General features: G+C 62.8%; 50 protein-coding genes and 1 pseudogene (2 of these 51 only partly in view). 30 read left to right on the top strand and 21 right to left on the bottom strand.

The window, feature by feature from the left end; translation table 11 throughout:
• Positions 1-152: the 5' portion of a 50S ribosomal protein L28 gene (rpmB, locus tag AB4O22_RS27635; protein WP_003177273.1), read on the bottom strand. 82 nt of this gene lie to the left of the window's left edge; the window shows 152 of its 234 coding nt (coding positions 1-152); the start codon lies at positions 150-152; the stop codon falls past the left edge of the window.
• Positions 153-589: 437 nt separating this feature from the next.
• Between rpmB and AB4O22_RS27630 the strand changes: the two genes are divergently transcribed.
• Positions 590-2,176: an ABC transporter substrate-binding protein gene (locus AB4O22_RS27630; protein ID WP_460097606.1), complete on the top strand. Its 1,587-nt coding sequence runs from the start codon at positions 590-592 to the stop codon at positions 2,174-2,176.
• A 68-nt stretch (positions 2,177-2,244) separates the two neighbouring features.
• On the opposite strand, the gene radC is transcribed toward AB4O22_RS27630, so the two are convergent.
• Positions 2,245-2,919: a RadC family protein gene (gene radC, locus AB4O22_RS27625; RefSeq protein ID WP_214510116.1), complete on the bottom strand. Its 675-nt coding sequence runs from the start codon at positions 2,917-2,919 to the stop codon at positions 2,245-2,247.
• A 144-nt stretch (positions 2,920-3,063) separates the two neighbouring features.
• Here radC and coaBC point away from each other — a divergent pair, with 144 nt between their 5' ends.
• From coaBC to argB, 4 genes and pseudogenes are all read left to right on the top strand, one after another.
• Positions 3,064-4,272: a bifunctional phosphopantothenoylcysteine decarboxylase/phosphopantothenate--cysteine ligase CoaBC gene (gene coaBC / locus AB4O22_RS27620; RefSeq protein WP_223471325.1), complete on the top strand. Its 1,209-nt coding sequence runs from the start codon at positions 3,064-3,066 to the stop codon at positions 4,270-4,272.
• A gap of 4 nt (positions 4,273-4,276) precedes the next feature.
• Positions 4,277-4,732 (top strand): dUTP diphosphatase, encoded by a 456-nt coding sequence (dut, locus tag AB4O22_RS27615; protein ID WP_003206867.1) that lies wholly within the window; start codon positions 4,277-4,279, stop codon positions 4,730-4,732.
• A 251-nt stretch (positions 4,733-4,983) separates the two neighbouring features.
• Positions 4,984-6,387, top strand: a pseudogene (locus AB4O22_RS27610) (phosphomannomutase/phosphoglucomutase); the annotation flags it as partial.
• A gap of 27 nt (positions 6,388-6,414) precedes the next feature.
• Positions 6,415-7,320, top strand: coding sequence for an acetylglutamate kinase (gene argB / locus AB4O22_RS27605; RefSeq protein ID WP_003206871.1), 906 nt, complete (start codon positions 6,415-6,417; stop codon positions 7,318-7,320).
• An 87-nt stretch (positions 7,321-7,407) separates the two neighbouring features.
• Here the strand turns inward: argB and pyrE are convergent, their stop codons facing one another.
• Complete coding sequence (gene pyrE / locus AB4O22_RS27600; RefSeq protein ID WP_003206873.1) at positions 7,408-8,052, bottom strand: orotate phosphoribosyltransferase; 645 nt, start codon at positions 8,050-8,052, stop codon at positions 7,408-7,410.
• 82 nt (positions 8,053-8,134) lie between these two features.
• Here pyrE and AB4O22_RS27595 point away from each other — a divergent pair, with 82 nt between their 5' ends.
• Entirely contained in the window at positions 8,135-8,914 is a 780-nt protein-coding gene (locus tag AB4O22_RS27595) for an exodeoxyribonuclease III (protein WP_013694557.1), read from the top strand.
• A 175-nt stretch (positions 8,915-9,089) separates the two neighbouring features.
• On the opposite strand, the gene AB4O22_RS27590 is transcribed toward AB4O22_RS27595, so the two are convergent.
• Positions 9,090-9,458 (bottom strand): DUF4870 domain-containing protein, encoded by a 369-nt coding sequence (locus AB4O22_RS27590; RefSeq protein ID WP_013694558.1) that lies wholly within the window; start codon positions 9,456-9,458, stop codon positions 9,090-9,092.
• Between the two features lie 31 nt (positions 9,459-9,489).
• Complete coding sequence (rph, locus tag AB4O22_RS27585) at positions 9,490-10,212, bottom strand: ribonuclease PH (RefSeq protein ID WP_003177262.1); 723 nt, start codon at positions 10,210-10,212, stop codon at positions 9,490-9,492.
• Positions 10,213-10,485: 273 nt separating this feature from the next.
• Between rph and AB4O22_RS27580 the strand changes: the two genes are divergently transcribed.
• The 6 genes from AB4O22_RS27580 (at position 10,486) to AB4O22_RS27555 (ending at position 15,779) form a co-directional block, all read left to right on the top strand.
• Complete coding sequence (locus tag AB4O22_RS27580; protein WP_003206875.1) at positions 10,486-11,349, top strand: YicC/YloC family endoribonuclease; 864 nt, start codon at positions 10,486-10,488, stop codon at positions 11,347-11,349.
• A 10-nt stretch (positions 11,350-11,359) separates the two neighbouring features.
• The gene (gmk, locus tag AB4O22_RS27575) at positions 11,360-11,980 is read left to right on the top strand and encodes a guanylate kinase (RefSeq protein ID WP_003206877.1); all 621 of its coding nucleotides are present in this window, start codon (positions 11,360-11,362) and stop codon (positions 11,978-11,980) included.
• A gap of 167 nt (positions 11,981-12,147) precedes the next feature.
• Entirely contained in the window at positions 12,148-12,411 is a 264-nt protein-coding gene (gene rpoZ / locus AB4O22_RS27570; protein WP_003177259.1) for a DNA-directed RNA polymerase subunit omega, read from the top strand.
• A gap of 60 nt (positions 12,412-12,471) precedes the next feature.
• A complete protein-coding gene (gene spoT, locus AB4O22_RS27565) occupies positions 12,472-14,577 on the top strand; it encodes a bifunctional GTP diphosphokinase/guanosine-3',5'-bis pyrophosphate 3'-pyrophosphohydrolase (RefSeq protein WP_003206879.1) in 2,106 nt (701 codons plus the stop codon).
• Positions 14,578-14,601: 24 nt separating this feature from the next.
• Positions 14,602-14,982, top strand: coding sequence for a RidA family protein (locus AB4O22_RS27560; protein ID WP_003206880.1), 381 nt, complete (start codon positions 14,602-14,604; stop codon positions 14,980-14,982).
• A 56-nt stretch (positions 14,983-15,038) separates the two neighbouring features.
• Complete coding sequence (locus AB4O22_RS27555) at positions 15,039-15,779, top strand: hypothetical protein (RefSeq protein ID WP_003206881.1); 741 nt, start codon at positions 15,039-15,041, stop codon at positions 15,777-15,779.
• 51 nt (positions 15,780-15,830) lie between these two features.
• Here AB4O22_RS27555 and AB4O22_RS27550 read toward each other — a convergent pair whose 3' ends face one another.
• Complete coding sequence (locus AB4O22_RS27550) at positions 15,831-16,730, bottom strand: DMT family transporter (RefSeq protein ID WP_003206882.1); 900 nt, start codon at positions 16,728-16,730, stop codon at positions 15,831-15,833.
• A gap of 233 nt (positions 16,731-16,963) precedes the next feature.
• Positions 16,964-17,821 carry an SDR family oxidoreductase gene (locus tag AB4O22_RS27545; protein WP_460097604.1) on the bottom strand — a complete coding sequence of 286 codons (858 nt, stop codon included), beginning with the start codon at positions 17,819-17,821 and terminating at the stop codon, positions 16,964-16,966.
• Positions 17,822-18,009: 188 nt separating this feature from the next.
• On the opposite strand from AB4O22_RS27545, the gene exbB reads away from it, so the two are divergent.
• From exbB to AB4O22_RS27515, 6 genes are all read left to right on the top strand, one after another.
• Positions 18,010-18,981 (top strand): tonB-system energizer ExbB, encoded by a 972-nt coding sequence (gene exbB / locus AB4O22_RS27540; RefSeq protein WP_003206886.1) that lies wholly within the window; start codon positions 18,010-18,012, stop codon positions 18,979-18,981.
• 6 nt (positions 18,982-18,987) lie between these two features.
• Positions 18,988-19,416, top strand: a complete 429-nt coding sequence (exbD, locus tag AB4O22_RS27535; RefSeq protein WP_003206888.1) for a TonB system transport protein ExbD — start codon at positions 18,988-18,990, stop codon at positions 19,414-19,416.
• Positions 19,413-20,174: an energy transducer TonB gene (locus AB4O22_RS27530; RefSeq protein ID WP_460097602.1), complete on the top strand. Its 762-nt coding sequence runs from the start codon at positions 19,413-19,415 to the stop codon at positions 20,172-20,174. The genes exbD and AB4O22_RS27530 overlap by 4 nt, the downstream gene beginning before the upstream one ends.
• Positions 20,175-20,343: 169 nt before the next feature.
• Entirely contained in the window at positions 20,344-21,264 is a 921-nt protein-coding gene (locus AB4O22_RS27525) for a hydrogen peroxide-inducible genes activator (RefSeq protein ID WP_003206891.1), read from the top strand.
• 9 nt (positions 21,265-21,273) lie between these two features.
• A complete protein-coding gene (gene recG, locus AB4O22_RS27520) occupies positions 21,274-23,349 on the top strand; it encodes an ATP-dependent DNA helicase RecG (protein ID WP_223471321.1) in 2,076 nt (691 codons plus the stop codon).
• Positions 23,350-23,428: 79 nt separating this feature from the next.
• The gene (locus AB4O22_RS27515; RefSeq protein WP_223471319.1) at positions 23,429-24,829 is read left to right on the top strand and encodes an aminoacyl-tRNA deacylase and HDOD domain-containing protein; all 1,401 of its coding nucleotides are present in this window, start codon (positions 23,429-23,431) and stop codon (positions 24,827-24,829) included.
• 69 nt (positions 24,830-24,898) lie between these two features.
• Here AB4O22_RS27515 and AB4O22_RS27510 read toward each other — a convergent pair whose 3' ends face one another.
• Complete coding sequence (locus AB4O22_RS27510) at positions 24,899-25,279, bottom strand: hypothetical protein (RefSeq protein ID WP_003206897.1); 381 nt, start codon at positions 25,277-25,279, stop codon at positions 24,899-24,901.
• A gap of 533 nt (positions 25,280-25,812) precedes the next feature.
• Between AB4O22_RS27510 and AB4O22_RS27505 the strand changes: the two genes are divergently transcribed.
• A complete protein-coding gene (locus AB4O22_RS27505; protein ID WP_460097600.1) occupies positions 25,813-26,196 on the top strand; it encodes a DUF6124 family protein in 384 nt (127 codons plus the stop codon).
• A gap of 230 nt (positions 26,197-26,426) precedes the next feature.
• Here the strand turns inward: AB4O22_RS27505 and tagQ are convergent, their stop codons facing one another.
• The 12 genes from tagQ to tagH all read right to left on the bottom strand — a co-directional run bounded on the left by tagQ (position 26,427) and on the right by tagH (position 43,831).
• Positions 26,427-27,365, bottom strand: coding sequence for a type VI secretion system-associated lipoprotein TagQ (gene tagQ, locus AB4O22_RS27500; RefSeq protein ID WP_003206902.1), 939 nt, complete (start codon positions 27,363-27,365; stop codon positions 26,427-26,429).
• Positions 27,366-27,450: 85 nt separating this feature from the next.
• Entirely contained in the window at positions 27,451-29,178 is a 1,728-nt protein-coding gene (locus AB4O22_RS27495) for a formylglycine-generating enzyme family protein (protein ID WP_003206903.1), read from the bottom strand.
• Positions 29,171-30,367, bottom strand: coding sequence for an ABC transporter permease (locus AB4O22_RS27490; protein ID WP_003206905.1), 1,197 nt, complete (start codon positions 30,365-30,367; stop codon positions 29,171-29,173). Before AB4O22_RS27490 ends, AB4O22_RS27495 begins: the two co-directional genes overlap by 8 nt.
• Complete coding sequence (locus AB4O22_RS27485) at positions 30,367-31,083, bottom strand: ABC transporter ATP-binding protein (protein WP_003206906.1); 717 nt, start codon at positions 31,081-31,083, stop codon at positions 30,367-30,369. The genes AB4O22_RS27490 and AB4O22_RS27485 overlap by 1 nt, the downstream gene beginning before the upstream one ends.
• Positions 31,083-34,181 (bottom strand): serine/threonine-protein kinase, encoded by a 3,099-nt coding sequence (locus tag AB4O22_RS27480; RefSeq protein WP_460105843.1) that lies wholly within the window; start codon positions 34,179-34,181, stop codon positions 31,083-31,085. The genes AB4O22_RS27485 and AB4O22_RS27480 overlap by 1 nt, the downstream gene beginning before the upstream one ends.
• Entirely contained in the window at positions 34,178-34,909 is a 732-nt protein-coding gene (locus tag AB4O22_RS27475; protein WP_003206909.1) for a PP2C family protein-serine/threonine phosphatase, read from the bottom strand. The genes AB4O22_RS27480 and AB4O22_RS27475 overlap by 4 nt, the downstream gene beginning before the upstream one ends.
• A complete protein-coding gene (gene tagF / locus AB4O22_RS27470) occupies positions 34,910-35,563 on the bottom strand; it encodes a type VI secretion system-associated protein TagF (protein WP_460097598.1) in 654 nt (217 codons plus the stop codon).
• Positions 35,560-39,060: a type VI secretion system membrane subunit TssM gene (gene tssM / locus AB4O22_RS27465; protein WP_460097596.1), complete on the bottom strand. Its 3,501-nt coding sequence runs from the start codon at positions 39,058-39,060 to the stop codon at positions 35,560-35,562. Before tssM ends, tagF begins: the two co-directional genes overlap by 4 nt.
• Entirely contained in the window at positions 39,057-40,367 is a 1,311-nt protein-coding gene (locus tag AB4O22_RS27460) for a DotU family type VI secretion system protein (RefSeq protein WP_460097594.1), read from the bottom strand. The genes tssM and AB4O22_RS27460 overlap by 4 nt, the downstream gene beginning before the upstream one ends.
• 6 nt (positions 40,368-40,373) lie before the next feature.
• Positions 40,374-41,708, bottom strand: coding sequence for a type VI secretion system baseplate subunit TssK (gene tssK / locus AB4O22_RS27455; RefSeq protein WP_003206916.1), 1,335 nt, complete (start codon positions 41,706-41,708; stop codon positions 40,374-40,376).
• A gap of 15 nt (positions 41,709-41,723) precedes the next feature.
• Complete coding sequence (gene tssJ / locus AB4O22_RS27450) at positions 41,724-42,230, bottom strand: type VI secretion system lipoprotein TssJ (RefSeq protein WP_057449405.1); 507 nt, start codon at positions 42,228-42,230, stop codon at positions 41,724-41,726.
• Between the two features lie 68 nt (positions 42,231-42,298).
• On the bottom strand, positions 42,299-43,831 hold the full coding sequence (tagH, locus tag AB4O22_RS27445; protein WP_460105846.1) for a type VI secretion system-associated FHA domain protein TagH: 1,533 nt from the start codon (positions 43,829-43,831) through the stop codon (positions 42,299-42,301).
• 414 nt (positions 43,832-44,245) lie between these two features.
• Between tagH and tssA the strand changes: the two genes are divergently transcribed.
• The 11 genes from tssA (at position 44,246) to AB4O22_RS27390 (ending at position 57,240) form a co-directional block, all read left to right on the top strand.
• Positions 44,246-45,283 (top strand): type VI secretion system protein TssA, encoded by a 1,038-nt coding sequence (gene tssA / locus AB4O22_RS27440; protein ID WP_003206922.1) that lies wholly within the window; start codon positions 44,246-44,248, stop codon positions 45,281-45,283.
• A gap of 81 nt (positions 45,284-45,364) precedes the next feature.
• A complete protein-coding gene (gene tssB, locus AB4O22_RS27435) occupies positions 45,365-45,871 on the top strand; it encodes a type VI secretion system contractile sheath small subunit (protein ID WP_003206923.1) in 507 nt (168 codons plus the stop codon).
• 2 nt (positions 45,872-45,873) lie between these two features.
• The gene (gene tssC / locus AB4O22_RS27430; RefSeq protein ID WP_003206925.1) at positions 45,874-47,370 is read left to right on the top strand and encodes a type VI secretion system contractile sheath large subunit; all 1,497 of its coding nucleotides are present in this window, start codon (positions 45,874-45,876) and stop codon (positions 47,368-47,370) included.
• Positions 47,371-47,596: 226 nt separating this feature from the next.
• Positions 47,597-48,085, top strand: coding sequence for an Hcp family type VI secretion system effector (locus AB4O22_RS27425; RefSeq protein WP_003206927.1), 489 nt, complete (start codon positions 47,597-47,599; stop codon positions 48,083-48,085).
• Positions 48,086-48,166: 81 nt separating this feature from the next.
• Complete coding sequence (locus tag AB4O22_RS27420) at positions 48,167-48,622, top strand: type VI secretion system amidase effector protein Tae4 (RefSeq protein ID WP_013694574.1); 456 nt, start codon at positions 48,167-48,169, stop codon at positions 48,620-48,622.
• Positions 48,619-49,068 carry a hypothetical protein gene (locus tag AB4O22_RS27415; RefSeq protein WP_003206930.1) on the top strand — a complete coding sequence of 150 codons (450 nt, stop codon included), beginning with the start codon at positions 48,619-48,621 and terminating at the stop codon, positions 49,066-49,068. The genes AB4O22_RS27420 and AB4O22_RS27415 overlap by 4 nt, the downstream gene beginning before the upstream one ends.
• Positions 49,062-49,574: a type VI secretion system baseplate subunit TssE gene (gene tssE, locus AB4O22_RS27410; RefSeq protein WP_003206934.1), complete on the top strand. Its 513-nt coding sequence runs from the start codon at positions 49,062-49,064 to the stop codon at positions 49,572-49,574. The genes AB4O22_RS27415 and tssE overlap by 7 nt, the downstream gene beginning before the upstream one ends.
• Positions 49,571-51,430, top strand: coding sequence for a type VI secretion system baseplate subunit TssF (gene tssF, locus AB4O22_RS27405; protein ID WP_003206936.1), 1,860 nt, complete (start codon positions 49,571-49,573; stop codon positions 51,428-51,430). The genes tssE and tssF overlap by 4 nt, the downstream gene beginning before the upstream one ends.
• Positions 51,394-52,446, top strand: coding sequence for a type VI secretion system baseplate subunit TssG (gene tssG, locus AB4O22_RS27400; RefSeq protein ID WP_003206938.1), 1,053 nt, complete (start codon positions 51,394-51,396; stop codon positions 52,444-52,446). The genes tssF and tssG overlap by 37 nt, the downstream gene beginning before the upstream one ends.
• A complete protein-coding gene (tssH, locus tag AB4O22_RS27395) occupies positions 52,439-55,129 on the top strand; it encodes a type VI secretion system ATPase TssH (protein WP_460097590.1) in 2,691 nt (896 codons plus the stop codon). The genes tssG and tssH overlap by 8 nt, the downstream gene beginning before the upstream one ends.
• 170 nt (positions 55,130-55,299) lie before the next feature.
• The gene (locus AB4O22_RS27390) at positions 55,300-57,240 is read left to right on the top strand and encodes a type VI secretion system Vgr family protein (protein WP_460097588.1); all 1,941 of its coding nucleotides are present in this window, start codon (positions 55,300-55,302) and stop codon (positions 57,238-57,240) included.
• A gap of 138 nt (positions 57,241-57,378) precedes the next feature.
• On the opposite strand, the gene AB4O22_RS27385 is transcribed toward AB4O22_RS27390, so the two are convergent.
• A protein-coding gene (locus AB4O22_RS27385) for a hypothetical protein (RefSeq protein WP_460097587.1) crosses the window boundary here: on the bottom strand, positions 57,379-57,671 show its 3' portion. 28 nt of this gene lie beyond the right edge of the window; the window shows 293 of its 321 coding nt (coding positions 29-321); the start codon falls outside the window, past its right edge — the gene reads right to left on this strand; it ends in the stop codon at positions 57,379-57,381.

Raw genomic sequence — 57,671 nt, 5'->3', positions numbered from 1 at the left:
ACGCGCAGACGCACAAAACGTTTCTCTTCTTCAACCCAGAAGCGGTGATGCTGCAGGTTCGGCAGGAAACGACGACGGGTTTTGTTGTTTGCGTGGGAAATGTTATTCCCAGTCACCGGACCCTTACCGGTAACTTGACAGACTCTCGACATGCCTCAGCCCTCTAAAACCACATGCCCAACCCGGCATGGGTTGGCCGCTTAATCTCTCAGTCATTTGGCGCCAGGCGCCGCGTTTCTTTAAGGGTCTTACCGGCTACACCTACAGTGAAGGAACCGGGCCCCTAGAAAAGAGCGCTGCTTTATACCAGAAAGACCACAGCGCAACAACAGCCGATGTGATTTGTCTTCATGGCGAATCATCGACCAACCGCCCCGGGCGGCGGGGGCAGAGGCTGGCACAGCCCCTTACCGCTCGTCGCTGCATGCAGGTTTTTTTCACCGGCGGCGTTTTTTAGTCCATCAAGGCGCCGGCGCAGAGTGCCGGAAAATGCAAAAAGGGGATAGTCATTTAGCGGCGAGCCCACTAGGGTAGGCCTTTTCCAGACTGCACTCGCAGATGGGCCTTCGACTTGCACAGGAAACCGACCATGCGCCTCGCTGCCCTACCATTGTTGCTCGCCCCTCTGCTGATCACCCCGCAGGCCTTGGCCGCCGCCCTGAGCGTCTGCACCGAAGCCAGCCCGGAAGGGTTCGATGTCGTCCAGTACAACTCCCTGACGACCACCAACGCCTCCGCCGACGTGCTGATGAACCGCCTGGTGGACTTCGACACCGCCAGCGGCAAAGTGGTCCCGAGCCTGGCCGAGCGCTGGGAAGTCTCCACCGATGGCCTGGCCTATGTGTTCAAGCTGCGGCCACAGGTCAAGTTCCACCACACCGACTACTTCACGCCGCGCCGTGACCTGACCGCCGAGGACGTGAAGTTCAGCTTCGAGCGCATGCTCGACCCGGCGAACCCCTGGCACAAGGTGGCGCAAAGCGGCTTCCCCCACGCCCAGTCCATGCAACTGCCGGCGCTGATCAAGAAAGTCGACGCACTGGACCCGCTGACCGTGCGCTTCACCCTCGATCACGCCGACTCGACCTTCCTGGCGACGCTGAGCATGGGTTTTGCCTCCATTTATTCGGCCGAATACGCCGACCAGTTGATGAAGTCCGGTACGCCGGAAAAGCTCAACAGCCTGCCGATCGGCACCGGCCCGTTCATTTTCAGCCGGTTCCAGAAGGACGCCTCGATTCGCTACAAGGCCAACGACGCCTATTTTGGCGGCAAGCCTCAAGTGGACCCGCTGGTCTTCGCCATCACGCCGGACGCCAATGTGCGCCTGCAGAAACTGCGCCGCAACGAATGCCAGATCGCCCTGTCGCCCAAGCCGCTGGACGTACAAGCCGCCAAGCAAGAACCTACGCTGAAGGTCGAGCAGACCGACGCTTTCATGACCGCGTTCGTGGCGATCAACAGCCAGCATCCACCGCTGGACAAGCCTGAGGTGCGCCAAGCCATCAACCTGGCCTTCGACAAGGCCAGCTATCTGAAGACCGTCTTCGAAGGTACCGCCGAAGCCGCCAATGGCCCCTACCCGCCCAACACCTGGAGCTACGCCAAAAACCTGCCCGGCTACGCCCATGACCTGGCCAAAGCCCGCGACCTGATGGCCAAGGCCGGATTGAAGGAAGGCTTCCAGACCACCATCTGGACCCGCCCTTCCGGCAGCCTGCTGAACCCCAACCCCAGCGCTGGCGCACAACTGCTGCAGTCCGACCTGGCGCAGATTGGCATCCAGGCCGAGATCCGGGTGATCGAATGGGGCGAACTGATCCGTCGCGCCAAGGCCGGCGAACATGATTTGCTGTTCATGGGTTGGGCCGGCGACAACGGCGACCCGGACAACTTCCTCACGCCACAGTTTTCCTGTGCGGCGGTCAAGTCCGGCACCAACTTCGCCCGCTACTGCAATCCCGACCTGGACAAACTGATCAGCGCCGGCAAGACCACCGGCGAACAGGGCGTGCGGGCCAAGCTCTACGAACAGGCCCAGGCCCAGATCCAGCAACAGGCCCTGTGGCTGCCCCTGGCGCACCCAACCGCGTTCGCCCTGACCCGCAAGGATGTGCAGGGTTATGCGGTGAGCCCGTTTGGGCGCCAGGATTACTCCAAGGTCAGCATCAAATAACCCCAGCCCCACAGCCCCCTTCTGTGGGGGCCTGTGGGAGCAAAGGGATTATTCAAGCCTGATCAGGCCTACATCCACCCACGCTCCGCCATCGACAACGGCTCCCCATCGCCAACGATGAAATGGTCGAGCACCCGCACATCGATCAGCTCCAGCGCCTCCTGAAGCCGCTCAGTGAGCACCCGGTCGGCCTGGCTGGGCTCGGTGTTGCCGGAGGGGTGGTTGTGGCACAGGATCAACGCGGCGGCGTTGTGGGCCAGGGCGCGCTTGACGACCTGCCGGGGATGGACACTGGCGCTGTCGATAGAGCCGCGAAACAGCGCCTCGAAGGTCAGCACCTGGTGCTTGGAATTGAGAAACAGGCAACCGAACACCTCGTGGGGTTCGTGACGCAGCATCGATTTCAGGTACTCACGCACCGCGAACGGGCTTTCCAGCGAGGTTTTTTCCCGTGCCCGTTCAGCCAAATGCCGACGGCTCATTTCCTGAGCCGCTTGCAGCTGGGCAAACTTCGCCGGCCCGAGCCCCATATGATTACTGAATGTGATCTGATCGGCTTCAAGCAGCGCGCGCAGGCTGCCAAATTGAATCAATAGTTGTCGCGCCAGATCCACCGCGCTTTTGCCCGACACGCCGGTGCGTAAAAAAATCGCCAGCAGCTCGGCGTCCGAAAGACTCCCCGCCCCTAGCGCCAATAACCGCTCCCGTGGCCGCTCGGCCGCGGGCCAATCGCGAATACTCATGGCATCTCCCTGATTGTGGGCGCCGCTGTTCCGTAGCGGTCGCTGTGATATCGTAGCCCATCTTTTTTGCAGGCGATTTGCACCCTGGCAGCTGCTGCCAAGGGGTTCGCCTTGCACTGACCACTGAAATCGAAAGGCAGGCCTATGCAGCGGCTGTATCGGAAACGCATCGTTCTGGGCGTCGGCGGCGGCATTGCCGCCTACAAGAGCGCCGAGCTGGTTCGCAGGCTTATCGACCAGGGCGCGGAAGTACGGGTCGTCATGACCCGCGGTGGCAGCGAGTTCATTACCCCGCTGACCATGCAAGCCCTGTCCGGGCACCCGGTCCACCTGGATTTGCTCGACCCGGCGGCCGAAGCCGCCATGGGTCATATCGAACTGGCCAAGTGGGCCGACCTGGTACTGATCGCCCCGGCCACGGCCGACCTGATCGCCCGTTTGGCCCAAGGTATCGCCGACGACCTCCTGACCACCCTGGTGCTCGCCACCGACGCGGTGGTCGCCGTGGCGCCGGCCATGAACCAGGCCATGTGGCGCGACCCGGCCACCCAGGCCAACCTGCAATTGCTCGAAAGCCGCGCCCTGAAAGTCTTCGGTCCGGCCTCCGGGAGCCAGGCCTGCGGCGATGTCGGCATGGGCCGCATGCTCGAAGCCACCGACCTGGCCCAGTGCGCCGCCGACTGCTTCCAGCACCAGGCCCTGACCGGCAAGCACGTGCTGATCACCGCCGGACCGACCCAGGAAAACATCGACCCGGTGCGCTACATCACCAACCACAGCTCCGGAAAAATGGGCTTCGCCCTGGCCGAAGCCGCCGTGGAAGCCGGCGCCCGGGTGACGCTGATCACCGGTCCCGTGCACCTGCCGACGCCGGACCGGGTCACGCGAATCGATGTGGTCAGCGCCCGGGACATGCTCGCGGCCTGCGAAGCAGCTATCCCCTGCGACCTGTTCATCGCCTCGGCGGCGGTGGCGGACTACCGCCCCGAAGTCGTTGCCCCGCAAAAATTGAAGAAAGACCCTACAAGCGGCGACGGCTTGCTACTGCAAATGGTGCGCAACCCGGACATCCTGGCCAGCATCGCCACCCGCCCCGACCGCCCGTTCAGTGTCGGCTTTGCCGCCGAGACCGAACACCTGCTCGATTACGCCGCACGCAAGCTCAAGGACAAGAACCTCGACTTGATCGTCGCCAACGACGTGGCCAACCCGAGCATCGGCTTCAACAGCGAAGAAAACGCCTGCAGCGTGATCGACCGCCAGTTGCACGCCACACTTTTCGCCCAGACCAGCAAGAGCAAGATTGCCCGCCAGCTGATCACTTTTATCGCCGAACGTCTGAACCAGGTTTAATGTCATGCACGCCCTACAAGCCAAGATCCTCGACCCACGCATCGGCAACGAATTCCCGCTGCCGCAATACGCCACACCAGGCTCCGCCGGCCTCGACCTGCGGGCGATGCTCAAGCAGGACACAATCCTGGAGCCGGGCCAGACCCTGTTGATTCCTACCGGTCTGTCGGTGTACATCGGCGACCCGGGCCTGGCCGCGCTGATCCTGCCGCGCTCGGGCTTGGGCCATAAGCACGGCATCGTGCTGGGCAACCTGGTGGGCCTGATCGACTCCGATTACCAGGGCGAACTGATGGTGTCATGCTGGAACCGCGGCCAAACGGCCTTCAACATTGCCGTGGGCGAACGCATCGCGCAGTTGGTGCTGGTGCCGGTGGTCCAGGCCCACTTCGAACTGGTCGAAGAATTCGACGAAAGCCAACGCGGCGCGGGTGGTTTCGGGCATTCCGGCAGCCATTGACCGGTGGTTACAGGCCGGGCGTCCTGCCCGGCCCGTTTGTGAAGCTTGTGTTTCAGGACAAAAAATGCGCAATGGCTTTCTGCTAGGTTTCCCACCCGGAATCAATGTATTAGGCGAGCGAGGCCGGGGTAACGCTGTCTCATGGCACTTTCCCACCACGAACTCTCTGTCAAAAACGCCGTCATACCCTTCAGCTTGAGCCTGCCGATGCTAACCGTCGGCCTGTCCAGTCACTTTCCTGATAGAGCGCCCCGCCCATGAACACCCCAGCCGCAATCGCCCCGATCTTCCCTGACAGCATCTTCCGCGCCTACGACATCCGTGGCGTGGTACCGGAAACCCTCACAGCCGAAACCGCCTACTGGATCGGCCGCGCCATTGGCACCCAAAGCCTGGCCCAGGGCGAACCGAACGTGTGCGTCGGCCGTGATGGCCGCTTGTCGGGCCCCGAGCTGGTCGAACAACTGATCAAAGGCGTTGCCGACAGTGGCTGCCACGTCAGCGACGTGGGCCTGGTGCCGACCCCGGCGCTGTACTACGCCGCCAACGTGTTGGCCGGCAAGTCCGGGGTGATGCTCACCGGCAGCCACAACCCGTCGAACTACAACGGTTTCAAGATCGTCATCGCTGGCGACACCCTCGCCAACGAGCAGATCCAGGCCCTGCATACCCGCCTCAAGACCAATGACCTGAGCAGCGGCCAGGGCAGCGTGACCAAGGTCGATATCCTTCCACGCTACAACGATGAGATCGTCAAGGACGTGAAACTCGCCCGTCGCCTGAAGGTGGTGGTCGATTGCGGCAACGGCGCGGCTGGCGTGATCGCCCCGCAACTGATCGAAGCCCTGAACTGCGAAGTCATCCCGCTGTTCTGCGACGTGGACGGCAACTTCCCTAACCACCACCCGGATCCGGGCAAGCTGGAAAACCTCGAAGACCTGATCGCCAAGGTCAAGGAAACCAACGCCGACCTGGGCCTGGCCTTCGACGGCGACGGCGACCGCGTGGGCGTAGTGACCAATACCGGCAGCGTGGTGTTCCCGGACCGCCTGCTGATGCTGTTCGCCAAGGACGTGGTGGCGCGCAACCCGGATGCCGAGATCATTTTCGACGTCAAATGCACCCGTCGCCTGGTGCCGCTGATCAAGGAATATGGCGGTCGTCCACTGATGTGGAAAACCGGTCACTCGTTGATCAAGAAGAAAATGAAACAGAGCGGCGCCCTGCTGGCCGGCGAAATGAGCGGCCACATCTTCTTCAAGGAACGCTGGTTCGGTTTTGACGACGGCATCTACAGCGCCGCGCGCCTGCTGGAAATCCTCAGCAAAGAGAAATCCACCGCCGAAGAGCTGTTCGCAACCTTCCCGAACGATATTTCTACGCCAGAAATCAATATCCATGTGACCGAAGAGAGCAAATTCAGCATCATTGATGCACTGCACGACGCTCAATGGGGCGAAGGCGCCGAACTGACCACCATCGATGGTGTGCGGGTCGACTATCCCCACGGCTGGGGCCTGGTTCGCGCATCCAACACCACGCCGGTGCTGGTACTGCGTTTCGAGGCCGACAACGAAGCCGAACTGCAGCGCATCAAGGATGTGTTCCACACCCAACTCAAACGTGTTGCACCTGATCTCCAACTACCGTTTTGATTTTTTGAAGCACTACCGGAGCCCTGAATGACCCTCGAACGCGAAGCCGCCGCCAACACCGCCAAGGTCCTGTCCGAAGCGTTGCCTTATATCCGACGCTACGTCGGCAAGACCCTGGTGATCAAATACGGCGGCAACGCGATGGAAAGCGAGGAGCTCAAGACCGGCTTCGCCCGCGACATCGTGCTGATGAAGGCCGTGGGCATCAACCCGGTGGTCGTACACGGTGGTGGCCCGCAGATCGGTGACTTGCTCAAGCGCCTGTCGATCGAAAGCCACTTCATCGATGGCATGCGCGTGACCGACGCGCAGACCATGGATGTGGTGGAAATGGTCCTGGGCGGCCAGGTCAACAAGGACATCGTCAACCTGATCAACCGTCATGGCGGTAGCGCCATCGGCCTGACAGGCAAGGACGCCGAGCTGATCCGGGCGAAGAAACTCACCGTCACCCGCCAGACACCGGAGATGACCCAGCCGGAAATCATCGACATCGGTCATGTGGGCGAAGTGGTCGGTATCAACACCGACCTGCTGAACCTGCTGGTCAAGGGCGACTTCATCCCGGTGATCGCGCCCATCGGCGTGGGCGCCAACGGCGAGTCGTACAACATCAACGCCGACCTGGTGGCGGGCAAGGTTGCAGAGGCACTGAAAGCTGAAAAGCTGATGCTGCTGACCAACATCGCCGGCCTGATGGACAAGTCGGGCAAGGTCCTGACCGGACTGTCGACCCAACAGGTCGATGACCTGATCGCCGATGGCACCATCTACGGCGGCATGCTGCCGAAGATCCGTTGCGCACTGGAAGCGGTACAAGGCGGCGTCGGCAGCTCGTTGATCATCGACGGCCGGGTACCAAATGCGATCCTGCTGGAGATCTTCACCGACACCGGCGTAGGTACGTTGATCAGCAATCGCAAGCGTCCTTAAGCGATACCGGTAAAAAAAGACCCCGCTCAACCTGGTTGAGCGGGTTTTTTTTTACCCACCGACTCCCACAAGGGAATGTGCAAATCTTTAAACGCCGAACTGCGCCCGATAAGCCTCAACCGCCGGCAAATGCTGCTTGAGCTGCGGATCGTCGGCCAAAAACTCCAGCACCTGGTTCAGCGACACAATGCTGATCACCGGAATGCCAAAGTCGCGCTCCACTTCCTGGATCGCCGACAGCTCACCGTTGCCGCGCTCCTGGCGGTTCAGGGCAATCAGCACGCCAGCGGCCTTGGCGCCTTCCTGGGAACCGATGATCTGCATCACTTCACGAATGGCAGTGCCGGCAGTGATGACGTCGTCGATGATCAACACGTCGCCGGTCAGCGGTGCACCCACCAGGCTGCCGCCTTCGCCGTGGGCCTTGGCTTCCTTGCGGTTGAAGCACCAAGGCAAGTCGCGCCCGTGGTGTTCGGCCAGGGCGACGGCAGTGGTGGCGGCCAGCGGGATGCCTTTGTAGGCCGGGCCGAACAGCACATCGAACGGGATACCGCTCTCGACGATGGCTGCCGCATAGAAACGACCCAGTTGCGCCAGGGCGGAACCGGTGTTGAACAGGCCGGCATTGAAGAAGTACGGGCTGGTGCGCCCGGACTTGAGGGTGAACTCACCGAAGCGCAAAACGCCGCGATCGATGGCAAAGCGAATGAAATCGCGCTGATACGCCTGCATGAAAAAAGCCTCAAATACCGCGGATTTAGCTAAATAGGTACACGGCGTGTATCATACACGCACGTGATTTTTGGGGCCATTTATGCGGATCATCAGTGTGAACGTCAATGGTATTCAGGCTGCAGTCGAGCGTGGTTTGCTCAGTTGGCTGCAAGCACAGAATGCCGACGTCATCTGCCTGCAGGACACCCGCGCCTCCGCCTTTGAACTGGACGATGCAGCCTTCCAACTGGATGGTTACTTCCTTTATGCCTGCGATGCCGAAGTCCCCGCCCAGGGTGGCGTGGCTTTGTACTCGCGGCTGCAGCCGAAGGCTGTCATCAACGGTCTCGGTTTCGAGACGGCGGACCGCTACGGGCGCTACCTGCAAGCCGATTTCGACAAGGTCAGCATCGCGACCTTACTGCTCCCTTCGGGGCAGAACGGCGATGAAGATTTGAATCAGAAATTCAAGTTGATGGACGACTTCGCCCGTTATCTGGATAAACAGCGGCGCAAACGTCGCGAGTACATCTATTGTGGCTCGCTGTACGTGGCGCAACAGAAGCTGGATATCAAGAACTGGCGCGACAGCCAACAATCTCCTGGCTTCCTGGCGCCGGAACGGGCCTGGATGGACGAGATCATTGGCAACATGGGTTATGTCGACGCCCTGCGTGAAGTCAGCCGTGAAGGCGACCAGTACAGCTGGTGGCCGGACAACGAACAGGCCGAGATGCTCAACCTTGGCTGGCGCTTCGACTACCAGCTGCTGACGCCTGGGCTGCGCCGCTTCGTACGCAGCGCCCGCCTGCCGCGCCAGCCACGGTTCTCGCAGCATGCGCCGCTGATCGTGGATTACGACTGGACGCTGACTATCTAAGTGTCGTTTCGCAACCACAAAAAAACCGACAGCCGTGTCGGTTTTTTTGTGGACAACCATTTCCACTGTGGGAGTGAGCCTGCTCGCGATGGCGCAGTTACATTCAACATTGATGTTGACTGACACACAGCTATCGCGAGCAGGCTCGCCCCCACAGGGGGTTACTCATCGATCGTTATTTGACCAACCGCCAGGTAAACGGATACCGATACGGCTGCCCTTCATTGGCCTTCACGCCACCAATGATGGTCAACACCAACGCACCAATGGCCACCAGGCCGAAGAGGAAGAAGCCGATCACCACGACCATCAGCAGCAAGCTGATCGCCGAGGCAATCGCCACGGTGATCTGGAAGTTCAGCGCTTCCTTGCCCTGGGCATCGATGAACGGGTCGGACTCACGCTTGAGCTGCCAGAGCACCAGCGGCCCGATCAGCGTGCCGAACGGAATCCAGATCCCCAACAAGGCGGACAGGTGACAAAACATTGCCCATTGACGCGCCTCTTTGCTCGGCTGGGGCAGCAGGATTTGCTCATCACTCATGACGCTCTCCTTGTCTTGAAGCGGGAATCGATCAGTCAGCCAAGGCGGCCTTTTGCAGTTCGAAGATTTCGTTCATGCCTTTCTTCGCCAACTCCAGCATAGCGTTCAATTCTTCCGGCTGGAACGGCGCGCCCTCGGCAGTGCCCTGGACTTCGATGAAACCGCCAGCACTGGTCATGACCACGTTCAGGTCAGTCTCGGCGGCGGAGTCTTCCAGGTAATCCAGGTCCAGTACCGGCTCGCCCTGGTACATGCCCACGGACACAGCAGCGATCATTTGCTTGAGCGGGTCGCCACCCTTGAGGCCACCGCGCTTCTTGATCACTTTCAAGGCATCGACCAGGGCGACCATGGCCCCAGTGATGGAGGCTGTACGCGTGCCGCCGTCGGCCTGGATCACGTCGCAATCGACATACAGTGTCACGTCGCCCAACTTGGACATGTCCAGAGCAGCACGCAGCGAACGGCCGATCAAGCGTTGGATTTCCAGGGTACGGCCGCCCTGCTTGCCACGGCTGGCCTCGCGCTGGTTCCGCTCACCGGTGGCGCGCGGCAGCATGCCGTATTCGGCCGTCAACCAACCCTGGCCCTGACCCTTGAGGAACCGTGGCACGCCGTTTTCGACACTGACGGTGCAGATGACCTTGGTATCACCGAATTCGACCAGTACAGATCCCTCGGCGTGTTTGGTGTAGTTGCGGGTAATGCGGATCGAGCGAAGCTGATCGGCAGCGCGACCACTTGGACGTTTCATAGGGAATACCTGTACGGAGGACGGAAAACTGCCGAGCATTATAGAGCCGTGAATCGTCATAGGGCAGTTAAACGTCGCGCGGCTCTAAAAAGCCGGCGCGAGCGAAGCCGCGCAGAGGTCCGCCCGACGGGCTGCCACGCTTTGTCGCAAGCGCGGTTGGGGCATACGCCTCACTGCGCTACAATCCTGCGCCTTTGCTGCCCTTGGGCTTTTAATTTACAGACTCCAGGCCCACGACCACCGTCGTGCCGGCCTGCATTGCGAGGAACCTCCATGGTGCACAGCATGACCGCCTTCGCCCGCGTCGAAAAAGCCGGGGCCCAAGGCACGCTGAGCTGGGAACTGCGCTCGGTCAACAGCCGCTACCTGGAGCCGCACCTGCGCCTGCCCGAGTCTTTCCGCGACCTGGAAGGGGGTGTACGCGAGGCACTGCGCCAGGGCCTGTCCCGGGGCAAGCTGGAATGCACCCTGCGCTTCACTGAAGAAAGCACTGGCAAAGCCTTGCAAGTGGACCGCGAGCGCGCCGCGCAACTGGTCGCCGCCGCCGAAACCGTCGCCAGCCTGATCAAGAACCCTGCTGCCCTGAATCCACTGGAAGTCCTGGCTTGGCCCGGCGTGCTGGTGGGCGATGCGAGCGACCCACAGGCGCTGAACGCCGAGGCGATGGCACTGTTCAATGAAGGCCTCAAGGAACTCAAGGCCGGCCGCGAGCGCGAAGGCGCGGAGCTGGCCCGGCTGATCAACGAGCGCCTGACCTCCATTGAAGAAGACGTCAGCACCCTGCGCGAACTGGTCCCGCAGATGCTCGCCACCCAGCGCCAGAAAGTCCTCGACCGTTTCACCGACATGAAGGCCGAGCTGGACCCGCAACGCCTGGAACAGGAAATGGTCATGCTCGCGCAAAAGAGCGACGTGGCCGAAGAACTGGATCGCCTGAGCACCCACATCATCGAAGTTCGCCGGGTGCTCAAGTCCGGCGGTGCGGCCGGTCGCCGCCTCGACTTCCTGATGCAGGAGCTCAACCGCGAAGCCAATACACTGGGCTCCAAAGCCTTCGACCCGCGCAGCACCCAGGCGGCGGTCAACCTCAAGGTGTTGATCGAACAAATGCGCGAACAAGTGCAGAACATTGAGTAAGGCTAACGACATGACCCACAGCACCGGCACCCTCTACATCATTTCCGCGCCCTCGGGCGCCGGCAAGACCAGCCTGGTCAAGGCACTGATCGACGCCGAACCGCAGATCCGCGTCTCGGTCTCGCACACCACCCGCGCCATGCGCCCGGGCGAAGTGAATGGTGTGAACTATCACTTCGTCGACCGCGAAGAGTTCGTGAAGATGGCCGAGCACGGCGACTTCCTGGAGCGCGCCGAAGTTTTCGGCAACCTTTATGGCACTTCGCAAAGCTACTTGCAGCAGACCCTGGACGAAGGTCACGACCTGATCCTGGAAATCGACTGGCAAGGCGCCGAGCAGGTGCGCAAGCTGATGCCCCAGGCCCGGTCGATCTTCATCCTGCCGCCAAGCCAGCAAGCCTTGCGCCAGCGCCTGACCAACCGTGGCCAGGACAGCGACGACATCATCGAGGGCCGGATGCGCGAAGCGGTCAGCGAGATGAGTCACTACGTCGACTATGATTATCTGATCATCAACGACGATTTCGCCCACGCGCTGGACGACCTGAAGGCGATTTTCCGCGCCAGCCAGCTGCAGCAGAAACGCCAACAGCAACGTTTCGGCAAATTATTAGCCGAATTGTTGGGCTGAACAGCCCTTCCCAAAACCGCTGCGACGGCTTTACATTGGTAGTCGCAGCGCGCCGAGGGGTTTGGTTAAAAAATCAGCGCTTCCCTAAACGCTGGTGTTTTTTTAAACTGTCGAGTCCGCTCGCCCAACCGGGCAGCGCGCATATTGCATTCGCTCCGAGGAATACCATGGCCCGCGTAACCGTTGAAGACTGCCTAGAACACGTGGAAAACCGCTTTGAGCTGGTCATGCTCTCTACCAAGCGTGCCCGTCAACTGGCCACCGGTGGCAAAGAGCCGTTGGTCCAGTGGGAAAACGACAAGCCTACCGTAGTAGCGCTGCGTGAAATCGCCGAAGGCCTGATGAGCTACGAGTTCATCGCCAACGCTGAAATCGTCGAAGACGAACCGCTGTTCGCAGCGTTCGAGGACGAGTCCAACGAGGCGGTCTAAGCCTATGCCTGGTCGACGTAGCACGGCGCGGGGTCACAGCAAACGGCAGGAGTCATCATCATGCCGAGCATAGACGCCCTCGCCGATCGCTTATCGGCCTACCTCGGCACGGACCAGGTCAATCTGGTCCGCCGAGCCTATTTCTACGCCGAACAAGCCCACGACGGCCAGCGCCGCCGCAGCGGCGAGGCGTACGTCACGCATCCTCTTGCGGTGGCGAATATTCTTGCCGACATGCACATGGACCATCAGAGCCTGATGGCGGCGATGCTGCATGACGTGATCGAAGACACCGGCATTGCCAAGGAAGCGCTGCAGGCGCAGTTCGGCGAAACCGTGGCCGAACTGGTCGACGGGGTCAGCAAGCTGACCCAGATGAACTTCGAGACCAAGGCCGAGGCCCAGGCCGAAAACTTCCAGAAAATGGCCATGGCCATGGCCCGCGACATTCGCGTGATCCTGGTCAAGCTCGCCGACCGCCTGCACAACATGCGCACCCTGGAAGTGCTGTCCGGCGAAAAACGCCGGCGCATCGCCAAGGAAACCCTGGAAATCTACGCCCCCATCGCCAATCGCCTGGGCATGCACGCGATCCGCATCGAGTTCGAAGACCTCGGCTTCAAGGCCATGCACCCGATGCGTTCGGCGCGGATAAACCAGGCCGTCAAGCGCGCCCGGGGCAACCGCAAGGAAATCGTCAACAAGATCGAAGAGTCGCTGAGCCACTGCCTGGCCATCGACGGCATCGAAGGCGAAGTCAGCGGGCGGCAGAAACACCTCTACGGCATCTACAAGAAAATGCGCGGCAAGCGTCGGGCCTTCAACGAGATCATGGACGTCTACGCGTTCCGGATCATCGTCGACAAGGTCGATACCTGCTACCGCGTGCTGGGCGCTGTACATAATTTGTACAAACCGTTGCCGGGGCGCTTCAAGGATTACATCGCGATCCCCAAGGCCAACGGCTATCAGTCGCTGCACACCACGCTGTTCGGCATGCACGGCGTACCCATCGAAATCCAGATCCGCACCCGCGAAATGGAAGAAATGGCCAACAACGGCATCGCCGCCCATTGGCTGTACAAATCCAGCGGTGACGAACAACCCAAGAGCACTCACGCCCGCGCCCGGCAATGGGTCAAGGGGGTGCTGGAAATGCAGCAGCGCGCCGGCAACTCCCTGGAATTCATCGAGAGCGTGAAGATCGACCTGTTCCCGGACGAGGTCTACGTCTTCACGCCCAAGGGCCGGATCATGGAGCTGCCCAAAGGCTCCACGGCCGTGGACTTTGCCTATGCGGTGCACACCGACGTCGGCAACAGTTGCATCGCGTGCCGGATCAACCGCCGCCTGGCGCCGTTGTCCGAACCGCTGCAAAGCGGTTCCACGGTGGAAATCGTCAGCGCCCCCGGCGCACGACCCAACCCGGCGTGGCTCAATTTCGTGGTCACCGGCAAGGCCCGCACCCATATCCGTCACGCCCTCAAACTGCAACGTCGCTCCGAATCCATCAGCCTCGGCGAACGCCTGCTGAACAAGGTGCTGAACGGTTTCGACAGCTCGCTCGACAAGATCCCGGTCGAGCGCGTGCAACTGATGCTCCACGAATACCGTCTCGAATTGATCGAAGACCTGCTCGAAGACATCGGCCTGGGCAATCGCATGGCCTACGTCGTTGCCCGTCGCCTGCTCGGCGAAGGCGAACAGTTGCCAAGCCCCGAAGGCCCGCTGGCGATTCGCGGCACCGAGGGCCTGGTGCTCAGTTATGCCAAGTGTTGTACGCCGATTCCGGGCGACCCGATTGTCGGCCACTTGTCCGCCGGCAAAGGGATGGTCGTGCACCTGGACAACTGCCGCAACATCAGCGAAATCCGTCATAACCCGGAAAAATGCATCCAGCTCTCCTGGGCCAAGGATGTCACCGGCGAATTCAACGTCGAGCTGCGGGTCGAGCTGGAACACCAGCGCGGCCTGATCGCCCTGCTGGCCAGCAGCGTCAATGCCGCCGACGGCAATATCGAAAAAATCAGCATGGACGAACGCGATGGCCGCATCAGCGTCGTTCAATTGGTGGTTAGCGTGCACGACCGTGTGCACCTGGCCCGCGTGATCAAGAAACTGCGCGCCCTGACCGGCGTTATCCGCATCACCCGGATGCGCGCGTAGCCCATTCGTTATCAGGAGTCATTCATGACCAAGACCGTTATCACCAGCGACAAGGCCCCCGCCGCCATCGGTACTTATTCCCAGGCGATCAAGGCCGGCAACACCGTGTACATGTCGGGCCAGATTCCACTGGACCCGAAAACCATGGAACTGGTGGAAGGCTTCGAAGCCCAGACCGTGCAGGTGTTCGAAAACCTCAAGGCCGTGGCCGAGGCCGCCGGTGGTTCGTTCAAGGACATCGTCAAGCTGAACATCTTCCTCACCGACCTGAGCCATTTCGCCAAGGTCAACGAGGTGATGGGCAAGTACTTCGACCAGCCTTACCCTGCCCGCGCCGCCATCGGCGTGGCCGCCCTGCCCAAGGGCGCTCAGGTTGAGATGGATGCCATCCTGGTCATCGAGTAAATAAGGCCGGCGCAGCCTCCCCCGCTGCGCCGTTTTCGTCTTGAAAGGATTCCACCATGCGCAAAGCGCTTGCTCTCTCGCTGGCAGCCCTGCTTCTGGGCGGCTGCGCCAGCGACCCTGCCGACCGTGACATCAGCGGCACCTGGATCAACCAGGCAGCCATCGACGCTGCCGCCAAGGGCGGCCCGCTTCGCGAAGCGCTGCAGGGCTATGGCCCGAACCTGGAATGGGACGTCAACACCCGGGCCGGTCAGGCGCGCTACACCAACGGTTTTGAAAACGTCGAAGGCAAATTGCTGGGCGAAGAAGACGGCGCCTGGAAAGTCGATTTCTACGGCAGCTCCGCCAGCGAACTCAAGCGCGATGGCGACCAGTTGAGCCAGGCCGCCACCGAGAACGAACCGCAGCAGGTGTTCGATCGCGCACAAGTCCAGGTACCGGAAGGCGCGCCCATCGGTGCCAGTTTCGAGCGTGCGCTGTATGCCGCCTACCTGGGCGGCACCTGGAACATCGCCAGCGGCCCCGGCCAGGGCGCCACCGTGCAGTTCCAGCCCGACGGCCAGGTCAGCGGCCTGCCGGGTGCCGATCGCTACGCCTTGTGTCTGGCCGGCGATTGCGCCTCCATGAGCGGTGGCAACGACAACATCTGGCTGCAACAGAACGGCCAGGGCAACACCTGGATCTTTGCCCGCGACGGCAAGAAGCTGGAGATCTTCCAGACCGTCAACGCCGCGCTGGCCGATGAAATGCCTTCGTTCACGCCGGGCACCCGGCGATGGTTGCTGGAAAAGCAGTAAAGGATAGGGCGCTTTGAAATAACTATACGAGCGCCCTCTCCCGGCAAAGGTTCACGCGCGAGACGGGACAGGCTTTTTTCTACCCAGGCGGATCAGCTCATTGGAGAAACACAGCCCAAGGATGATCAGTAGTGCGCCCGGGTACAGGCTTTCGCGCGGAACTTCATTGAGCACAACAAATGCCAGCAGTGCGGCGAACAGCGGCTCGGTCAGCTCCAAGGCTTGCACCTGGGATGGCTTGAGGTACTCGATTGCCTTGGTGGTGCAAAAAAAACCGAGGATGGTCGGCAGCGCGGCCAGCGCCAGCAGTGCGGCAATCGCCCAGGGCGACAGCTCACCGATCACGAAGCCGTCGGCAGAAGCCGGCATCAGCAAGTACAGGCTGCCGAAGAACAGCAACTGACGAGTGAAGTGCAGCCCACCGGACACGCCCATCCGTTTCATGGCCACCGAAAACGCCCCATAGCCGCAGCCCGCCATGGACGCGAGTGCAACGCCTTGGAGCGTGAAGCCTTGCTGTAGATCGGCGCCAAAGATCACCGCGATTCCGGCGATCGCCAAGGCGGCACCCACAGTGGCGTTCGCGGTGATCGCATCCTTGAGGATGATGCGTCCGAGCACAATCGAGGAAATGGAAGCACTGGCCATCAGCATCACCACCACACCCGCCGCAGCGTAATGCCGATAGGCAGCCGTTTCGAAGTGGAACAGCACAAAGATACCGAGAAACGCGCAGATCGCCGCCTGGGTCCATTTGGCCGTCGTCGCCGGACGCTTGATAAACAGCAGCAAGGCCGAGAGCAGCAGACAACCCAGGACAGTCTTTATGACGGCGACACTGCTGGCGGTGAAACCATTGCTCATGAGCACTTTGCTGAGCACGCCTATCGTGGCGTTAAGTGCGGCGGCGGAGAGTGCAAAGATAACGCCTTTGCTGAAACTGGCTTGCATTGATGACGGTCCTTGTCGCTGTTAGGTCATTCGACGGGATGTTGGCCCACATCGACGACGCAAAAGATGGCTGAAACGGTTGCGGGTGGCCCGCAGATAACTCTTGGCTTCGGCAAGCAACGGATAATGCTCGGCGAGCTCGATGAACCAAGTCAAGACCTGGAAGGTAAGAACCCAAGGACTAGCCCTTGGCGCCGAACGACATCATCGAGCACACGCCGAGCGGACCCGTGTCAGCAGCGCCCTTCCAGAATCGCCGCATACCCCTCGCGAAAACTCGGATAACGCGGCGCCCAGCCCAAGGCCTTCGCCCGGGCATTGCTGCAGCGCTTGCTGCCGGCGCGACGCACACTGGCGTCTTCGGACCACTGGGTGACGCCCATGTATTCACGCAACCAGCCCACCACCTCGGCCAGCGGCGCAGGGGCGTCGTCGACGCCGATGTAGCAATCGTCCAGCACCTGGCCCTGGCGATCAGCCTCCAGCAGGAACGCCAGCAAGCCGGCGGCATCGTCGGCGTGGATGCGATTGGCGTAGAGCGGTGGGTCGATCACGACGCGATAGCCTTGGCGCACCTGACTCAACAACCATTCCCGACCCGGCCCATAGATGCCGGTCAGGCGCACGCGGCTGGCCGGGATGCCACTGTCCAAGGCCACTTGCTCGGCTTCGAGCATCAGCCGACCGGAATACCCGCCGGCCACGGTTGGCGACGTTTCATCCACCCATTCGCCCTGCTGTTGCCCATAAACGCTGCTGCTGGACACAAACAGCAGACGCTTGGGCCGCTGCCCATGCTGCTTCAACCAGCTCAACACATTCTGCAATCCTTCGACATAAGCCGTGCGATAACCCGCTTCGTCATGGTCGGTGGCCGCGGCGCTGTACACCAGGTAATCCAGTGACCCGGTGGGCCAGTCGGCGGGGCATTGCTCGCTGAACAAATCCCCCGCCACCCCGACGACGCCCGCTGGCAGCTTCGAAACCGTGCGCCGCAGGCCATGGACTTGCCAATGCTCGGCCACTAACTGGCTGGCCAGGCGGCCGCCGATATCACCGCAGCCGGCGATCAAAACAGAAGGCGCGGACATCAAGAACTCCTCTGGCAAAGCCGCAGACTAGCCTTCGCAGGGGACGAGCGGCTAGCCATGCGACAAAAAAAGTAACTGTATTACTTTTGTTAACAAGAATTAATTGCAATAATGCCCACCACTTTTGTTCTCGGCCCACGAGGCCTGGAAGAACATCAACCTTCTTTTTCCTCTCAGGTCCGGCCAGCATGAAACGCTCTCTATCCCCCGCTTCGCCAACCAATCGACCTCGTGCCTGGAGCACGGTAGCCGCCCTGCTGTTCAGCCTGCTGCTGGCACCGGCCGCCGCATTCGCCGATGCACAGACGCCCGCCACGACCCCGGCCACCGTACCAGCTGCTGCCCAGGCACCGGCCGACCCGGCCGCTCCCGTTGCCACGCCTGTCGCCACCGAGCCGGCCCAAGCCGTCGAAGCCGACGCACCTCAAATGCTCGAAGCCGACAACTCCCTGGGCATGGCCCACGACCTGTCGCCATGGGGCATGTACAAGAACGCCGACATCATCGTGAAAATCGTGATGATCGGCCTGGCCATCGCCTCGATCATCACCTGGACCATCTGGATTGCCAAAGGCTTCGAGCTGCTGGGTGCCAAGCGTCGCTTGCGCGGTGAAATCGCCGCCCTGAAAAAAGCCACCACCCTCAAGGAAGCCAGCGTCACTGCCGCGAAGGCAGGCACTCTTGCCAACCTGCTGGTGCATGACGCACTCGAAGAGATGCGCCTGTCGGCCAACAGCCGCGAGAAAGAAGGCATCAAGGAACGCGTGAGCTTCCGTCTCGAGCGCCTGGTCGCCGCCTGTGGTCGCAATATGAGCAGCGGCACCGGCGTGCTCGCCACCATCGGCTCTACCGCGCCGTTCGTCGGCCTGTTCGGCACAGTGTGGGGCATCATGAACAGCTTCATCGGCATCGCCAAGACCCAGACCACCAACCTCGCCGTCGTCGCACCCGGCATCGCCGAAGCCTTGCTGGCAACGGCCTTGGGCCTGGTCGCGGCAATCCCGGCCGTGGTGATCTACAACGTCTTCGCCCGTTCCATTGCCGGCTACAAGGCCCAGGTCTCCGACGCTTCGGCCGAAGTCCTGCTGCTGGTCAGCCGCGACCTCGACCACCTGCCGCCCGAGCGTGGCTCGCAACCGCACATGGTGAAAGTGGGGTAATCGGCCATGGGCCTGCATTTGAAAGAAGGCGCAGACGACGATCTGGCCGAGAACCACGAAATCAACGTCACGCCGTTCATCGACGTGATGCTGGTGCTGTTGATCATCTTCATGGTGGCCGCCCCGCTCGCCACCGTGGACATCAAGGTTGACCTGCCGGCGTCGACGGCCAAGCCCTCGCCACGGCCGGAGAAACCGGTGTTCCTCAGCGTCAAGGCCGACCAGCGCCTGTTCCTGGGTGAAGACGAGGTCAAGGCCGAAACCCTCGGCGCGACCCTCGACGCCAAGACCCAGGGCAAGAAAGACACGACGATCTTCTTCCAGGCCGACAAAGGCGTGGACTACGGCGACCTGATGAGCGTGATGGACGCACTGCGAGGCGCCGGCTACCTGAAGGTCGGTCTGGTCGGACTCGAGACGGCGCCCAAGAAATGATCACGACGCGCCAAAAGCTGACGCGTTACAGCGGTAGCCTGGCAGTGGTGCTGGGCGTGCATGCGCTCGCCATCGCCCTGGCGCTGAACTGGACATCACGCGCGCCCATCGAATTGCCTCCCCAGGCAATGATGGTCGAGCTGGCGCCGGTACCCGCCCCACCGCCACCGGCACCGCCCAAAGTCGTCACACCGCCGCAACCTCCCGAGCCGGTCGAAGAACTGCCGCTGCCCAAGCTTGCCGAAGCGCCGAAGCCGGAGATTTCCGTGCCCAAGCCGGTCAAGCCCAAGCCAAAGCCGCAACCGCCCAAGCCCAAGCCCAAACCGGTGGAGAAAAAGCCCGAGCCGCCGAAGGAACAGCCGTCGGAGCAGAAGCCCAGCGACACCCCGCCAACCCAGTCAGTGGCCGAGAAGTCCGCGCAACCGGCGCCTGGCCCGTCGCCTGCGCAATCGGCTGCCAAGGCCAATTGGCAGGGCACGCTGTTGGCGCACCTGGGCAAGTACAAGGAGTACCCGCTCAGGGCCCGGCAGATGAACAAGGAAGGCACCAACCGCCTGCGCTTCGTGGTAGATGCCGAAGGTAACGTGTTGTCGTTCGAACTGGTGGGCAGCTCCGGCACGGACTCCCTGGACCGGGCCACCCTGGAAATGATCCGCAAAGCCCAACCGCTGCCCAAGCCGCCGGCGGAGCTGCTGACCAACGGCACCATCGAACTGACGGCACCGTTTGTGTACTCCATCGACAAGCGCCGGCGTTGATCCCAACTTTGCAAGCCCCTGTAACAGGGGCTTCTTGTTTCTGTGGTGATGGGATTTATCCCCTCGCCACAGAAACATTGGACAGTGTCACACCGCACCCCCAGTCTGATAACGTGCGTCTATCGATTGCAGCCGGTATGCTTGGCTCGCAACTTCACGGACGCTCGCCATGACCCTCACAGAATTACGCTACATCGTGACCCTCGCCCAAGAGCAGCATTTCGGCCATGCGGCCGAGCGTTGCCACGTCAGCCAGCCGACGCTCTCGGTGGGCGTGAAAAAGCTTGAAGACGAACTCGGTGTGCTGATTTTCGAGCGCAGCAAAAGCGCCGTGCGCCTGACTCCCGTAGGCGAAGGCATCGTGGCCCAGGCGCAAAAGGTCCTGGAGCAGGCCCAGGGCATTCGCGAACTGGCCCAGGCCGGCAAGAACCAGCTGACCGCCCCGCTGAAAGTCGGCGCGATCTACACCGTTGGCCCGTACCTGTTCCCGCACCTGATTCCGCAACTGCACCGGGTCGCCCCGCAGATGCCGTTGTACATCGAAGAAAACTTCACCCATGTGCTGCGCGACAAGCTGCGCAACGGCGAGCTGGACGCGATCATCATCGCCCTGCCGTTCAACGAAGCCGACGTCCTGACCCTGCCGCTCTACGACGAACCGTTCTACGTCCTGATGCCGGCCCAGCACCCCTGGACCCAGAAAAAAACCATCGACGCCGCCCTGCTCAACGACAAGAGCCTGCTGTTGCTTGGCGAAGGCCACTGCTTCCGCGACCAGGTGCTCGAAGCCTGCCCGACCCTGACCAAGGGCAGCGAAGGGGCCAAGCACACCACTGTGGAGTCCAGCTCCCTGGAAACCATCCGCCACATGGTCGCCTCAGGCCTGGGCATTTCGATCCTGCCGCTGTCGGCGGTGGACAGCCATCATTACGCCCCCGGCGTGATCGAAGTCCGCCCACTGACGCCGCCCGTGCCGTTCCGCACCGTTGCCATCGCCTGGCGCGCCAGTTTCCCGCGGCCCAAGGCCATCGAGATCCTCGCCGACTCGATCCGTCTGTGCTCCGTGGCCAAGCCGCCCGCTGGCAAGTAAGCCACGGCCATGACTGAGCTGTCGAAAGTGCCGGTCACGACACTCAAGGGTGTCGGTGAAGCCATGGCCGAGAAACTGGCCAAGGTAGGCCTGGAAAACCTCCAGGACGTGCTGTTCCACCTGCCGCTGCGTTACCAGGACCGCACTCGCGTGGTGCCCATCGGCCATTTGCGCCCGGGGCAGGATGCGGTGATCGAAGGCACCGTCAGCGGCGCCGACGTGGTCATGGGCCGTCGACGCAGCCTGGTGGTGCGCTTGCAGGACGGCACCGGCGGGCTCAGCCTGCGCTTCTACCATTTCAGCAATGCACAAAAGGAAGGCCTCAAGCGTGGCACCCGCGTGCGCTGCTACGGCGAGGCGCGACCCGGGGCTTCGGGGTTGGAGATCTATCACCCGGAATACCGCGCCATCACCGGCGGCGAACCGCCGCCCGTGGATGAAACCCTGACCCCGGTCTATCCGCTCACCGAAGGCCTGACCCAACAGCGCTTGCGCCAGCTCTGCCAGCAAACCCTGACCCTGCTCGGCCCCAGCAGCCTGCCCGACTGGCTGCCCACGGAACTGGCCCGGGATTACCACCTGGCGCCCCTGGCCGATGCGATCCGCTACCTGCACCATCCGCCCGCCGATGCCGACGTCGACGAACTCGCCCTCGGCCATCACTGGGCCCAGCACCGCCTGGCGTTCGAAGAACTGCTGACTCATCAACTGTCCCAGCAACGCCTGCGCGAAAGCCTGCGTTCCCTGCGCGCCCCGGCCATGCCCAAGGCCAGGGATCTGCCGGCCCGCTACCTGGCCAACCTCGGTTTCACCCCCACGGGCGCCCAGCAACGGGTCGGCAACGAAATCGCCTACGACCTGAGCCAGCCCGAGCCGATGCTGCGGCTGATCCAGGGCGATGTCGGCGCTGGCAAGACCGTGGTCGCAGCCCTGGCAGCGCTGCAGGCCTTGGAGGCCGGTTATCAGGTGGCGCTGATGGCGCCCACCGAGATCCTGGCCGAACAACATTTCATCACCTTCCAGCGCTGGCTCGAACCGTTGGGCATCGAAGTCGCCTGGCTGGCCGGCAAGCTCAAGGGCAAGAACCGCACAACCGCCCTGGCACAGATCGCCGAAGGCGCGCCGATGGTGGTCGGCACCCATGCGCTGTTCCAGGACGAAGTGCAGTTCAAGAACCTGGCCCTGGTGATCATCGACGAACAGCACCGCTTCGGCGTGCAACAGCGCCTGGCCCTGCGGCAGAAAGGCGTGGGCGGACGGATGTGCCCTCATCAACTGATCATGACCGCGACGCCGATCCCGCGGACCCTGGCGATGAGCGCCTACGCCGACCTCGACACCTCGATCCTCGACGAACTGCCCCCTGGCCGTACGCCGGTCAATACCGTGCTGGTCACCGACACCCGACGGGTGGAAGTGATCGAGCGCGTGCGCAGCGCCTGCGCCGAAGGGCGGCAGGCTTATTGGGTGTGCACCTTGATTGAGGAGTCGGAAGAATTGACCTGCCAGGCGGCCGAAACCACCTATGAAGACCTCACTGCCGCACTCGGCGAGTTGAAGGTCGGGCTGATCCACGGCCGCATGAAACCCGCCGAAAAAGCCGCCGTCATGGCTGAGTTCAAGGCCGGCGCCCTGCAGCTATTGGTCGCGACCACGGTGATCGAGGTGGGCGTCGACGTGCCCAATGCCAGCCTGATGATCATCGAAAACCCCGAACGGCTGGGCCTGGCGCAGCTGCACCAACTGCGCGGCCGCGTCGGCCGGGGCAGTGCCGCCAGCCATTGCGTCCTGCTGTACCACCCGCCGCTGTCGCAGATCGGGCGCCAGCGTCTGGGGATCATGCGCGAAACCAACGACGGTTTCGTTATTGCCGAAAAAGACCTCGAATTGCGCGGCCCCGGTGAAATGCTCGGCACGCGCCAGACCGGTCTGCTTCAATTCAAGGTGGCCGACCTGATGCGCGACGCCGACCTGCTTCCCGCCGTACGCGATGCCGCCCAGGCGCTGCTGGAACGCTGGCCCGACCACGTCAGCCCGCTGCTGGATCGCTGGCTGCGTCACGGGCAGCAATACGGCCAAGTGTGAGCACGCGCTCAGTTTTCCGGACGCGCGTACCGGACAAGCTGGTTATACTGACCAACTTGTAGGAAAACGGATACAGACCATGACAGAAGCTGCCCTCGTCCCCGAATCCCCGCACGCTCCGTCTGTTATTCGGCTGTTGCTCGAGAAATTGGGCGTCGGCTTTGACGAAGTGCTCGAACGCCCCGGCCTGAACCCAGCCCGCAAAGTGCAGGCGGTGTTGCTGCACGATGCCGTTGGCGCGCTCATGGTGCTGTTTCCGCAAAGCCAGCTGCTGGACCTCAACCGCCTGGCCGAACTCACTGGTCGCAAACTCACGGCAGTGCCGACCGAACGTCTGGAGCGCATGCTCGGCAAGCACAGCCTGAGCCTGCTGCCCGGCCTGCCGGCGCTCACCAGCTCGCCCTGCCTGTACGAAGAAAGCCTGCTGCGCGAACCGAAGTTGCTGATCAACTCCGGTGAGCCGGGGCTGTTGCTGGAAGTCACCAGCGAAGCGTTCAAGACCATGCTCACCAAGGCCAGCGCCGCGACGTTCGGCGAAGCCGTGAGCAACATCACCCCCAACCTCGACCGCCCGCACGACGACCGCGCGGAAATCACCCAGGCTGTGCAGGCGTTCACCGCCCGGCGTATCCAGCAACGGCTGGAAGAAACCATCGAGATTCCGCCGCTGGCTGAAACCGCACAGAAAATCATCAAGCTGCGGGTCGACCCGGACGCGACCATCGATGACATCACCGGCGTGGTGGAAACCGACCCGGCCCTGGCCGCGCAAGTGGTGAGCTGGGCGGCATCGCCCTACTACGCATCACCCGGCAAGATTCGTTCGGTGGAAGATGCCATCGTGCGGGTACTGGGCTTCGACCTGGTGATCAACCTGGCGCTGGGCCTGGCCTTGGGCAAGACCCTGAGCCTGCCCAAGGACCACCCGCAACACACCACGCCGTACTGGCACCAGTCGATCTACACCGCCGCCGTCATCGAAGGCCTGACCCGCGCCATGCCGCGTGCCCAGCGTCCCGAAGGTGGCCTGACATACCTGTCCGGCCTGCTGCACAACTTCGGTTATCTGCTGCTGGCCCACGTATTCCCGCCGCACTTCTCGTTGATCTGCCGGCACCTGGAGGTCAACCCGCACCTGTGCCACAGCTACGTGGAACAGCACCTGCTGGGCATCAGTCGCGAGCAGATCGGCGCCTGGTTGATGCGCTACTGGGACATGCCCGACGAACTGGCCACCGCCCTGCGCTTCCAGCACGACCCGCACTACGACGGCGAATACGCCGCCTACCCGAACCTGGTATGCCTGGCCGTACGCCTGCTGCGCTCGCGAGGGATCGGCTCCGGCCCGGACGAGGAAATTCCCGATGCATTGCTCGAGCGCGTAGGCCTGTCTCGGGACAAGGTCAACGACGTAGTCAGCAAAGTGCTCGAGGCGGAAGTGCTGCTGCGCGAACTGGCTTCGCAGTTCAGCCACGGCTGAATAGGCTCGCCCGGTCATTTGATCTTTCCCACGCTCTGCGTGGGAACGATCAAACATGGCCCGCTCGATTTAAGTCTTCTTAGACTTCTTCGGCTTCAGGTATTTGGTCAACCCCTGAAACCAGATCACCAGCGCCGGGTTGCCCTTGATCTGGATCGACTTGTCCTGAATCCCCGTCATGAACGCCAGTTGCTTGTTCTTGGCCTGCATCGTGGCAAAGCCATAGGCGGCGTCCTTGAAGGCGATGGCGAACGCAGGCTCCGGGTAGGTGCCGGACTGGCTGGTGATGCGCTGGTTTTTCACGGTGAAATGCCGGGCGACCTTGCCGTCCAGGGTTTGCAGCTGAAACACCAATTCCTTGTCGCCCAACTGCTGCTGGAACGCCGGATTGGTCCGACTGGCCTTGCCCATCAACAACCCCAGCATCCACAGCAGAAAACGAAATTTCATGGGCACAGCCTCGTGATGAAAGATGAATGGCTGGCAGTTTAGCGATTCTTCGGCGTAACGCCATCATCGGATCGCTTTGGCGGAAGATGAGCTGGTTTTCGCGAAAGATGACTGCCAAGTCACGAAACCGAAGATCAAAGATCGCAGCCTTCGGCAGCTCCTACATCGATTTCCGTAGGAGCTGCCGAAGGCTGCGATCTTTTGATCTTTTTGCCCTCCTGTTCCTCGGACATTTCCTTCAAAACGCCGGGTTGTTCAAGAACTAGGCAGCGCTTACGAGCGCCGCTAACCTCTGTTCGTCATCGCAAAAAACGGTGACACGGACGTGCAAGTCCGGTACATATCGGCGCGCAACTGCTACGCCAAACGGCTCATGCCTGTATTGGTGTGTTTATGGCGGCTGCGCGCGGGAGACTCTCGAGGTCTGCCGGGGTCCGATATGCCCGGTCTTGCACACCCGCGCGTAGCTGCCACCTTCTTCGGTGCAACGAGAGGTGTCAGTTTCCAATCAATTACATATCGGATAATTAATCATGTTCAAAGCAACTCCGAATCCGCCGCAAAACGAACGCAAATCCCGCGTCGAAATCCTCGAAGAAAAACGGCTCGATGACGCCGCCACCCGCGCCCTCGACTACTACCTCAACCCCAAGCCCGCCTCACCGCCCGAGCCTGACAAAAACCAACTCTTCATTGTGTCCCCCCACATCGACACCGAAACCCTGCTGGCCAACGCCTCCGAAGACCTGCTCTCCATCAGCACCATCGCCGCCGACCTGGCTGACGACGTGGATGACTCACGCCGCTGCGTGGCCCTGGCGATCAGCCGCATGGCCGATGGGGTTCAGCTATTGGTTGAGCGGGCGTTGGATCATCTGGAAACCAAGGAGATGGCGACGCCTGGGGCCAAGGGGTAGCGTTCGTATTGATGCAGACTGGGCCGACGCCATCGCGAGCAAGCTCGCTCCCACAGGGGGAGTTGGGTTGTCGCGGATACCACAGTCAACTCAAAACAACTGTGGGAGCGAGCTTGCTCGCGATGGCGGCGGGTCAGTCGACATTAATGCCAACTGAACCGACGCTATCGCGAGCAAGCTCGCTCCCACAGGTTTTAGCTGCTGATCAGCGAGCAGCCGCCATCACTCAATCAAACATTCGGGCAAGGAACCGGTGCCCAGTCGCCCAGGTCCGGGTTTTTGCACATGCTGTTGACCTGAGTGGTACCGGCGCTAGCGACCTGCTTGCTTTCATCCTGCTTGGCCTTGGCGGTCTGCAGGGTTTTCTCGGTGGTCACCGCTTCTTTCGGCACGACTGGCAGTTCTTTCTTCTTCGCCGGCGTCACTTTCTTCTTGGTCTTGGTGCTGGTCTGCGCCACGACCGGCGTGGTATCGGCGGTAGCCACGGTCACCACGTCAGTACGCTGCACACCCACTTGCTGCAGGTCTTTCTCGTAAGCCTGGGTGTAGTTGTTCAGGTCTTCGGAAGCCTTGCCGTTGACCGCGACAATCAGGTCGTTCGACTCTTTCAGGCCGGCGACGATTTCTGCCAGGCGCTTGCGGCCTTCAGTGTCGTTGACGGTCTTGGCCTTGCGGTCGGCAACCAGTTTGCTGAACGCGTTCTGGTAGCACTGCTGCGAAGTCTTGGCGTAGGCGGTGCTGCGGTCGATGTCGGAGACGCTTTTGTTGACGTCGGCGGCGTAGGACGCGATGCGCTGGTTGTCATCGGCGATCTGCTTCTGGCGCTCGGTGTAGTAACCAGCTGCACCACCGGCCAGGGCGCCGCCCGCGGCACCGATGGCGGCGTTGCGGCCACGGTCTTCCTTATCCGCGGTCAGGGCACCCAGCAGTGCACCACCAACCGCGCCGACGGCAGCGCCGGTGACCACGGACTTGGTCATGTTGCCTTCGGTGGAGCGCAAGTGCTGCACCGGCTCGTAGCAGTTCGGGTAGTACTCGACCTTGGTGCTCGAGGCGACTTTGGAAGTCGGCGACGTGGCGCAGCCGGTCAGTACAGTGCTGAAGCCGACAGCGACCATCAGCAAGTGACGCTTGGAAACCGAAGCAAATGGTTTACGGGAGAAAAGCATAGTTGTGTTCTCGTTTAAGTGTTGACCAGCTCAGCGCGGCGCTATCGCCGCCTGAGTCCCTTCCAAGCTCGCTGACAACGAACACTCAAGACCGCTGAGCGTTCGATGCGAGCAATTCCTTCAATATCGCCGCCGGGTCGGCTCGTTTTTGCTGACGATAATCCCCGACATGACGAACGAATAACGTTGCACGCGCCACCAGGCTCTTGCCCAGTACCGGCTTGCGCTCCAACTCTTCCTTGATGCGTTGAAACTGCGCCTGGATCACGGCATCGGTGTAACGCGTACCGGTGGCCAGGTTGTCGATATAAATCGCCACCGCGCCATCCAGCGCGCTGCGGCCGTTGTCGATGGCCGTGGCGAACAGCGTGGCGCTGGCCTCGTCCTTGGCATCCAGGGCGGCTTGCCGGCTGTTCTGCAGATTGGTCAGGCGAATGTTGTAGTTGTTGACGGTCTCGGCCACCAAGGCCGACGACTGAATCAGGTTGCCCGCCGCTTCCTCGCGCTGCTGGGCGATGAGCGAGACGTTGCGCTTGAGCTCTTCGTTGACCAGCCCCAATTCGGCTTGCAGACGCGGGTCGACGCTGGCGGCGATGATGCTGTCCAGGCGCTTGGTCGGATCGTCGGCATCGTCGATGGCATCAGTCAGCGACGCCAGCCGCCCTTCTTTCTGCCATTGGGCAAACAATTCCTTGTAGCGCGAACGCGGCGCCGACAACGCACCGACGGCCACGCGAAAACCGGTGGTTTCGTTGCTTTGCTCGGTGCCGTCGGCGGCGAACAACGGGTATTCGCGGCGCATGCCGGTGAACAGCGTGCCCTCGCCTTCCAGGTAGTTGCCGCCCTTGACCACGAAGCCGCCATAGGCGCCCTGACGGCGACCGGCGTGCACCAACTGGAAGGATTCCTGGACCATCTCGGCGGCGTTGCCGACCACGTCGAACAGGCCAATCGGGTTCGGCAGTTTGGTGCCGATGGGCATCAGCCGCGCCGCCTGGCCGGTACCACCAGCGACCTGGTTGAACACCGCCCAATCGGCCAACGGCCCGTCGCTTTCACTGCCTTCCAGGCGCCTTGGGAACAGGCGCCCTTCCAGGTCCTGACGGCTCACGGCTTGCCCACCACGAGCGGCGAATTCCCACTCGACTTCCGTCGGCAAGCGCACAAAACCCAGCCCGCCGTCTTCGGCGGAAGTACCGCGACCGCTCACCGGCAGAAGATCCTTGTGGTATTTCATCAGCCAGGCGCTGTACACCGCCGAGAAGCGCTCAGCCTCGAACTTCGACAGTTTCACCTTGGGCAAACGCCCGGCCACGCCTTGGGGCAAATCGGCTTGCAAGGTTTCGCAGGCCGGCGCCGCTTCGCCGCTGGCCAGTGACTGCGCCTGGGCCATGACCTGGGCGTATTGCCGGGCCGTGACCTCATACTTGCCGATGAAGTACAGCATCGGTTTGAGCGGCGTCTTGGCGTCGGTCTTGGGCATCAACGGCGTGATGGTCTTGTTCCAGTCCTTGGGCAGGTCCTTGAGGGTGAACTGACCGTTGATGAAGTCGCGCCGGTAGCCGGAAATGAACGACTGCTGATAGCCCGCCTCGTCTTCGCTGAACGGGTAACCGAGGCTGATCTCGCGGTCGTCCAGGGTGCCCTGGGCGAGGATGTAGACGTAGCGAAACACCATCTGGCCTTCGCACGGCAGCGGCAGGCTGACGTCGTCGGGCAACGGCTTGGGGTTGTCCAGCTTGTCCGTGCCTTCATCTGCCCAGACCAAACCGGCGAGGCTCAGCGCCACGGCGGCGCCCAATAACTTATACATCGCGAATTCCTTCACACGCCTGGATGCGCGCCACCCGCCAGCCACCACAAGCCGCCGCGACGGCACTGACGCCGAGCACGGCCACCAGGGCCAAGGTGTAGTGACGCACCAACAGATGACTGGCGTATTCACCGGGCATCTGCGCAAATAAATAATTCAGGCCCGACTGCGCGAGGCCATACAGGCCGGCACTCAACAGGGCCGCAAAGGTGGCGCTGTAGAGCGCCTGCAACACCACGAACAGCAACAGCGCCGCGGTGGAAACCCCCAGCAGGCGCAACACCGACAGCTCCCGGCGCTTACGCTCGACCGCCGCCAGGGCACCGGCAAAGATCGCCGCGAACGCGCCGGCCAAGGCCAACCCGGCGATGATCCAGAACACGATCGACAGATTGCGGCTCAGCGATTGCACTTGTGCGATGGTCTGGGCCTGGGTCGATACCAACAGGTTTTGCCCGGCGAAATACTGCCGCAGCGGCTCGACATCGCCGAGGCTGCGGGCATACAAACGAAACGCCGGGTAGACCCGTTGCCCGGCTACGCCCGCGACATCCCCCGGCCAGCCGAACGCGGGCACGGCACGGCCGTCACGGTAATCCTCCGCCGCCTCCAGCAACGCCAGCGGCGCAAACAAGCCGTCGCGGGCGAAGGCTTCCAATGGCAGCACGTGCAGCACCTGCACGCGGGTGCGCTGCGCCTCGCTGCGACCGGCCACCTGCCGGCCGAAACTGGCCTGCAACCAATCGCCGGCCTTGGCGCCGAGCTTTTCAGCGGCGGTCTGGCTGAGCACCACTTGATCCAGGCCTTGCGGCACCGGCAAATGATCGAACAAGGGATCGCTGGCCGCGGTCGGAATCATCTCGACCGTGACGACCGACGCATCGCCGCTCAAATCCGCCGTAGCGGCGATCTGCCGGGTGCGCGGCAAAGCAAAGGCCACGTCGCTGCGCTGGCTCAATTGTTCGACGAACTCGGCACTGAAGCGACCGCCGCCCAAGGGGATGATTTCCCGGGTGGCCGGGTCGTTCTGCAAGCGTTCGGTGAGGCTGCTGACCAGGCCGAACTTCAGGCCGAACAGCACCAGCAACGGCGCCACCACGGCCACCAAAGCCAACACCGAGCAGGCCGATAGCCAGGCATCGTTGCGGTAATCCTGCCAGGCCAGGGAAGCCACCAGCGCGCCACGCATCAGCAAGCCTCCCCGAGGGTGGCGGTGACACCGCCGTCGACATCGCGACGGCAACTGATGCGCCGCACCTGCAAACCGCTGGCGCGGGCCAGCGCTTCATCGTGGGTCGCGACCACACAGCAGACGCCGTGCTCGCGCGCCTGGGCCACCAGCAACTGCATGACGCGCTCGGCGTTCAGCGGGTCGAGGGCGGCGGTCGGTTCATCGGCCAGCAGCAGGCGCGGCCCATGGGCCAACGCCCGGGCACAGCTGACCCGCTGACGTTGTCCGACGGACAAATCCGCCGGTTTCTTGTCCAGTTGATCGGCAATGTCCAACTGCCCAGCCAGGCGCGTCACGCTTGCGTCATCCTTCAAGCCCAGCAATTTTCGCGACAACGCGATGTTGCCGCGCACATCCAGGAAGCCCAACAGGCCGCCGGTTTGCAGAACATAACCCAGGTAACGACTGCGCAGCTCAGCCAAGGTGCCCTGTTGCGACGCACGCCACAATTTGGCGATGTCCAGCGGCTTGTCGGCCGGCGTGAAGTCGAACTGGCCGGCCTGATCCGGCGCCAACACCAGCGCCAGCAAGTCCAGCAAGGTGCTCTTGCCGCAGCCGCTGGGGCCGACCACCGCCAGTTGTTCACCGCCGCGCAAATGCAGCCGTGGAATCACCAGGCTGTAGCGCTGGCTGCCGGCGCCCCGGCTTTTATGCACTGCGTTCAGGGTCAGCATCACGGCAGCGTCGACAATGGAACGCGGTACAAGGCGTCACCCGGCTCGGCATCGCCGAAGCGCACCCAGTTGGCGAGGTCGTTGTGGAAGGTTTCGTAGAGGCGGATTTTCGAATCCAGCTCGTCGATGAAATCTTCCTGCTCGGCCACGCTCAAGGACAGCCACAGATCCTGGGTCATGTTCAGCGACTTGCTGCGGTACGGCAGCCCTTCGAGGTACTCGCCGAGAATCCCGCCGTCGGCCAGGTTGCCGCCCTTGCGCAGGGCCGACGGGTCGCGGCTCATGTAGGCACTGGCGCTGGCGATTTCCTGGAAGAAATCCTTGGGCGAACTCTGGGTCTTGCGGGCCGCGTCGACGATCAGCTTCAGCGACTGCTGCAGGTCGTTGAGTTGCAGCTTGGTCAGCATCACGCAGACCTGGAACGCCGGCAGTGCCGGGTTGGTCAGGTCGCGGTCGGCGGTCCAGGCGCTGACCAGTTGCGGCGCCTGGCTGGCGGATTTACGCCCCAAAAAGTCCATGTGCATCGCGTAGCCGACCGCGGCCGACTTGTCGGCCAGGCTCGGCGCGGCGCTCAACAGCGGCACGCTTTGCGCCTTGTTGCTGCGCACCTGATGCACCAGGTCGGCAAACACCGAACCGATCTCGTCGACGCGCTCGCCGAACTTGCGCACGTCGGCGCCCGGCACCGGAATGTACAGGTCACCGATCTGCGGGTTGGCGTCGGCGGTCAGGGTGCGGTACTGGCTCTGGGCGCCGGCATGGGTTTTCTTGCCGGCGTCGCTGAGCAGGTGCAAGGCGTAGATCTTGATCTGCTTGCCCAGTGCGGCCTGGCGCACTTCGGCCTCGTTCATTTGCGTGGCGGCAAATGGATCGTTCTTGCGCAGGGCCCCGGCGTCGGTGACCAACAGGATCAAACGCCCGCCGTAACCGGACCAGTCCATGCCTTCGACGGCTTCCATGACCCCGGCAAACGCATCTTCGTTGAACGAATGGCTCGACACCGTCGATGCCTTGACCTGACGCGCCAGCTCCATGAAGCGTTGCGGGTCGCGCCCCTGCTCTAGGGTGATCAAGGTCTTGGCGACGTATTCCAGGCCTGGAGTCTTCTTGATGCTGCTGCGGAAACCCACCATGCCGAAGCTGACACTATCCAACTCGCCGCGCTCGGCGATGCGGGTTTGCAGTTCGTGGACCACGTCGCGCACCTGGTCGATGTAGGGCTGCATCGACACGGTGGTGTCCACCACAAGCACCACGGCGGTACGGAACGCGTCGGCATTGGCGGTGGTGATCGGCGTGTTGCTCGACGCCTTGGGGGTGTTGCCTGGGTCGATGGATGCCACGTTCAGCAACTGCACCGGCTGACCGTTTTCATCGAGGCTCTCGCGGGAATCGAAGATCGGCAACAGATAGAACTGGCTCTGCGGCACGGCGCTGGCGGCCGGCTCCAGGGCCAGCACTTGCTGGTCGTCCTGCGGGCTCTGCTGGGCCTTGAGCAACACGTTCTTGGCGGCCGATGGGTTAGCCAAGAGCTTTTCCACGTCGCCAGGCTGACGCAGGAACATCACCGGCGCACGGCCGGAACGTTCGGTGAACTTGAGCACCAGGCTCTGCTTCCAGTCGCTGACCTGGGCGGCGGGCAACCAGCCGTCGCTGCGCCCATCAGTGGCCGCACCGACCCGCACCCACGAACCGCCGTCGACGTCCTTGCGCTGATACACGTAGAGCACGGAAAACGCTGGCAGCGCCTTGCCCGGTGCGGCGCCCGGCGCATCGGCGAGCTTCGCCCCCGGTTTGCTGAGCACGCGCTGGAACAGGGTTTTCTTTCCGGCCATCAACAGCGGACGCTGGCCACCATCGGCCTCGGTCGCCACGGGTGGCTGAGCCGGAGGGGCAACAGGTGGTTTGACCGCTGGCACTTCGGGGGGCTTCGGCGGCTTCACTTCCGGTGGCTTGACCGAGGTGGTCGTGGCCACTGGCGTCTTCACGTCTTTGCCGTCATCACCGGACAACCACCAATAACCCGCGCCACCCAACGCCAGCGCCACGGCGACCGCAACGGCAGCCAGGGCGAACACCGGCCCCTTGCGTTGCTCCGACACCGAGGATTGAACCGGCGGTTTTATCGGCGGCGCAACGGGCTTGGGCTGCGATTGTGGCGGCGGTGGTGAATAAGCCGGGCCGCTGGGAATGTCGATGGACATGGGCGTCAAACCCGCCAAGTCATCCACCGCAGGCGCTGTGGTCGGCAGTTGCAACGACAACGGCCGGATCAGCGTCGCTTCCGCCGACTCGTCTGGCAGGTTATCCAACGCCCGCAGCAACGCCGCCGCATCCGGGAAACGCTCCGCCGGATCCTTCGCCAGCAGCTTGCGCAACACGTCCTGGTAACGGCCGTGGTGCACCGGCAGTTCCGGCAACGGTTCGGTCAGGTGTGCCAGGGCCGTGGACAGTGCGTCGTTGCCGGTATACGGCAGTTTGCCAACAAGGATTTCGTAGAGCACCACGCCCAGGGCATACAGGTCGGCGCGGCCGTCGATGTCTTGGCCACGGGCCTGTTCCGGGCTCATGTAGCTGGGCGTGCCGACCGCGAAGCCGGCCTGGGTGAACTGGGTGCGGTCGTCCAGGGACTTGGCGATGCCGAAGTCCGAGAGCACCGCCGTGCCATCGGCGCGGAACAGGATGTTGGCCGGCTTGACGTCACGGTGGACCAGGCCCAGCCCGTGGGCATAACCCAGGGCCGAGGCGATCTGGCGGATGTAGGTCAGGCCCTGCTCCGGCGTCAGGCCCGCGGCGATGCGTTCCTTGAGCGTGCCGTTGGGCAGGTACTCCATCGCCATGTAATACAGCTCACCGACGTTGCCGATGTCATGGATGGTGACGGTGTGCGGGTGCGACAGGCGCGCCAGGGTCTTGCCTTCGCGCAAAAAACGCTCGCAGAAGGTCGGGTCGGCCGCCAGTGCGGCGGCCATGACTTTCAACGCCACCTTGCGTTCCAGCGAACGCTGGGTCGCCAGGTACACGCTGGCCATCGCGCCTTCGCCGATCGGCCCTTCGATGTCGTAACCGGGGATGACAATGTTCAAGGTCAAGCTCATGACGGCACCTTCACAACCACCACGGTGATGTTGTCCGGCGCGCCGCGCATCAGGCCCAGGGACACCAGGCTGCTGGCGATTTCGCCGGGCTCGTCGTGGCTCAATACCTCGCGGATTTCATCGTCCTCGACGGTCTTGGTCAGCCCGTCGCTGCACAACAGGTAGCTGTCGCCGGGCACCAGCAGCAGCTCGGTCAGCGCCAGGTTCAGTTGCGCCTCGACGCCAATCGCCCGGGTGACGATGTTGGCGCGTGGATGCACCCGCGCCTCGGCTTCGCTGAGCAGGCCGCTGTCCTGCAGATCCTGGACATAGCTATGGTCGCGGGAGATGCCTTCGAGCACGCCGTCGCGCAGGCGATACAAACGGCTGTCACCGGCCCACAGGCACATGCCGCGCAGGTCGCGGGCGGCCAACACCACCACGGTGCTGCCCATCATGGTCACGCCACGGTTGGCGGTTTCTTCCCGCACGGCGGCGTTGACCCGCAACAGGTCGCTTTGCAGCGCCGCGACGTATTCGTCCAGCGAACGACCCACGGCAATGCCGCGCAGGCTGTCGACGATCAGGCTGCTGACGTAGTCGCCCGCCGCGTGCCCGCCCATGCCGTCGGCCACGACCCAGAGGCCGTTTTCCGGCAGGTCCAGGCAGGCGTCTTCGTTGACCTGGCGGACCATCCCGACATGGCTCTTGCTTGCAGACTTGATTGCTTTTCCGGCACTTGGACGCATCTACACAACACCTTCTTGGCCGAGCAAAAATTGCGCAAAATCAGCCGCCGCCGGCAATCCCTGGCAGCGCATCAAACCCGGGGCAATGCGTTCCGATCCCTGGCCCCACCACAGGCTCGCGCCTTCGCAGGCCGCCTCGGCGAGGGAGCTCATGCGCCGTTGCGGGTCAGTGGCATCGAAGCGATGCAGGCTGGCAAAGCGGCTGCTCGGCGTGCGCGGCAGGTACATCGGGCTGCCCAGGGTCTCCAGCTGTTCGTTGAACGCCTCGAAACTGGCCTCCACACTCAACGTGCTCAGCAACAGGTTCTCGACCCGCTCAAACCACTCGTCCGCACCGCCCACCACCGACGCCGGGTCCGCGTCGGGCTCCAGCAGCATCGCGACAGTCAGCGGGAAATAACGGCCGACCCGGTCAATGCTCGGCATCACCACGCCGACCGCGGCGTCCGGGCCACACACACCCGGTGCGACCATGAAACGCCACAGCGGGCTGACCAGATAGGCATCCAGCCAACGCTCGCCGAGGCTGGTCTGGCTGGCGAGCAAACCCGCCGCCAACCACGAATCCCACGGGCCGATAAAACTCTGGGGCAAGCCACGACTGACGAAATCGCCGCGGCTGGCCAACTTTCCATAGAAGCCCGGTGTACTCATAGCCGCTCCGGCAGGCTGAAGCCGCTGAGCACCCGGCTCTTGAATGGGTTGAAGGCGCTGTTGGCCCGCAGCTCATAAGAGGCGCTGGCGCCATCGACCCGCAGCCGCAGGTTGAAGCGATCCGGCGAGTTGCCGGCGGTCAGGTCCGATTGCTCCAGCAGCCGGAACCAGGCCCACGGCCCATCCAGAGTGATGCCGGAGCGACCGCTGGACGACGGCGGCATGATCGAGATCCGCACCACGCCGATGCTGCCCGGGTTCGGCCACTGCATGGCGGTCGGCCGGCTCGGGCCGTGGTCGTAGCTCAACTGTTGGCCGTCGAGGTCGAGCAGGAACTGGGTGATGGTCGAGTCCATCGCCACCGGCTTGAGCTCGAAACGCACCATCGGTTGCGTGCCACCGGAACGGAAGAACGCATCGCGGATGGTCGCCGCGCGCTGGAAGGTCTGCAGTACGCCAGGGGCGATACCGAGCTTCTGCGCCGCGCCCGGCTGCCAGCGCCAGGTCGGGGTCGAAGTGTCGACGTAGGGTTGCAGGTACTTGCGGAAGTAGTTGTCCATCACCCCACCGACGCCGAAGAACTGGCCGAAGTCATCCAGGGTCGCGTCCCGCGCACTGCCCGGCGACATCGGATAGCGCCCGGCCAGGGACTGGCGATAGATGTTCACCACTTCGCTGGTCCAAGCGGCGTTCAGTTGGTTGCGCACCCCGCCCATCATGCTGTTGGTGGTGGAGTTGACCACCGACTTGACCAGGCCCTGCACCAGCGGCGGCTGGCGTTCGGCATTAAGGCTGACGCGTGTAGCGGCGGCCGTGGCCTGGTTCTTGGCTTCGCCGAGCAAGGCGTCGCCGCTGGCACCGACCATGGCGCTGACCTGCACGTACAAAGCGTTCATGTCGGCCAGCAAACCGTCGATGGCCGCCGGCTCGCCTTCGTTTTTGCTGACGATGCTGTTGAGCTCGGCGAAGTGCGCGGTGATCGGATCATCGCTTTGCGCCGGTGCGTTTTGCGTCGCCTGCTCCTGGCCGAGCAAGCTGCCCAGGCGTTCCTTGAGCTTGTCCACACCGCCTTCTACCGGCGCACCTTGGGCAGCCAGCAGGCGTTCATCCTGTTGCAGGTCGGTTTCCTTCGCCACCGCCACCAGCAGTTTTTTCAACGGTGAGGTCGGGCCGGAAATCACCCGCAGCACATCGGCGGCCTGGGCCACGCTGGTGATCGGCACAAAGTCGATGTCGGCCAGCAAGGCGTCCCATTGGCGCAGGTAGTCCTGGAAGTACAGGCGACGCACATCGGCAGCCAGGCTGGCGACGTTCTGCTGATCGGCCTCTTCGTGGCCAAGCACCCATTGCTCTTCGGCCAGGGTGCCGGTCTGGCTCAGGCTGGTGAGCAAGAAGCCCTGGCGGTAACCCTTGACGGTGAAGAACCCGCTCAGCGGCTCGCCCAATGGCTTGCCGCTCTTGCGGCTGAACACCAGCGCCGCGTCACGCCCGGCGGCTTCGTTGATACGGAAGTCCGGGATGCCTTCGGGCAGCTTCTGGCGCTTGATCCGGTCATAGACCCGCTGGGCCACCGGCAATTGCTGCAACTGGCGGCGCAGGTCTTCGACCAGGCGAGGATCGAGGCGCGCGAGGGGCGGACGCCGCTCGAACAGCGCCTGCAAATGCGCGGTCAGGGCCTGGCGCTGCTCGGCCGGCAAATCCCGCGGCAGGCTGCGGTCCCAATCCAGGGCGATCCAGGCCTTGATGAAGTCGGCATCGTAATGCTCGGTGTCGGCGAGCATCAGGTAGGCCTTCAAGCCTTCGTAGAGGAAATCCGAATTGCCGCCGCTGTGCAGCTGCTCTTCGATCCGCGTCAGCAGACGTGGCGCGAACACCGCGATCAGCAGCTTGCGGTAGACGCTGCCGGACTCGGCTTCGAGCATGTCGCCCTGGTACAAGCCCAGGCCTTCGGCCCAGCTCGGTGCGTCGTCAGCCAGGTGTTTCACGGCGTTGAGCAACGGCAACACGGCGAGGACGTCGCGTTGCGCCGGGCTGAGGTTCTGCACGGTTTGCCCCAACGGCGCGACCTTCTGGTCGACCTGGGCAATGTAGGCTTGGTTGGCGCGATAGCTGACCCACCACAACGTGCTGACCACCAGCACCAACACCACGGTGGAGGCCAGAACGCCGCGGGCGATCCATTTGCGCCGTCGCTCGACTTTCGGATCGACGCCCACCAGCCCGCGCTCGGCGAAGGCCACGGCGGTGAAGAGTTTTTCGATGAAGTAGCTGCGCCCGGTGCCGGTCTGGCGCGCCAGGTGCTGACGGTCCAGGTTCATGCTCTGGGCCATCGAGCCGATCAGGCGGTCGATCGGGCTGCCTTCCTGGGTGCCACTGGTGAAATACACGCCACGCAGCAACACGCGCTCTTCGAAGGCGTTGGGTTTGAACACGCCTTCGAGGAAGCTTTGCAGGCAATCTTTCAAGGCGCCGAACTGCTGCGGGAAACCGTAGATCAGATCGCGCCGCGCCGGGTCGCGCTCTTGTTGCAGGCGTTCCACCAAGCGGTCGTTGAGCCGCTGCTCAAGGCCGGTGAATTCGCTTTGCAGGTGCGCCAGCGGGCTATCGCTGCTCTTGCCATCGTCCAGGGCGAAGGTCATGCCCCAGACCTGGGCGCGCTCTTCCTTGCTCAGGGTATCGAAATACTCCATGAACCCCGGCACGAGGTCGAGCTTGGTCAGCATCAGGTAGATCGGGAAGCGCACACCCAGTTGGGTGTACAGCTCCTGGATCCGCAGCCGGATTGCGGCGGCATGGGCGGCGCGCTCGGCGTCGCTGCCCAGCAGCAGGTCGGACAGGCTGATGGCGATGAACGCGCCATCAATCGGGCGCCGGGCCCGTTGTTTTTTCAACAGACCCAGGAAGCCCAGCCAGGCGGCCTTGTCGATGGTCGCGTCGCTGTCCTGGGTGGTGTAGCGGCCGGCGGTGTCGAGCAGGACCGCCTGGTCGGTGAACCACCAATCGCAATTGCGCGTGCCGCCGACACCGCGTACCGCACCGGCGCCCAGTTGCGCGGCCAGTGGGAAATGCAGCCCGGAGTTGACCAGCGCGGTGGTCTTGCCCGAACCCGGCGGGCCGATGATCACGTACCACGGCAGCTCGTAGAGGTTGCGGCGCTCGTCACCGCCCAGCTTGGCTTTCTTGAGCAGGGCCAAGGCTTCGTCCATGCGCTGGCGCAGGGTTTCGAGCTCTTCGGCGGTGGCGATGCTGGTCGGGTCCGGTGGGGTTTGCGCGGCCAGGCTGCGCATCACTTCGGCGGCCTGACGGCGGGCCTGGATGATGCGCAGCACCCGGTAGGCGATCCATACCGCGAACACCAGGATGATCAAGGCCCAGCGGCGGCCTTCGGGCACCAGCCAATCGAGCAGTGGGCCAACGAACCAGATGATCAGGCTCAGGGCGATCAGCCCCAGCAATGGGATGACCCAGCGAGTCATAAAACTGAAAAACGCCTTCACTCGACCCCCTCCGCCAATACTGTGATTTCAACCCGACGGTTGCGCGCACGCCCCTCTGTGGTGGCGTTGGATGCCAACGGCTCGGTGTCGCTGCGGCCTTCGGCGCTGAAGCGCTCGGGCTGGCCAGTCTTGGCCGAGAGAATTTGCAGCACCGATTGCGCCCGCGCTTCGGACAACGCCCAGTTGGACGGGAACCGGAGGGTGGCGATCGGGCGATTGTCGCTGTGTCCGGTGACCAGGACCTGGCCCTTGACCTTGCGCACCGCATCGGCGATGCGCAGCATCAGCGGCTGGAAATCGTCCTTGATGCTGGCGCTGCCCGAGGCGAACAGTTCATCGCCGCGGATGGTCACCACCGAGCGGTCGACGGCGTCCTCCACGGCAATGCGGTTGGCGCGGATTTCATCAGCGAGGAAGCCGGCCAGGCGTGGACGCTCGACCACTTTCGGCTGCACCACAGGGCGGTCGATGGTCTGCACCGGGATTTCACCGAGGAAATGAATGTTCTTGAACACCGGCTCGGCATCGGAGGCCAGCTTCATGCGCAGGCCGAACAGCAGCGCCAGCAACAGCGCCGCACCGATGGCCACGGCGATCCATGGCGGCATGAATTGCGCCAGTCGATCACGGGCCACGGTGACACCGCGCCAGTGCGGCGACAGCTCGCGCTCGTAGTCGCCACGGGCGCTGCGGATGACGGCGGCGGTACGCTCACGCAACGCTTCCAGTTGGCTGCGACCGTCGTTCATCACCCGATAGCGCCCTTCGAAACCCAGGCACATGCACAGATACAAAAGCTCCAGCAGATACAGGCGCTCGCGCGGGCTTTGCAGGCAATGCTCCAGCAACTGGAACACCTTCTCGCCGCCCCAGGCTTCGTTGTGCACGGTGATCAACAGGCTCTGCTTGCCCCAATCGCTGGTGCCGCCCCACGGCGTGCTCAACACCGCTTCGTCCAGCGCGGTACACAAGGCGTAGCGGGCCAGCAACACATCGTTGCGTACCACACCGGCGGCCTCGGCACGCTCTTCGAACTGGCGCAGGTAGGCCAGCAGTTGTGCGCGCAGACTGGCCGGCGCCGGGTGGGCAATGGTGTTGCGTAGGCGCGTCAGCAGCGCCAGCAGCGGGCCGGCGGCGCTTTCCAGCGGGTTGAGCCCCTCGGCCTTGCCGGTCAGCACCGGCGCGGCCGGCATCGACAGCGGTGCAGGCGCAGGCGTCGGCTGTGGCCGGCCAGCGTCCGGGCGGAAGGGATCTCCACCACGGCCACCGGGCGTCGGCATGAACTGGGTACGATCGTCGTTACTCATCGCGGTTTATCCTCGGATCGCCCAGAAGGCCAGGTTCAGCCCTGGGAACTGGCCGGCGATGTGGAACGCAAAGCCGCCGGAGTTGCTCAACTGCTGCCAGTGATCGCTGCCCCGGTCGAGCTCGTAGTAAGTGGAGCCGGCGTGGTACGGCAGCTGCCGTGGCGCCACCGGCAACGGCAGCAGGCCGATGCCCGGCAGTTGCAGATTGACCAGGTCGCGGATGTGCTCCACCGAACCGACCTTGCTCTGCTGGCCGAAGCGGCCGCGCAGGGTCTCGGCCGGCACGTCGGCGCGCACCACCAGGATGAAACTGGCACTGTCGAGCAGGGTCTTGTCGGCCAGCATCGCCACGTGGATGCCGTAGGCTTTCTCGACAATCGGAATTGGCGTCGCCTTGCTGTCGATCAGCATCGACAGGGCTTCGCGCAGGGCCTGCATCACGGGCGCGTAGCTGAGCGCCAGGTCATCGTGCTGGTAAGGCGGGTATTGCTGCGGTCGGCGCCCGGACGCGGTGAACGTGGAGAACTCCCCGGCCAGGCTCACCAGCTCGCTGTAGAAACGCTCGGGATGCAGCGGGCTCAACTGGCTCAGGTGCTGGATCAGCGGCTGGGCGCGGTTGACCAGTTGCAACAGCATGAAATCGGCAATTTCCGAGGCGCCACCGGCGCCGGACGCCACTACCCGCCCGGCCAGGGCTTCGCCGCGTTGATGCAGCAGGCCCAGCAGTTCGCTGCGAAACGCCGCCAGTGGCTTGGAGGCGATCACATCCAGCAGCGGCGGGATGTAGGCGTCGTCGAGTACCAATGCACGGTCGGCGCGCTTTTCCTTGATGCGCACCACGCCGATGGCGGCGTAGTCGCCGATGCCATCCTGTTCGGTCAGCAACCGCAGCGCCCGCGAGCCGAGGGCCACCGGTGCGCGGTTTTCGAACGGTGCGTTGTCGTCACGCACCTCGCACACCTGGCTCACATAACGCGCAGCGCCGAGGTCTTCGCCTTCGTCCACGGTGTCCCGGGCGCCGGCGCGCTTGAGCGGCAAGGCCAGGTACACCAGGCCATCGCGCAGGTTGTCGTCGACGTTCAGCGGGGTTGGTGCCAGGTCATCCTGGGGAATGTTGAAGGGCGTACCGTCCGGCAACAGGCCGCGCGCCGAGATGATCGCCAGCTTGCCCTGGGCCAGCAGGCCCTGGTCGATCAGCAATTCGGAAAAACCCCAGGCGCCGGCCGACAACGGGCGGCTGCGTGCGTCGATGAGGTTTTCCAGGTAACGGTCATGCTGTTGGAAGTGCTGCGTTCCAATGAACATGCCTTCCGACCAGACCACGCGATTGTTCCAGGACATGGGGGCTCCGATTGCTTATTGGGCAGGGCTGGATGGGGGGACGACGACGGCGCTGCGCACGGCGCGCACATCGAGGCTGATCTGGTATTCGGTGTATTCGCGCGCCGGGACGTTCATCACCGTGCGCCACAGCGACTGGTCCAGCTCGCGATAGCCCACCAGTATTCCGATATGCCGCGTGGCCGGGTCGAGGTCGCGTTGCAGGCTCAGTTGCTGGCCGGGCTGGATCAGCACCTCGTCCTGGTCGATCAGGTCGGCGCCCAGCGTTGCCTGGGCCCGTTCGGCGAGGGCGAAATAATCGGCACGGCCGAAGGTCGCGGCATTTTTCAGTTCGAAAATGCGCACCCGGACCGGGGCCGGCTGGCCGGTGGCGCCGGGGTTGAGGCCGGCAATGGCGTGAAAGTGCAGCTCGATGGCGGCGGTGTCGGCCTCAGCTTCTTCGGGCTGGGGGTTGGCCGCATCCTTGGCGCACGCCGTCAGCAGAAGCGCGGTGGCGACTGCGAGTAAAAACCTGGGAATCATCCTGCGTCCTCAATGACGTTTGAGCTATCCGTTGTGTGCCGATCAATCTTGTTATGGGACGGCGCCGCTTAGCGGCGTCGCTGTCGCGTACTGTGTTCTTCGTAGGCGCGGCTGAACTCGCGACCGAACAGGTCCTGGAAATCCTCCTGGGCTTCCCGGGAAATGTTGCTGTAGAGCTCGGTGAACTGCTGCCAGTACTGGGCCTGTCGCGAGCCGCTGAAAATACCCGAGAGCCCACCGGGCTTGGCCATGCGTTCTTCCAGTTGCGCCGGCTCGAAACGCCCCAGCAAATGCTTGATGGCCGCTTCCACGCCGGCCATCACCGCCAGTTGGTGGGCCCGCAAGTCATCGAAACTGTCACGCACCGCCGCGTCCGGGGCCATGAACGCCTGGTTGCCGTGGCGCAACAGCAACAGCAAGGCTTCATCCACATTGGGGGCGAATTTCAGCGGGTTGTTTTCCACCGGCTGGATCATCGTCTGCTGGATACGGAACTCACCCTTGAGGCTGCTGCGGGCGCGCAAGACATCGATCAGACCTTCGACCATCAACCGGTAACTGCGCCCGATGCTTTCCATCTGTGCTTCGGCGTTGGCCTTGTCCAGGCGCAACTGATCGAGCCCGGCACCGCGCAGGAAGGCTTGCAGCAAATCGGGTTGGTTGGCCTCGATCGGGGTAACTGGAGCGACCGAAGCAACTGGAGCAACTGGAGCAACTGGAGCAACTGGAGGTGCGACCGGGGGCTCGACGCGGGTGACCGACGCTTCGGGCACGGGTGCCGGCGGCGGTGCGCTGATTTCAGCAAAAATGTCGACGAGCGGGGCCTGCGGGACAGGCGACGCGACCGGCTCAACCACAGGTGGTAGCGGCACCGGCTGCGGGGCCACGGGCTGCGGGGCTACCGCCACCGGAACCGGCTTATCGCTGAAGGGATCCCAGTCATCCGGAATCACCGAGGCAGACGACGGTATCACCGGCTCCACCACGGGCGGCGGGCTCGGCCGGGGAATTGGCGTCGGCGGGCGGAAGTTGTGCTGCTCGGCCGGCACATGATCAGGCTGGGTGGCCGGCGGGACACTGGCTGGGGTCAAGAAATCGAACAGGTCCGGCAGGGTATCCATGGCCGACCCGCCCTGGAAATGCGCAGGCGGAGCCGCTTGGATCGGCGATGGCGCATGAAGCGGCGACGGCGTATGCACGGCGGCGCCCTGGCGCCCCATCAAGGCCTCGAAACTGCTGGGCGATTCGGCAAACGGGTTGCAGTCGGTGACCGGCAGGCTGAAATCGACGCGCGCCTGGATCTCATAATCACCGATGCGGATCACTTCGCCGTCTTGCAGGGGTTCGCTGTTGCCCTTGCGCAGGCGAACACCGGCCTTGACCAATTCCACACCATTAGTACTGTTATCAGTTAAATAATAACGCCCGTCTTTGTATTGGATAACGCAATGTTTGCCGGAAACCAGGCGCTCAGGGTCCGGCAATACCCAGTCATTATCGGAATTACGGCCAATTGCCATCACCCCCTGATCCATGGACTTTTCAGAACACTGGCCTGGGGTGATCTTGTGATAACTAGTGATAGTCAAACACAGCGGCATCTTGCCTCCTTGCTGAATACTTCGCGCGCGGGCGGGAGTGAGGGTTCAGGCCCTGACTACCCGCCGGCAACCTTTGCCAACAGCCGTGAAACGGCTTTTTGCCAGCATGATTGCTGATCATAACCGGCTTGCGTGACAAAAACCCCACGTCAGTTGCCGCTTCGACCGATGGGTCGGGCAGGCTGTTAAGCCCATCACAACTGTTACAGAGGGGATACATTGTTGAAATAGCTTACCTTGACAAGCGATAAGTACTACACCAAAAATGCACAACTTCTTGAATATACATGATGGCACTTTAAGATCAGTGCAAGTCTAAAGAGCCATTACCGTCAAGGAACATGTGAGTTTCATCCGAAACTTGCGTGTGAACTGCCCGACTTTCTTCAGCGGGTGATAGGGAGATCGATCCAAGTGGATGTGCCTTTGTTGCTCGCCGCCGTTTCCGCGACTTCGCCGTGTGGTGAAGATTTGGAATATGACGCGGATTTCTTGCGCCTGGAACGCGACTCCCGGGGCCAGCCCGAACGCAGCATGGGCGATTCGATCCTGCCTGCCGAACCTCCTGAGTGGCGCAGCATCCAGCAGCAGAGCCTGGACTTGCTGCAACGCAGCAAAGACCTGCGCATCACCCATTTCCTGTTGCAAAGCTCCCTGGCCCTCGAAGGCCTGCCGGGCATGGCCCGTGTGCTGACGCTGATCAGCGAACTGCTCAAGCAGTACTGGGCCGAGTTGCATCCGCGCCTGGACGCCGAGGACGACAACGATCCCACTGTGCGCATCAATGCCCTCGCCGGCCTGACGTCCGACATCACCATTCGCTTGCTGCGCGAGAGCATCCTGGCCCGCTCGCGGACCTTCGGTGCCGTCAGCCTGCGCGCCGCCGCCAACGCCAGCGGCCTGCAAAGTTTCCCGGATGAAAACCTCGGCGCCGAACAGCTCGCCGGGGCCCTGCTCGACAGCGACCCCGAGCAGTTGGAAATCACCCGTGCCGCCCTGCTGGAAGCCCGCAGCGCCGCCGAAGCCATCGAGCAGCAAGTCAGCGACCAGGTCGGTTCCGCCCAAGGCGTGGACCTTGGCCCGCTGAAGCAACCGCTGAAGATGGCCCTGCAGATTCTCGGCCAGTTCGCCCCGCAGAGCGGCGACAGCGCCCTGTCCGATCCCGTCAGCGACGACAGCGCCGCGCCAACGGAATATGCCAGCGCGCCAAGCACGCCGCGCAACACCAGCACGAGCACCGTCAGCGGCGAAATCAACAACCGTGACGACGTGCTGCGCAGCCTGGACCGGATTCTCGCTTACTACACCCGTCATGAGCCCTCCAGCCCGCTGCCGGTGCTGTTGAACCGGGCCAAGAATCTGGTGCACGCCGACTTCGCGGCCATTGTGCGCAACCTGATTCCCGACGGCATGAGTCAATTTGAAAACCTGCGCGGCCCAGACAGCGAATAAAAAGCGAACGGATCACGCAGTCACGTCACCGGTACCCCCGATGACGCCAACACCGTCGCTCAAGCGACCAGGAGCAGCAACGTGGCGAAGCAAAGTTCTCAGAAATTCATCGCGCGCAACCGCGCGCCTCGAGTGCAGATCGAGTACGACGTCGAGCTCTACGGCGCCGAGAAGAAGGTCCAGTTGCCCTTCGTCATGGGCGTGATGGCCGACCTCGCCGGCAAGCCCGCCGAGCCTCTGGCAGCGGTGGCTGATCGCAAGTTCCTCGAGATCGACGTCGATAACTTCGACTCGCGCCTCAAGGCCATGCAGCCGCGCGTGGCGTTCCATGTGCCTAACGAACTGACCGGCGAAGGCAACCTGAGCCTGGACCTGACGTTCGAAAGCATGGACGACTTCAGCCCGGCGGCCGTGGCCCGCAAGGTCGACTCGCTGAACAAGCTGCTCGAAGCGCGCACCCAGTTGGCCAACCTGCTGACCTACATGGACGGCAAGACCGGCGCCGAAGAAATCATCATGAAGGCGATCAAGGACCCAGCGCTGTTGCAGGCCCTGGCGAGCGCGCCGAAGCCAGCACAGGACCAATGATCATGACTGACAATACAGCTCGCGAAGGCGTGCAAAACCTGGGCGCAACCGAAGAAACCAGCGAGTTCGCGTCCCTGCTGCTGCAAGAATTCAAACCCAAGACCGAGCGCGCCCGCGAAGCCGTCGAAACGGCCGTACGCACCCTGGCCGAACAGGCCCTGGCGCAGACCGACCTGGTGTCCAATGACGCCATCAAGTCGATCGAATCGATCATCGCCGCCATCGACGCCAAGCTCACCGCCCAGGTCAACCAGGTCATCCACCACCCCGACTTCCAGCAACTGGAAAGCGCCTGGCGTGGCCTGCACTACCTGGTCAACAACACCGAGTCCGATGAGCAGCTCAAGATCCGCGTGCTCAACATCTCCAAGACCGACCTGCACAAGACCCTGAAGAAATTCAAGGGCACCGCGTGGGACCAGAGCCCGATCTTCAAGAAGATGTACGAAGAAGAATACGGCCAGTTCGGCGGCGAGCCTTACGGCTGCCTGGTAGGCGACTACTACTTCGACCAGTCGCCACCGGATGTCGAGCTGCTGGGCGAACTGTCGAAAGTCTGCGCGGCCATGCACTCCCCGTTCATCGCTGCGGCATCGCCGACCGTGATGGGCATGGGCTCGTGGCAGGAACTGTCGAACCCGCGCGACCTGACCAAGATCTTCACCACCCCGGAATACGCCGGCTGGCGCTCGCTGCGTGAATCGGAAGACTCGCGCTACATCGGCCTGACCATGCCACGCTTCCTGGCGCGCCTGCCGTACGGCGCCAAGACCGACCCGGTGGAAGCCTTCGCCTTCGAAGAAAACACCGACGGTGCCGACAGCTCCAAGTACACCTGGGCCAACGCCGCCTACGCGATGGCGGTGAACATCAACCGTTCGTTCAAACACTTCGGCTGGTGCTCGCGCATCCGTGGCGTGGAGTCCGGCGGTGAAGTGGAAAACCTGCCAGCCCACACCTTCCCGACCGACGACGGTGGCGTGGACATGAAGTGCCCAACCGAAATCGCCATCTCGGACCGCCGTGAAGCGGAGCTGGCGAAGAACGGTTTCATGCCGCTGCTGCACAAGAAAAACACCGACTTCGCCGCGTTCATCGGCGCCCAGTCCCTGCAGAAACCGGCCGAATACGACGACCCGGACGCCACCGCCAACGCCAACCTGGCCGCGCGCCTGCCGTACCTGTTCGCCACTTGCCGTTTCGCCCATTACCTCAAGTGCATCGTGCGCGACAAGATCGGTTCCTTCAAAGAGAAGGACGAGATGCAGCGCTGGTTGCAGGACTGGATCCTCAACTACGTCGACGGTGACCCGGCGCACTCCACCGAGACCACCAAGGCCCAGCACCCGTTGGCTGCAGCCGAAGTGATCGTCGAAGAAGTCGAAGGCAACCCGGGGTACTACAACTCCAAGTTCTACCTGCGCCCGCACTACCAGCTCGAAGGGCTGACCGTGTCGTTGCGCCTGGTATCGAAACTGCCTTCGGCCAAGGGCGCATAAAAACCAGCTGAACGATACGCAATAGAACATGTGGGAGCGAGCCTGCTCGCGATAGCGGTGGATCAGTCGCCACCTGCGTTGCCTGACACGCCGCCTTCGCGAGCAGGCTCGCTCCCACAGGGGATCTTCAGCGGTTTGGAGATCACCTTAGTTCCGTTCGGCACACGTAATTTCGCAAGGTCAGCGTCAACCAAACAATGTGGTAGAGACCACACAGGGAGAAAACATGGCTGTTGATATTTTCATCAAGATTGGCGACATCAAGGGCGAGTCCATGGACAAGGCCCACAAGGACGAGATCGATGTCCTGAACTGGAGCTGGGGCATGTCCCAGTCCGGCAACATGCACGTGGGCAGCGGCGGTGGTGCGGGCAAGGTCAACGTCCAGGACCTGTCCCTGACCAAGTACGTCGACAAGGCGTCGCCGAACCTGATGATGCACTGCGCCAGCGGCAAGCACATCGACAAGGTCAAGCTGACCGTGCGCAAGGCCGGCGGTGAAAGCCAGGTCGAGTACATGATCATCAACCTGGAAGAAGTGCTGGTCACTTCCCTGAGCACCGGCGGCTCGGGCGGCGATGATCGCCTGACTGAAAACGTCACCCTGAACTTCGCCAAGGTGCTGGTGGACTACCAGCCACAGAAAGCCGACGGCACCAAGGAAGGCGGTCCGGTCAAGTTCGGCTGGAACATCCGTCAGAACGTCAAGGTGTAATCGAACACGCCCCCGGTGCCACGCGCCGGGGGTGTTTGGTGCTTGCTCGAATCCAATTCTTTCCCACGTGGTATCTGAGTCATGGCCAAGCCTTCGTTTATCAATTTGTGGAAAGCCTATTCCGATTTGCTGGTGACCTATCCCGACGCGAAACCTTGCGACGGTCCTTGGGCAAACCAATGCGCGATTCGCATGAGCATCACGCTCAACACCGAGCTGACCGTCAAAGTCAACAAGTCCACCTATACCGAACCCAAGTGCGTCCATGGGCATGCACGAGGGGCCGAGTCATTGGCAAATTGGCTGTGGAAACATCATCTGGGTCGCCCGTTGATCCTCGGCGGAACTGCCGCGGACCGACGCAAGCTGCAAGACAAGACTGGCCTGATTTTCTTCAAGGATTGTTTCCAGCAAGTGGGAGAGGCCTCGGAAGGTCGCACCGGCGATCATATCGACCTCTGGAACCGTGGCCTAACCCTCGGGTATGACGATCCGGCCTATCGATCCCGAGCGATCTGGTTCTGGGAGCTCGTATGATCAAGACTCACTGCGCGATATGGGTGGTCTGCCTGTTGACCAGCCTGACCGCCTGTGCGCAACAGCAATCCCCGTCGACAACGGCCTCCGTAGCGGTGGAACAGGTCGTCTCGATGGGCGGACAAACTTTGAGGCTGGAAAACGACCAGGCGCGCTGCGCGCTGCGCAAGCCCGACCAGACCCTGATGCCACTCGACTTGGCTTGGCCCTGCCAGTTCACGGTCGATCGACAGGGCAAACCTCACGTCGAGACCTTCGGTAAGGTGCCCATTGTCATCGTTGTCCATGTATCTGCTGGCCCCCATAACAATCAGGAATGTCGCTCCGAATACCGCGCCGTGCGCCAGATCAATGGGCAGCTCGAGCCCTCGGTTATCGCGCGCAACGCCAGTTGCATGCGCGGCACAGGTGACCAGAAGAATTACACGGGCCTTTTCACTTGGTAACCGAAATCGCCACCCGCGATCGCCTTCAACCGTCCCTGCTGGACCGGTTGACCGACGACGATCCGACCAACCCGAAGGAAAGCGCCGACAAGCGCGTGCTCTCCCTGACCCAATTAAAAGCCTCGGTGCTGCGTGACCTGGCGTGGCTGCTCAACACCACCTCATTGCTCAGCGCCGATGCCACGTTGCATACCCCGGCGGGCACGTCGGTGGTGAATTTCGGGCTGCCGGCACTGGCCGGCAACAGCGCGTCGAACGTCGATGTCTCGGCCCTGGAAACCTTGATCCACCAGGCCATTGCCACCTTCGAACCGCGAATCCTGCGCCACACCCTGCGAGTGCGCGCCCGAGCGACGGCCGAGATGAACCACAATGCGTTGAGTTTCGAGATCGAAGGCGATCTCTGGGCGCAGCCGGTGCCGCTGCGCCTGATGCTGCAAACCGACCTGGACCTGGAAACCGGCCATGTGCGCGTGGTCAACGCCGACCAGCGGAGACGCTCATGAATCCACGCCTGCTGGAACTGTACAACCAGGAACTGCACCACGTGCGCGAAAGCGCGGCGGAGTTCGCCAAGGAATACCCGAAGATCGCCAGTCGGCTGACGTTGTCCGGCATGGACTGCGCCGACCCGTATGTCGAGCGCCTGCTGGAAGGCTTCGCCTACCTGACGGCACGGGTGCAGCTCAAGCTCGACGCCGAGTACCCGACCTTCACCCACAACCTGCTGGAAATCGCCTACCCGCATTACCTGGCGCCGACGCCGTCGATGACGGTGGTGCAATTGCAGGCCGACCCGGACGAAGGCTCGCTGAGCAGTGGTTTCCCGCTGCCGCGCGATACGGTCCTGCGTGCCGCCCTGGGGCGTGAAACCCAGACCTGCTGCGAGTACCGCACCGCCCACGCGGTGACGTTGTGGCCGTTGCAGGTCAGCCAGGCCGAGTACTTCGGCAACCCGTCCGCCGTGCTCGGGCGCCTGGCCGCCAGCGAACCGAAAGCCAAGGCCGGCCTGCGCCTGACCCTGCGCACCGGCGCCGAACTACCGTTCAACAGCCTGGCCCTGGACAACCTGCCGCTGTACTTGAGCGGTGCCGACGAACAGCCCTTCCGCCTCTACGAACAACTGCTGGGCAATGCCTGCGCGGTGTTCGCCCGCAAGCCCGGCGGCGACTGGGTGGAGCGGCTGCCGCAGGATGCGTTGCGCTCGCGCGGCTTCGACGATGCCGACGCCGCGCTGCCGGTGGTGCCGCGGGCCTTCCAGGGCTATCGCCTGTTGCAGGAATATTTCGCCCTGCCCCACCGTTTCCTGTTCGTCGACTTCACCCAGCTGAGCCGCGCGGTCAAGCGTTGCGACGGCCAGGAGCTGGAGCTGATCGTGCTGTTCGACCGTCACGATCCGAGCCTGGAAGGCAGCGTCGGCGCTTCGCAGTTCCTGCCGTTCTGCACCCCGGCCATCAACCTGTTTCCCAAGCGCCTGGACCGCATTCACTTGTCGGATCGGGTCAACGAACACCACGTGATCGCCGACCGTACCCGGCCGATGGATTTCGAAGTGCATTCGCTGAACGGCCTCACCGGCCACGGCACCGGGCCGGAGCAACCGTTCCTGCCGTTCTACGCCGTACGCGATCCGTCCCGTTATGGCCGCGACCAGGCCTATTACACCGTGCGGCGCGAACCGCGCGTGCTGTCCAGCGACCAGCGACGCAACGGCCCGCGCTCGACCTACATCGGCAGCGAGACCTTCGTCAGCCTGGTGGACAGCCAGCAAGCGCCCTATCGCCACGACCTGCGCCAACTGGGCGTGACCGCACTGTGCACCAACCGCGACCTGCCGCTGTTCATGAGCGTGGGCAACGGCAAGACCGACTTCACCCTCGCCGACAGTGCGCCGGTTGGCGCCGTGCGCTGCGTGGCCGGGCCCAGTCGCCCACGGGCCAGCCATGCCCACGACGCCAAGGCCTGGCGGCTGATCAGCCAGTTGTCGCTGAACTACTTGTCGTTGAGCGAACAAGGCCAAGGCGCAGCCGCCCTGCGTGAACTGCTGCGCCTGTACGGCGACAGCAACGACGCGGCGCTGCAGTTGCAGATCGAAGGCCTGCGCGAAGTCAGCAGCAAAGCCTGCACCCGGCGCTTGCCGATGCCTGGCCCGATCGTGTTTGGTCGCGGCCTGGAGATCACCCTGGAATTCGATGAAAACGCGTTTCGCGGCACCGGGGTGTTCCTGCTCGGCGCGGTGTTCGAGCGCTTCCTGGCACGCTACGTGTCGATCAACAGTTTTACCGAGACGGTGATCCGTACCACCGAACGCGGCGAGATCATGCGATGGAAAGCCAAGCCCGGACGTCGTCCGACCCTGTGAGTACCCTGGAAGCGATGCACCAGGAACCCTGGGAATACGATTTCTTCCAGGCGTTGCGGCGCATCGAGTGCGAATCCCCCGAGCTGCCGCGCCTGGGCCATTCCCTGCGCCTGGCCGACGACCCGCTGCGCCTCGGGCAACGGGCCGAATGCACCTTCGCCCCGGCCACCCTTGCCTCGGTGCAACCGGGCAGCGACGGTGCGCCGGCACGCCTGGAGCAATTTTTCTTCGGCCTCGGCGGACCCAACGGCCCGATGCCGCTGCACATCACCGAATACGTGCGCGAACGCCAGCGCAACAACGCCGACAGCACCAGCAAGCGCTTCCTCGATGTGTTTCACCATCGCCTGCTCAGCCTGTTTTATCGGGCCTGGGCCGAAGCGCGGCCGACGGTCAGCCACGATCGCCCGGACGATGACTATTGGTCGGCGCGCCTGGCGGCACTGAGCGGTCGGGGCATGCCCAGCCTGCTCAACCAGGGGTTGATTCCCGACACGGCGAAGCTGCACTACAGCGGCCACCTGGCAGCGCAAACCCGCTACCCGGACGGTTTGAAGGCAATCCTCGGCGAGTACTTCGGCCTTCCGGTGGAGATCGAAGAATACGTCGGCCAATGGCTGGAACTGCCCGAACGCAGCCGCGTCGGGGTCAGCGCTCATCAATTGGGCGTGGACTTCTGCCTGGGCCGCTTCGTGTGGGATCGCCAGCACAAATTCCGCATTCGCCTGGGGCCACTCAAGCTCGTTGACTACATGGGCATGCTGCCTGGCAGCCAACCGTTCAACGAGCTGGTGGCCTGGGTCGCCGAATACCTGGGCCATGAACTGGACTGGGACCTGAACCTGGTCCTGGAGCAACCCGAAGTCCCGGCATTGCAACTCAATGGGCGTTTCCGCCTGGGTTTCAATACCTGGCTGGGCCGCCCCGAAACAGATGCCAACGATTTAATACTGGCCCGGCATTACGCCGAACAGGCCAACACCTCACAGACCTCAAGGAGCCATGAGCATGGGTGAAATCAGTCGCGCCGCGTTGTTCGGCAAACTCAACAGCGTGGCCTACAAAGCCATCGAAGCCGCCACCGTGTTCTGCAAGTTGCGCGGTAACCCTTATGTGGAACTGGCCCACTGGTTTCACCAGTTGCTGCAACTGCAGGACTCGGACCTGCACCGCATCATCCGCCAGTTCAACATCGAACCGGCGCGCCTGGCCCGTGACCTGACCGAAGCCCTGGATCGCCTGCCACGGGGTTCGACGTCCATCACCGACCTGTCGTCCCACGTCGAAGAAGCCGTGGAACGCGGCTGGGTCTACGGCAGCCTGATGTTCGGCGAAAGCCAGGTTCGCACCGGTTACCTGGTGCTGGGCATTCTCAAGACCCCGAGCCTGCGCCACGCACTGCTGGGCTTGTCGTCGGAGTTCGACAAGGTCAAGGTCGAAGCCCTGAGCGAACGGTTTGACGAATACGTCGGCGACTCGCCGGAAAACGCCCTGACCGCCAGCGACGGCTTCAATGCCGGCGCGGTGCCGGGCGAAGCCAGCGGCGCCATGGCCCCTAGCGCCATGGGCAAGCAGGAAGCCCTCAAGCGCTTTACCGTCGACCTCACCGAGCAGGCCCGCAGCGGCAAGCTCGACCCGATCGTCGGCCGTGACGAAGAGATCCGCCAACTGGTGGACATCCTCATGCGCCGCCGGCAGAACAACCCGATCCTTACCGGTGAAGCCGGCGTGGGCAAGACCGCCGTGGTCGAAGGCTTCGCCCTGCGCATCGTCGCCGGCGACGTGCCGCCGGCCCTCAAGGACGTGGAACTGCGCAGCCTCGACGTGGGCCTGTTGCAGGCCGGCGCCAGCATGAAAGGCGAGTTCGAACAGCGCCTGCGCCAGGTCATCGAAGACGTCCAGGCCTCGCCCAAGCCGATCATCCTGTTCATCGACGAAGCCCACACCCTGGTCGGTGCCGGTGGCGCCGCCGGCACGGGCGACGCGGCCAACCTGCTCAAGCCGGCGTTGGCCCGTGGCACCTTGCGCACCGTGGCCGCCACGACCTGGGCCGAGTACAAGAAGCACATCGAAAAAGACCCGGCCCTGACCCGCCGCTTCCAAGTGGTGCAAGTGGCCGAGCCGTCGGAAGACAAGGCCCTGCTGATGATGCGCGGCGTGGCCTCGACCATGGAAAAACACCACCAGGTGCAGATCCTCGACGAAGCCCTGGAAGCTTCGGTCAAGCTGTCCCACCGCTACATTCCCGCGCGCCAGCTGCCGGACAAATCCGTGAGCCTGCTGGACACCGCCTGCGCCCGCGTCGCCATCAGCCTGCACGCCGTACCGGCCGAAGTGGACGACAGCCGTCGGCGCATCGAAGCGCTGGAAACCGAGTTACAAATCATCGCCCGTGAACACGCGATTGGCGTGGTCATCGGCAACCGCCAGACCCAAAGCGAAACCCTGCTGAGCGCCGAGCGCGAACGCCTGGCCGAGCTGGAAAGCCGCTGGGCCGAAGAGAAAACCCTGGTGGACGAACTGCTCGCCACCCGCGCCACCTTGCGCGAACGCGTTGGCGTGGTGGACAGCGAAGACAACAGCGAAGCTTCTGACAACGAAAGCCACCAACTGCGCGAGAAACTGGTGGACCTGCAACAGCGCCTGACCGCCCTGCAAGGCGAAACCCCGCTGATCCTGCCGACCGTGGATTACCAGGCCGTGGCCTCGGTGGTCGCCGACTGGACCGGTATCCCGGTGGGCCGCATGGCCCGCAACGAACTGGAAACCGTGCTCAACCTCGACCATCATCTGAAGAAACGCATCATCGGCCAGGACCATGCCTTGCAGATGATTGCCAAGCGCATCCAGACCTCCCGCGCCGGCCTCGACAACCCGAGCAAGCCGATTGGTGTGTTCATGCTCGCCGGCACCTCCGGCGTGGGCAAGACCGAAACCGCCCTGGCCCTGGCCGAAGCCATGTACGGCGGCGAGCAGAACGTCATCACCATCAACATGAGCGAGTTCCAGGAAGCCCACACCGTATCGACCCTCAAGGGTGCGCCACCGGGCTACATCGGCTATGGCGAAGGCGGCGTGCTGACCGAAGCCGTGCGGCGCAAACCGTACAGCGTGGTGTTGCTGGACGAGGTCGAGAAGGCCCACCCGGACGTGCATGAGATCTTCTTCCAGGTGTTCGACAAAGGCGTGATGGAGGACGGTGAAGGCCGGGTGATCGACTTCAAGAACACCTTGATCCTGCTGACCACCAACGCCGGCACCGAGTTGATTGCCCAGGTCTGCAAAGACCCGCAGAACGTGCCCGAGCCGGAAGAAATCGCCAAGGCCCTGCGCCAACCGCTGCTGGAGATTTTCCCGCCAGCCTTGCTGGGCCGCCTGGTGACGATCCCGTACTACCCGCTCAGCGACGAGATGCTCAAGGCCATCACCCGCCTGCAACTCAACCGCATCAAGAAGCGCGTGGAAAGCACCCACAAAGTCGCCTTCGACTACGACGACGCGGTGATCGACCTGATCGTCTCGCGTTGCACCGAAACCGAAAGCGGCGGGCGCATGATCGACACCATCCTGACCAACAGCCTGCTGCCGGACATGAGCCGCGAGTTCCTGACCCGCATGCTCGAAGGCAAGGCTTTGGCCGGGGTGCGGATCAACGCCGTGGACAATGAATTGCAGTACGATTTCAGCGACGCGGCCTGACCCGAAGGAGCACCGCATAACCCTGTGGGAGCGAGCTTGCTCGCGAATGCAATCTGTCAGTGCCATTGATGTTGCCTGACACACCGCCTTCGCGAGCAAGCTCGCTCCCACAGTTGTTCCGGTGTCGTCAGGCAATCAGCGGCGCAGCCATTACAACGATGAGATGACCGATGTTATTCAACCAAGCCTCACGCCTGGCCAAGATCACCAGCCCCCTGGGACCTGAGGTACTGCTGCTCAAGGACATGGGCGGCGGCGAAGAACTGGGGCGGCTGTTCAACTATGAGTTGCAGCTGCACTCGCTGGATAACGCCATCGACCTCAATCAGGTGCTCGGCAAGCCCATGTGCGTGAGCCTGCAACTCGATGGCGGTGGCGAGCGTTATTTCCATGGCATCGTGGCCCGTTTCAGCCAGAACGTCGACCAGGGCCAGTTCGCCAGTTACCAGGCCACCCTGCGCCCGTGGTTTTGGCTGCTGACTCGTACCTCCGATTGCCGGATTTTCCAGAACCTCACCATCCCGCAGATCATCAAGCAGGTGTTCCGCGACTTGGGCTTTTCCGATTTCGAAGACGCCCTGAGCCGGCCTTATCGCGAGTGGGAATACTGCGTGCAGTATCGCGAGACCAGTTTCGACTTCGTCAGCCGCTTGATGGAGCAGGAAGGGATCTACTACTTCTTCCGCCATGAGCAAGGTCGACATGTGCTGGTGCTGGCCGACGCTTATGGAGCCCACACCACGGCGCCCGGCTACGGCTCGGTGCCCTACTACCCCAAGAACGAGCAGCAGCGCGAGCGTGACCACATACACGACTGGCACCTGGCCCAGGAAGTCCAGCCCGGCTCGCTGGAGCTCAACGACTACGACTTCCAACGCCCCAGCGCACGCATCGACGTACGCTCGGCCATGCCCCGCCCACACACTGCCGGCGACTATCCCCTGTACGACTACCCTGGCACCTACGTGCAGAGCCAGGACGGCGAACACTACGCCCGCACCCGCATCGAAGCCTTGCAGACCCAGCACGAACAGGTCGAACTGGCCGGCAACGCCCGCGGCTTGGGTTCGGGGCACCTGTTCAGCCTCACCGGCTTCAGCCGCCAGGACCAGAACCGCGAATACCTGATCGTCGGCGCCCGCTACTACCTCTCCCAGGAAAGCGGCGAAACCGGCGGCGGCGCGCCGACAGCACAGTTCGAAAGCAGCCTGACTTGCATCGACGCCCAACAGAGTTATCGCCCGCTGGCGACTACCCACCGCCCCATCGTCAAGGGGCCGCAGACCGCATTGGTGGTCGGCCCCAAAGGCGAGGAAATCTGGACCGACCAATTCGGCCGGGTAAAGGTGCATTTCTACTGGGACCGTCACGACCAATCCAACGAAAACAGCTCGTGCTGGATTCGTGTATCGCAGGCTTGGGCCGGCAAGAATTGGGGCTCGGTGCAGATCCCGCGCATTGGCCAGGAAGTGATCGTCAGCTTCCTTGAAGGCGACCCGGACCGGCCAATCGTCACCGGTCGCGTGTACAACGCCGAACAAACCGTGCCCTATGCGTTGCCCGCCAATGCCACTCAGAGCGGCACCAAAAGCCGTTCAAGCAAGGGCGGCACGCCAGCGAATTTCAACGAAATCCGCATGGAAGACAAAAAAGGCGCCGAACAGCTGTACATCCATGCCGAGCGCAATCAGGACATCGTGGTCGAGGTGGACGAGAGCCATTCGGTGGGCCACGACCGCAACAAAAGCATCGGCCACAACGAAACCGTACGGATTGGCCAAGACCGACTGCGGGCGGTGCAGCGCAACGATGCCCTGGTCGTCGGCGGCGCCAAGAGCGACAGCGTCGCGACCCAGTACCTCATGGAGGCAGGGTCGCAGATTCGACTGGTGTGCGGCAAAAGCGTGCTGGAGTTCAATGCCAGTGGCGAGATCAATATCTCGGGCACCGCGTTCAACATCTACGCCAGTGGCAATGGCAACATCGATACTGGCGGCCGTTTGGACCTCAACTCTGGAGGCGCCAGCGAAGTGGATGCCAAGGGCAAGGGCATCAAGGGTGTTATCGATGCGGCGGTAAAAGCGTTGTTCCCGGCGAAAGCCAAACACTGAGGTTCACGACCGGACCGTTGTAGGAGCTGCCGAAGGCTGCGATCTTTTGATCTTTCGCTTGAGACTCAAATATCTGGGGAAAGATCGCAGCCTCGTTGCACTCGACAGCTCCTACAACGCAGCCCAGCGGAAGCAATATCACGTGTTCGTAAGCATGTATTGGCCGGGCTGCGTCCACGCGACTCGCAAGTACTTGCCGCTCAGCAGTTGCTCGTCACGAAGATATTCGAAAACTTCGGAGGGGCACCATTCCTTGCCCGCCGAAAAGGCCACGCCCAATGAACGGAGTTCATCGAATACCTTTGCCTTCTGCTTGTTATCCGCGACCTGCAAAACGTAGACATCTTTCTCCGCCGCATTCGAAAACCCGATGGCACGCAGGGAAGAGTCCAGCGCGTTATCCATGATTCGAACACGAATCGAATCACCGT

The sequence above is a fragment of the Pseudomonas sp. S3_B11 genome, assembly GCF_054667715.1.
This window is presented reverse-complemented; position numbering and strand designations above follow the sequence as displayed.

Coding starts and splice junctions, on each gene's coding strand:
- AB4O22_RS27630 (WP_460097606.1), top strand. CDS start 590: ATGCGCCTCGCTGCCCTACCATTGTTGCTCGCCCCTCTGCTGATCACC.
- radC (WP_214510116.1), bottom strand. CDS start 2,919: ATGAGTATTCGCGATTGGCCCGCGGCCGAGCGGCCACGGGAGCGGTTA.
- coaBC (WP_223471325.1), top strand. CDS start 3,064: ATGCAGCGGCTGTATCGGAAACGCATCGTTCTGGGCGTCGGCGGCGGC.
- dut (WP_003206867.1), top strand. CDS start 4,277: ATGCACGCCCTACAAGCCAAGATCCTCGACCCACGCATCGGCAACGAA.
- argB (WP_003206871.1), top strand. CDS start 6,415: ATGACCCTCGAACGCGAAGCCGCCGCCAACACCGCCAAGGTCCTGTCC.
- pyrE (WP_003206873.1), bottom strand. CDS start 8,052: ATGCAGGCGTATCAGCGCGATTTCATTCGCTTTGCCATCGATCGCGGC.
- AB4O22_RS27595 (WP_013694557.1), top strand. CDS start 8,135: ATGCGGATCATCAGTGTGAACGTCAATGGTATTCAGGCTGCAGTCGAG.
- AB4O22_RS27590 (WP_013694558.1), bottom strand. CDS start 9,458: ATGAGTGATGAGCAAATCCTGCTGCCCCAGCCGAGCAAAGAGGCGCGT.
- rph (WP_003177262.1), bottom strand. CDS start 10,212: ATGAAACGTCCAAGTGGTCGCGCTGCCGATCAGCTTCGCTCGATCCGC.
- AB4O22_RS27580 (WP_003206875.1), top strand. CDS start 10,486: ATGGTGCACAGCATGACCGCCTTCGCCCGCGTCGAAAAAGCCGGGGCC.
- gmk (WP_003206877.1), top strand. CDS start 11,360: ATGACCCACAGCACCGGCACCCTCTACATCATTTCCGCGCCCTCGGGC.
- rpoZ (WP_003177259.1), top strand. CDS start 12,148: ATGGCCCGCGTAACCGTTGAAGACTGCCTAGAACACGTGGAAAACCGC.
- spoT (WP_003206879.1), top strand. CDS start 12,472: ATGCCGAGCATAGACGCCCTCGCCGATCGCTTATCGGCCTACCTCGGC.
- AB4O22_RS27560 (WP_003206880.1), top strand. CDS start 14,602: ATGACCAAGACCGTTATCACCAGCGACAAGGCCCCCGCCGCCATCGGT.
- AB4O22_RS27555 (WP_003206881.1), top strand. CDS start 15,039: ATGCGCAAAGCGCTTGCTCTCTCGCTGGCAGCCCTGCTTCTGGGCGGC.
- AB4O22_RS27550 (WP_003206882.1), bottom strand. CDS start 16,730: ATGCAAGCCAGTTTCAGCAAAGGCGTTATCTTTGCACTCTCCGCCGCC.
- AB4O22_RS27545 (WP_460097604.1), bottom strand. CDS start 17,821: ATGTCCGCGCCTTCTGTTTTGATCGCCGGCTGCGGTGATATCGGCGGC.
- exbB (WP_003206886.1), top strand. CDS start 18,010: ATGAAACGCTCTCTATCCCCCGCTTCGCCAACCAATCGACCTCGTGCC.
- exbD (WP_003206888.1), top strand. CDS start 18,988: ATGGGCCTGCATTTGAAAGAAGGCGCAGACGACGATCTGGCCGAGAAC.
- AB4O22_RS27530 (WP_460097602.1), top strand. CDS start 19,413: ATGATCACGACGCGCCAAAAGCTGACGCGTTACAGCGGTAGCCTGGCA.
- AB4O22_RS27525 (WP_003206891.1), top strand. CDS start 20,344: ATGACCCTCACAGAATTACGCTACATCGTGACCCTCGCCCAAGAGCAG.
- recG (WP_223471321.1), top strand. CDS start 21,274: ATGACTGAGCTGTCGAAAGTGCCGGTCACGACACTCAAGGGTGTCGGT.
- AB4O22_RS27515 (WP_223471319.1), top strand. CDS start 23,429: ATGACAGAAGCTGCCCTCGTCCCCGAATCCCCGCACGCTCCGTCTGTT.
- AB4O22_RS27510 (WP_003206897.1), bottom strand. CDS start 25,279: ATGAAATTTCGTTTTCTGCTGTGGATGCTGGGGTTGTTGATGGGCAAG.
- AB4O22_RS27505 (WP_460097600.1), top strand. CDS start 25,813: ATGTTCAAAGCAACTCCGAATCCGCCGCAAAACGAACGCAAATCCCGC.
- tagQ (WP_003206902.1), bottom strand. CDS start 27,365: ATGCTTTTCTCCCGTAAACCATTTGCTTCGGTTTCCAAGCGTCACTTG.
- AB4O22_RS27495 (WP_003206903.1), bottom strand. CDS start 29,178: ATGTATAAGTTATTGGGCGCCGCCGTGGCGCTGAGCCTCGCCGGTTTG.
- AB4O22_RS27490 (WP_003206905.1), bottom strand. CDS start 30,367: ATGCGTGGCGCGCTGGTGGCTTCCCTGGCCTGGCAGGATTACCGCAAC.
- AB4O22_RS27485 (WP_003206906.1), bottom strand. CDS start 31,083: ATGCTGACCCTGAACGCAGTGCATAAAAGCCGGGGCGCCGGCAGCCAG.
- AB4O22_RS27480 (WP_460105843.1), bottom strand. CDS start 34,181: ATGAGCTTGACCTTGAACATTGTCATCCCCGGTTACGACATCGAAGGG.
- AB4O22_RS27475 (WP_003206909.1), bottom strand. CDS start 34,909: ATGCGTCCAAGTGCCGGAAAAGCAATCAAGTCTGCAAGCAAGAGCCAT.
- tagF (WP_460097598.1), bottom strand. CDS start 35,563: ATGAGTACACCGGGCTTCTATGGAAAGTTGGCCAGCCGCGGCGATTTC.
- AB4O22_RS27460 (WP_460097594.1), bottom strand. CDS start 40,367: ATGAGTAACGACGATCGTACCCAGTTCATGCCGACGCCCGGTGGCCGT.
- tssK (WP_003206916.1), bottom strand. CDS start 41,708: ATGTCCTGGAACAATCGCGTGGTCTGGTCGGAAGGCATGTTCATTGGA.
- tssJ (WP_057449405.1), bottom strand. CDS start 42,230: ATGATTCCCAGGTTTTTACTCGCAGTCGCCACCGCGCTTCTGCTGACG.
- tagH (WP_460105846.1), bottom strand. CDS start 43,831: ATGCCGCTGTGTTTGACTATCACTAGTTATCACAAGATCACCCCAGGC.
- tssC (WP_003206925.1), top strand. CDS start 45,874: ATGACTGACAATACAGCTCGCGAAGGCGTGCAAAACCTGGGCGCAACC.
- AB4O22_RS27425 (WP_003206927.1), top strand. CDS start 47,597: ATGGCTGTTGATATTTTCATCAAGATTGGCGACATCAAGGGCGAGTCC.
- AB4O22_RS27420 (WP_013694574.1), top strand. CDS start 48,167: ATGGCCAAGCCTTCGTTTATCAATTTGTGGAAAGCCTATTCCGATTTG.
- AB4O22_RS27415 (WP_003206930.1), top strand. CDS start 48,619: ATGATCAAGACTCACTGCGCGATATGGGTGGTCTGCCTGTTGACCAGC.
- tssF (WP_003206936.1), top strand. CDS start 49,571: ATGAATCCACGCCTGCTGGAACTGTACAACCAGGAACTGCACCACGTG.
- tssG (WP_003206938.1), top strand. CDS start 51,394: ATGGAAAGCCAAGCCCGGACGTCGTCCGACCCTGTGAGTACCCTGGAA.
- tssH (WP_460097590.1), top strand. CDS start 52,439: ATGGGTGAAATCAGTCGCGCCGCGTTGTTCGGCAAACTCAACAGCGTG.
- AB4O22_RS27390 (WP_460097588.1), top strand. CDS start 55,300: ATGTTATTCAACCAAGCCTCACGCCTGGCCAAGATCACCAGCCCCCTG.